Below are 57,367 nucleotides of genomic sequence, written 5' to 3' on the forward strand. Positions count from 1 at the left end.
GAGCCGTTGCCCGGCAGCGACAGCCCCAACGCCTCGGTCAGGCAGTTCATCGAGTTGGCGGTGAACATGCCCGAGCACGACCCGCAGGTGGGGCAGGCGCTGCGCTCGTACTCGGCCACCTTTTCATCGGAGGCGCTGGCATCGGCGGCGATCACCATCGCATCCACCAGGTCCAGCTTGTGCTCGGCCAGCCGGGTCTTGCCCGCTTCCATCGGCCCCCCGGAGACGAACACCACCGGGATGTTCAGCCGCAGCGCGGCCATCAGCATCCCGGGGGTGATCTTGTCGCAGTTGGAAATGCACACCAGCGCATCGGCGCAGTGCGCGTTGACCATGTACTCCACCGAGTCGGCGATGATCTCGCGGCTGGGCAGGGAATACAGCATGCCGTCGTGGCCCATGGCGATGCCGTCATCCACCGCGATGGTGTTGAACTCCTTGGCCACGCCGCCGACCTGTTCGATCTCCCGCGCCACCAGCTGGCCCAGGTCTTTGAGGTGCACGTGGCCCGGCACGAACTGGGTAAATGAATTGGCGATGGCGACGATCGGCTTGTGGAAGTCGGCATCGGTCATCCCGGTGGCACGCCACAGGGCGCGGGCGCCGGCCATGTTGCGGCCGGCGGTGGAGGTGCGGGAGCGGTATTCAGGCATGGGGGCTGGCAGGATCTGGCGGGCCGTGGGGGCGCGTTGCCACTCGATTCTGCCCAAAAATTCCGGTTGCTGTTGCAACCGTCGGCGCGGGCAATCCTGAAACGGCGTTCATCTTTTTCACTTTGCCGGTTTTGGTTGTTGGCGGCAATCAGGCATGATTGAGGCGATGACCGTAAAAGGGGGCACGACGCCATGAAACGTTCCAGGACCACCGCACTGCTGCTGATGAGCGCTGCGCCGCTGCTGTTTACCGCCTGCCAGAAGGATGAGGCGGTGCAGGTGCAGGAGGGGCTGTACACCTCGGTGCAGGCCTGTACCGACGCCACCGGCGACCCGTCCGCGTGCCGTACGGCCTTTGCCGAAGCGCAGAAGCAGTCCGCAGACGCCGCCCCCAAGTACGCCTCGCGTGCCGAATGCGAAGCCGAGTACAACGCCGAGCAGTGCGTGGAACAGAAGACCTCCACCGGCCACTCGTTCATCGGCCCGATGATGATGGGCTTCTTCATGTCCCAGATGCTCAGCAACCGCGGCGCCGGCCTGGCGCAGGCCCCGGCCGCAAGCCCGGCCTACCAGGACAAGGCCAAGGGTTGGGCGCGCCCGGCCCCGGGCGGCACCGGTGGGCTCAACACCGCCAGCGGCATCGGCGCGGGCAAGGCCGGCCTGGCCCCGGTCACCAGCACCCCCAACCGCGCGGTGACCGCCAGCCGCGGTGGCTTCGGCAACACCAGCAGCAGCCGCAGCAGCTACGGCGGTTGATGCAATGAAGCGTGTGCGAATCGACGAGCGCAGCGAGTGGCGCGCTCGTGCTGCCGAGTCCGGTTTCCGCTTCCACACCATCGATGGCCTGCCGTACTGGGATGAAACCGCGTACTACGCCTTCACCCTGCGCCAGATCGAGCAGGACATCGAAGACCCCAGCGCCGAGCTGCACGCGATGGCGATGGAGCTGGTGGACGAGGTGGTGCGCAGCGAACAGCTGATGGACCAGCTGGCGATTCCGCCCGCGTTCCGCGACTGGATCGCCAACAGCTGGCGCCGGGGCGAGCCTCACCTGTACGGCCGGCTGGACTTCGCCTATGACGGCACCGACCCGGCCAAGCTCTACGAGCTCAATTACGACACACCGACCTCGCTGTTCGAGGCGTCGTTCTTCCAATGGCAGTGGCTGGAAGACCAGCGCAACCAGAACCGCCTGCCGCCGCAGGCCGACCAGTTCAACGCCATCCATGAGGCACTGGTCGAGCGCTTCGGGCAGCTGTCGGCGCAGTTGCCGCCGCCGCTGTACTTCACTGCCGTGGGCGCCTCGGAAGAAGACCAGGGCACCGTGGCTTACCTGCGCGACTGCGCGGCCCAGGCCGGGCTGCGGGGCGAGGCGATCGCGATCGAAGACATCGGGCTGTCCGAGGACGGCCGTTTCACCGCGCTCGACGACACGGTGATCGGCAGCCTGTTCAAGCTGTACCCGCTGGAAGACCTGATGACCGAATCATTCGGCCAGGCGCTGCCGGGTTCGGGCGTGCAGCTGCTGGAACCGGCGTGGAAGGCGATTCTGAGCAACAAGGGCGTGCTGCCGCTGCTGTGGCAGCGGCACCGAGGCCACCCGAACCTGCTGGCGGCCGAGTTCGACGATGGCAGCGCGCTACCGCCCGGCTGGGTGCGCAAGCCGCTGTTCTCGCGCGAAGGCGCCAACGTGGCCATGCACCTGGCCGACGGCAGCTGGCAGGAGAGCGAAGGTCCCTACAACGGCCCGGCGATCCGCCAGGCCGCACACCCGCTCACGGCATTCGATGGCGGTTACCCGCTGATCGGCAGCTGGATCGTGGGCGACCAGGCCTGTGGCATGGGCATCCGCGAAGACAACAGCCGGATCACCCGCGACAGCGCCCGGTTCGTGCCCCACGCAATCATCGACGAAGCGCCGACGCGCATTTACGTGTGATGGTTCAACGGCGTCACGACCAACGGTCGTGACCGACCGGCGCACACGATCGGCGCACACCGATCGGCGCACACCGACCGGTCAACCCGGTCGGTCAACCCGGTCGGTCAACCCGGTCGGTATCGGTCAACCCGGTCGGTAGGTATCGACCGTTGGTCGATACGTGGCTACAGCAACCCGTCGCGCTTGACCGCCAGGTAGCGCTCCACCAGCGCGCCTGGCAACGCTTCGGCCGTGACATCCAGCACCATCACCCGATGACTGCGCAGCGCTTCATGCGCGTCGTTGCGCTGCTGCAGGTAGCGCGCGATGGCACCGGCCTGGGTCGCGTCCTGCAGGGTTTCGACTTCCCGTTCCAGCGCCACGTCCAGCTCGCGCTCGCGCAGGCTGGCCACGCAGACCAGGTGTTGCCGCTGCAGCAGGCGTACCGCCACCAGCAGGTCCTCGATATCCTCATCGCGCACGTTGGTGACCAGCATCACCAGTGAACGCCGGCGCTGGCGCAGGCTCAGTTCGGTGGCAGCGGCCAGGTAATCGGTGGCCACCGGTTGCGCCTGCAGGTCGTAGCTGGCGCGCAGCAGTGCGTCGATCGCACCCATGCCGCGTTGCGGTGCCACCCAGCGGCTTTCACCGCCACTGGCGAACAGACCCACGCCATCGCCCTGGCGCAGCGCCAGGTAGGACACCACCAGCGCCGCGTTGAGCACGTGGTCGAAGTGCGACAACCCGCCTTCGCTGGCCATCATGCGCCGGCCGGTGTCGATCATCAGCACCAACTGCTGGTTCTTCTCGTCCTGGTATTCGCGGGAAATCAGCTTGCGCGCACGCGAGGTGGCCTTCCAGTCGATCTGGCGCAGGCTGTCGCCGATGCGGTACTCGCGCATCTGGTGAAAATCGGTGCCTTCGCCGCGGCGCCTTTTGAGATGCGCACCGACCAGGCGTGAGGCCTGTTCGGCACTGAACAACGCGAAGCGGGTGAGCGGGGCGAAGTTGGGGTACACGCGTACGGTCAGTGCCGGCGGCAGCAGGCGGCGCTGGCGCCACATCCGCCACGGCGAATGCAGGCGCAGGTGGACGCCATCGAACACGAAGCGGCCGCGCGCGGTCGGGGTCAATGTGTAGTTCACGCTGCTGGCCACCAGCGGCTTGAGCGTCAACGCACGCGGCAGACCCTGCAGCGTCCATGCCCCCGGCACCAGGTCGAACACCTCCACGCGCTGGCGGCGGCTGGATTCGAAGCGCAGCGTGGTACGCCGCTCTACGTTCAACGCCAACGCCTCCGGCAGTTCGCGCTGCACGGTGGGCGAGGGCTGCGCGCGCAGCCGCAGCAGGTCCACCAGTGCCAGCACGGTGATCACCGCCGCAACAGCCCACCATGCCGACACCGGCAGCAGGCCGAACGCCACCGGCAGCCCGAGCAGTGCCCAGCCGACCAGCAGGATCAGCAGCAGCGTGCCTGGCCTCATTTGCGCGGCGCTTCCACCTTGGCCAGCAATGCGGTCAACGCATCGTCGGCCGACTGGCCTTCGATCTGCAGTTCGGGGGCCAGCGCAATACGGTGTCGCAGCGCCGGCCGCGCGATCTCGCGCACATCATCGGGGGTGACGAAGTCGCGGCCGGCCAGCACCGCCTGTGCACGTGCCGCGCGCACCAGCGCGATGCTGCCGCGCGGGCCGGCGCCGAGTGCGATGCCAGGGAACTGCCGGGTGGCGGCAACAATACGCACCGCATAGTCCACCACTTCCGGATCCACCGTGATCGCCGCAGTCGCCTGCTGCAACGCGATCACCTCGGCGGCATTGAGCACGCGCGGCACCTGCGACAGGTCGAAGTCGGCCGCGCTGCGGCCGGTGGTGATCGCATCGACCATGCGCTTCTCATCCTCCAGTGCCGGGTAATCGATGATCACCTTGAGCAGGAAACGGTCCAGCTGCGCTTCGGGCAGCGGGTAGGTGCCTTCCTGCTCCACCGGGTTCTGCGTGGCCAGCGTCAGGAACGGTGGGTGCAGGGCGAACGCCTTGCCTTCGATGGTGACCTGGCCTTCCTGCATTACTTCCAGCAATGCCGACTGGGTCTTGGCCGGCGCGCGGTTGATCTCATCGGCCAGCAGCAGGTTGGTGAATACCGGGCCGCGGCGGATCTTGAAGCTCTCCGATTTGGGGTCATACACCGCATGGCCGCTGACATCGCTGGGCATCAGGTCGGGGGTGAACTGCACACGGCCGTAGTCCAGCTCCAGTGCCTGCGCCAAGGCACGCACCAGCAGGGTCTTGCCCAGCCCGGGAACGCCTTCGATCAGCACATGGCCGCCGGCCAGCAGCGCGATCAGGATCTGGTCGAGCACCTCGGGCTGGCCGATGAAGGCGCGGCCCACGGCGTCGCGCACGGCATCGACGCGTTCGACCAGGCTCTGGCCGGTCAGCGCGGGCGGGGACAACGGCGGCGGGGCGGATTGATCGGTCATAGCAGGTTTCTCATCTGGATCAACAGGCGGATGCGCTCACGCAGGGCCGCCACATCCTTCGATGGCGGCACCTGCAAAGCGGTCTGGACACGGGAATGCGGCCACTGCAGCAGGCTGGCGATGGCATGCACCTGCGCCTCGCCGCCGAGGGCGGCAGCGGTGGGTGCACGCCGCCGCAGCCGGGCCAGGAAGGCGCGGCGGGTGGCGTCGTACAGCAGCGGTGCCTTGCCATAGCGCAGCAGGTGCTCGCCGCTGGCACGCACGTGTTCCAGCAGCGAGCGGCGTTCGGTGGCCGGCGCCGGCAGCAGGCTGCCCAGCCGCTGTGCGCGCTGCCACAGCCAGCCCAGCAGCGCCAGCAGCAGCGGCACCCACACCGGCCAGCCCTGGTAGAAGAGGCGCGACCACAGGGTGGGCGGGCGCGAGCCGTAGATCAGCCAGACGGTGCCTTCGGCATAGTTCGGGTCGAGCACATGGCGGGTCAGGTCGCGGTGGGCAATGTCGTGCAGGCCGTCGGCCAGGCTGCCTTCGGGGTCCGCCGCATCGAAGCTGCGCGGGGTGCCTTTCAGGAACTCCATGTCCGACAGCACATCGACGCTGCCATCGCCCCTGCGCAGCCGCGCGAACACCAGGCCCTCGTCATCGCCCCATTCGCGCTCCACACGAATGCCGTCGGGCACGTCCACGCCGAAGCGGCGGCCACTGCAGAACTCGGCATGGCCCGGGTCGTCGGCAATGTGGAAGGCCTTGCAGGCGCTCTCGTAGTACTCCGTATCCACGCCCAGCGCATCCAGCAACGGGCCCTGCGGGGCGTCTTCGTTATCGGACAGCGGCGGCGTGCGCAGCAGCAGGTGGCCACCCTGTTCCACCCACGCGAGCAGCGCCTGCGCGGTGGGGGCGGGCACATCGGCGGTGTCCTGCAGCAGCACCACGGTGTCGGCCGGCTTGAGCTGCATGCGCGGCAGGTCCAGGCGCGGGCTGGAATGCACGGTGATGCCATCGGCACGCAGCGCCTGGCCCAACACGTACAGCGGGTTGTAGCTGGCTTCGCCCTGCGGCGGCCGGTGCTCGGTATGCACCACGCGTTCATGGCTGCGCAGGAACAGGATCGCCAAGGGCACGCCCAGCACCAGCAGCACGCCCAGTACGATCAACCAGCGCAGGCGGGCACTCATGCGCGCCACCGGAACTGGGTCTGCAGGGTGGTGGCCAGGTCGTCGAACTCGTCCGGCTCGGGCAGGCGGCCGGCGTAGGCGGCGTACTGCCAGACCCGCACGATGCGGGCGAACAGGGTGCGGTCGGCCTCCACCGGCATGCGCCGCGAGGCGCGCAGGCACTGGGCCTCGGTCGCGCCCGGTGGCAGCACCACCCCGGTACGTTCGCTCATCGATTCCACGCTGGCGCGGTACAGCAGTGCCAGTGCCTGGCGCGGACGGCCCTGCTGCCACAGCTCGCGTGCGCGCGAGGCCGGATCCGACGGAATCACGTCGGGCAGTTCCACCGTTTCTTCGACCACCGGCTCGGCTGTCCCACGTCGTGTCACGCCGGTACCGCGCAGCCAGCGCAGCCACCACGGCGCGGTAGCGATCAGCCCCAGCACCAGCAGCCCGACCAGGCCCCACAGGATCCATTCGGCGATCTGCGCGGGCAGGCGCGGGCCGCGTGCGAAGGGATTGCGGTCCTCGTTCGCCTTGGGATCCTCCTTCTTGTTCTTCCCGGCCTCGCTGAGCGTGCGCTCCCAGCGCTTCACCTCACGCGTGGGCGTCACCAGCGGATCTTCGTAGGCGCGCTGCACGGCCTGGCGAAAGCCGGCGGTGTCGGCACTGCCGAAGATCACCGCCGGGGTGTTGGACGGATCGTCGGCGGGCACCGCCTCGGGGCCTTCCTCTTCCCCGTCACCGGCGTCGTCATCGGTACCCGTGGGTGCGGCGCAACTGGGCGCTTCTGAAGGCTCCTGCGCGCGCAGCCCGCCCATCGGCCAGCACAGCACCAGCGCCAGCACCAGCAGCGGCGCCGCCTGCTGCAGGCGGTCACGCATGCGGCGGAACGCGATTTCCACGTCCCATGCTTCCATCTCGGTGCGGCGGTTGAGGTACAACGCGAAACCGGCACCGGCGTAAAACGGCCCGATCAACGTGGCCGCCAGCCAGAACAGGGCATTCACTCCCAGCTGTGCCCATGCGGGCATGTTCTCGCGCATCATCTCCCACGCCGCGCGCCACGAATCGGACAGCAGTTCGAGGGGGACGAACAGGAAGATCGCCGCGATGCAGCCGCTGACGATCACCAGCTCGAACACCATGCACATCAGCGTGAGCAGCACGGCATGGCCGAACGTGCCGCCGAGCACGGCGCGACGCCGGACGCTGCGCTGCGGGGCATCGCTGCCTTCCAGCAGGTTCACCGGCATCAGCAGCGAGCGGAACGGGCTGAAACGGCGCCAACCGAGGTACCCCCAGAACCCGTTCCAGCCCCAGTGCCGCTGCGCGCGCAGGGTCTGCAACGGACGGGGTTCGTCGCCGAACACGCCGCGCGAGATCACATACAGCGCGATCCGGTCCGATACCGGTTTGAGCCACCACATCAGCAGCCAGGCCCAGCCGAACGCATCGGCCCACCATGCAACGGCATTGATCACGGCGAACAACGGCAGCGACACCGCGACCAGCGGCAGCCAGATCGCCCGCGCGTGCCGGCGCACCAAGGCAGTGCCCAGCTCCATCGCTTCCCATCCGGAACGCGCGCGCAGGGTGACGTTGAGCTGGTCAATCCGCATGACCGTCCCCTCGACCACCGCGCCACAGCCACACGAACACCAGCGTCCACAGCACTGCGGCCACGCTGTACTTGCCCCATGCGGGCACGGCCGCAATGGAGGACCAGAACGCCTCGATGAAGGCCGCCACCAGCAGCATCGCCGCCACCCCCAGGCACAGCCGGGCACCGATGATGCCGCCTTCCACCAGCGCATCGATGCGCCGGCGCCGGCCGGGCGCCAGCAGCTTCATGCCCAGCTGCAGGCCGGCACCGCCGGCAATGACGATGGCGGTGAGCTCGAACGCGCCATGGCCGCAGACGAAGCGCCAGAACGGATCGCCGTGGCCGATGTGCTGCAGGTGGCCGGCCGCCGCGCCGATGGTGAGCCCGTTGAACAGCAGCACCAGCACCGTGCCCAGGCCGGCCAGCAGCCCGCTGGCGAACGTACGCAGGCCGATGCTGATGTTGTTCATGATGTAGTAGCCGAACATCATCCAGTCCGTGCCACTGTCGCGGCCCAGGTTCGGCGAGGCCGGGTCGTACATGCGTTCCAGCGAAGCGATATCGCCGTTGTCCATCAGCATGTGGATCACATCCGGGTGCCACTGGAGCAGCGCGAAGCTTCCCACCAGCGGCAGCACGAACAGCGCGGTGGCCACCCACATGCTGCGCGCTTGGCTGCGCACCAGCTGCGGGAAATCGGCCAGCAGGAACTCCAGCGCGCGGCGCCAGCGCGGCGGCGGCGTGCGGTACAGCAGGCCATGGCCCTGCTGCATCAGCAGTTGCAGGCGCGCCACCAGCTGCGGGCTGTAGCCGCGCTTGCGCGCAAGCGCCAGCTGCTGGCACAGCCGGCGGTAGTGCTGCGGAATGTCTTCATCGTTGAGCGCAGACGGATCGGGCGAACGGCGCGCATGCCGCGGCCGGTCACCGCGCAGCGCCAGCCAACGTTCCAGCGCCTGCCATTCGGCCTGGTAGCGGGCCACGAACTGTTCCTGCCTCATCGGCGCCCCAGCAGCCAGTTGGCCATGGCATACAGGCGCAGCACGCCGACCTGGCCCTGGCCACCGCTGATCGGCGCGGCCACCGCCGCCAGTTCCTGCTGGCGCGGGCCGGACAGACGCGGTGCACGATCGGCGAATGCGATGATCGCCGCCTGTTCGGCCGGCTGCAGCGGCTGCGGCGGCGCCAGCACGGTATCGATGGCCACGCTGGCCGACCCCGGCCGGGCACTGTCATGCACGACCACGGTGCCGGCTACCAGGTCGCCCAGGCGCCGGCCATTGCGGTCGAACAGGCTCGACAGCAGCCCCAGCGCATAACCGAACGGCAGCATGTCCACGGTGCGCAGCAGGTTGCGTGTGATGGCGGCCATCCAGCCGATGGGCGCGCCGTCCTGGGCCACCACGCGCAGGCTCATCGCCCGTTTGCCCAGGGTGCGGCCCCAGCAGGCTTCCTGCACGATGGTGTACGCCCACATCAGCAGGAACATCAGGCCCAGGTAGAGGCCCTGGCCGAATTGGCCCAGCAGGGTGAGCGGAATGCTCAGCAGCATCAGCGCGGCGACGCGGATCATGAAGTCGATGGCCCAGGCCAACGCACGCGGCACCGGCCCGGCCGCCGGCAGGTGCAGTGGCACGCCTTCGGGCGTGATCACTTCACGGTAGGTATCCAGCATGGGTGCGCTCATGCGCACGCGTCCCTCCGGACGGCTGCCAACGGCATGCGGTTCTCGACTGCTTCCTGGGTCGGACACCGACTTTACCGTGTGCGGGGTCACATTCCCAAATACTTGTCCTTCAACCGCACATAGTGGTCGGCCGAATAGTGCAGCGACTCGATTTCCTGCTCGCTGAGCGTACGCACCGGACGCGCCGGATTGCCTACCCACAGCTCGCCTTCGCCGACCACTTTGCCCGGCCCGATCACCGCGCCGGCGCCGACGAAGCTGTGCCGGCTCACCGTGGCGCCATCGAGAATGCACGCCCCCATCCCGATCAGGCTGTACTCGCCGATGATGCAGGCATGGATGATGGTGCCGTGGCCAACGGTAACCCCCTCACCGATCAGGGTGGGGTAGCCGCCCTTGTTGTAGGGGCTGTGGTGGCTGACATGGATGATGGTGCCATCCTGGATGTTGCTGCGCGCGCCGATCCGCACATGGTTGACGTCGCCGCGGATCACCGTGCCCGGCCACACCGACACATCGTCGCCGAGCACCACGTCACCGATGATCGTGCAGGCCGGGTCGATCCAGGCGCGCTCGCCGACGATGGGAAAGGTATCGAGGAAGGGACGAAGGGGGGACATGGTGACGCTCCACAAGGCAGGCCACCATGATACCGCCGTGGTTACGCCACCCGGCTGCGCCGTGCGCGCTCCAGGTGCACCAGCAACAGCGAAATCGCGGCCGGGGTCATGCCGGGGATGCGCTGGGCCTGGCCGATGGTCTGCGGGCGTACCCGCTCCAGCTTCTGCTGCACTTCGGCCGACAGCCCGCGCACGCTGGCGTAATCGAAGGCCGCATCGATCGCGGTGTTCTCATGGCGCTGCTGGCGTTCGATCTCCTCGCGCTGGCGGTCCAGGTAGCCGGCGTACTTGACCCCGATCTCGACCTGCTCGGCGACCTTCGCATCGGCCACGCCCGGGCCCAGCGAGGGCACCTGCATCAGCCTGGCGTAATCCAGTTCCGGGCGCTTGATCAGGTCCAGCACGTTGGTTTCGCGGCTGACCGCCACGCCCAGCGCGGCTTCCACTTCGCGGCCCAGCGCGTTGGCCGGGGTCGCCCACAGCGCACGCAGGCGCGCCGATTCCTGCGCCACCGCCTCCTGCTTGGCCTGGAAGGCTGCCCAGCGCCGGTCGTCAACCACGCCCAGCTCACGGCCGATGCCGGTCAGGCGCACGTCGGCGTTGTCTTCGCGCAGCTGCAGCCGGTACTCGGCGCGGCTGGTGAACATGCGGTACGGCTCGGTGGTGCCATGGGTGATCAGGTCATCCACCAGCACGCCCAGGTAGGCCTCGTCGCGGCGCGGGCACCAGCCCGCTTCGTCGCGCACCCGGCGGGCGGCGTTCAGGCCGGCCAGCAGGCCCTGCGCGGCGGCCTCCTCGTAGCCGGTGGTGCCGTTGATCTGCCCGGCGAAGAACAGCCCGGAGACCGTCTTGGTTTCCAGCGTATTGTTCAACCCGCGCGGGTCGAAGAAGTCGTACTCGATCGCGTAGCCCGGCCGCGTGATGTGCGCGTTCTCGAAGCCGCGGATGCTGCGCACCAGCGCCAGCTGCACATCGAACGGCAGCGAGGTCGAAATGCCGTTGGGGTAGATCTCCACCACGTCCAGCCCCTCGGGCTCGACGAAGATCTGGTGACTGGCCTTCTCGGCAAAACGCACCACCTTGTCCTCGATGGAGGGGCAGTAGCGCGGGCCGATGCCCTCGATCTGGCCGCTGTACAGCGGGGAGCGGTGCAGCGCGCCGCGGATGATCTCGTGGGTGTGCTCGCTGGTGTGGGTGATCCAACAGCTCACCTGGGCCGGGTGCTCAGCCACGCTGCCCAGGAAGGACATCACCGGGCGCGGGTCGTCGCCGGGCTGCTCGTCCATCACGCTGTAATCCAGCGAGCGGCCATCGATGCGTGGCGGGGTCCCGGTCTTGAGCCGGTCGATCACGAACGGGCGCTCGCGCAGGCGCGCGGCCAGTGTGGTGGCCGGCGGGTCGCCCATGCGGCCGGCGGCGTACTGGGTCTGCCCAACGTGGATCTTGCCGGCCAGGAAGGTGCCGGCGGTGAGCACCACGGCCGGGGCATCGAACCGCAGCCCGGTCTGGGTGACTACGCCACGCACGGCGTCGCCTTGGATGACCAGGTCGTCCACGGCGGCCTGGAACACGGTCAGGTTCGGCTGCGCTTCGACCATGCCACGGATGGCCATCCGATACAGGTTGCGGTCGGCCTGGCAGCGGGTCGCGCGTACGGCCGGGCCCTTGGAGGCATTGAGCGTGCGCCACTGGATGCCGGCGCGGTCGGCGGCATGCGCCATGGCGCCGCCCAGGGCATCGATTTCCTTGACCAGATGGCCCTTGCCGATCCCGCCGATGGCCGGGTTGCAGCTCATCGCGCCGATGGTTTCCACGTTGTGGGTCAGCAGCAGGGTGCGTACGCCGCTGCGGGCAGCTGCCAGCGCGGCTTCGGTGCCGGCATGGCCGCCGCCGATCACGATGACGTCGTAGCCGTAGAAAGAATCGGTCATGGGGTGCTCTGGGCAGGGCCGGTACGGCCCGGAACCGCCCTGGGACAGGGCGCGGTGGTCATTTTAGCGCCGTTCGCGCCGGGTCCGTGAACGGGGGCCTGCAAAAAAATTCGCAATCAACCCTAAAGTTGGCACGTTCTCTGCAGATAACCCAATAGCACCCAGGATGGCAGGCGCCGAAAGGCGCTACGGATCGGAATTGGAACAGGGGCCGATCCATGCGCATCCCGGGGAAGCAGAAGGGCCGGCAGTCGGGGGACTGTCGGCCCTGTTTTTATCCCCCGGAAGACAAAAGGCCCCGCCATTGGCGGGGCCTTCTGCGTTGTAGGTGCCGACATCCGACAGGGCCGGAACAGGGGGGATCCAGATGTTCCTGTCGGATATCGACATAGAGCTCAATGTGACGCCCCTTGTCGTTTTTGTCACTTTTCGACCGGGGCCGTCACCACCCGGCTAGATTGAACTGCCAAGCGGGTGAAAATCAAGCGTTCTCAATTCTCATTTGTGCGCTGGTTCAACTTATTCATGTTCCGCCACGGTGAGCCGTTGGTCCGCTGCGCCGGCGGGTTGGGCCGGGACTGCGGCACGCTCACCGGACGCTGTTGCTGCTGCGGCTGGGGGCGCTGCTGCGGCGGGCGGTCCGGACGCTGTGGGCGCCCCACCGAGTCCATGTTCCGCCACGGCGAACCGCCGTTGTAGGGCGGGCGCGGACGGTCCGGCGGGCGCACCTGGCCACCATTGCCGTTGCCCGGGCGGGGCGGCGGGCGGTGGTGGTGGTGCGGCGGGCGGTAGTTCGGGTACGGTCGGTAGATCGGGTAGTTGCTGTAACCACCGTAGCCGCCATAACCGTAATAGCCGCCACCACCGTAGTAGCCGCTGCCGTAGCCATACGGGTAGCCGGCGGGATAGCGGTACTCCACCGACGGGGCGCCATGGTAGTAGCCGTTGCCACCACCACCGCCGCCCACGTAGTCATAGGTCGCGCAGCCAGACAGCGTCAGCAACAGGCTGCCGGCAAGCATGAGGCGCATTTTCATGAAAGGGTCCCCCTGGGGTATGGGCCCAGCTTCAGGCCGCCGCATTGAATCGGCCCTTAACTTTGCCCGGGCCGGATGAACGGTTGCCATCGTGGCACGTTAATCTTGTGTCATGACCGATTCATCCCTGCCCTGTGCCGATGACCTGTTGGCCGCTGCCGCCCGGATCGCGCCGCACGCCAGCGTGACCCCGGTGCTGCAGTCGCAGGTGCTTGACGCGTTGAGCGGGGCGCGGCTCGCGTTCAAGGCCGAGCACCTGCAGCGCGGCGGTGCCTTCAAGTTCCGTGGTGCCTGCAATGCGGTCTGGGCGCTGCCCGAGGCCACTGCCGCGCGCGGGGTGGTCACCCATTCCTCGGGCAACCACGGTGCGGCGCTTGCACTGGCCGCCCGCACCCGGGGCATTGCCTGTCATGTGGTGGTGCCGGAGGGCGCGGTGGCGGCCAAGCTGGCCAACATCGTGCGCCACGGCGCCACGCTGTGGCGTTGCGCCCCGACCATTGCCGCGCGCGAGGCGATGTGCGCCCAGGTCGAGGCCGACACCGGCGCTGCCCTGGTCCATCCGTATGCCGACTCGCGGGTGATGGCCGGGCAGGGCACTGCAGCCCTGGAGCTGCTGGGCAGCCACGGCCCGTTCGACACCCTGGTGGTGCCGGTGGGCGGCGGTGGCCTGGCGGCCGGAACCCGGCTGGCGCTGCAGGCAGCGGGCCCGGGCACGCATCTGGTGCTGGCCGAGCCGGAGGGTGCGGCCGATACGGCCCGCTCGCTGGCCGCCGGCGAGCGGCGCCTGGACTTCACCCCCGACACGATCTGCGATGGGCTGCGCGGTACGCTCGGCGCGCCAAACTTCGCGCTGCTGCAGGGCGCGGCCGAGGTGGTCACCGTGGACGATGTGGCCACCGTCGCGGCCATGCGCCTGCTCTGGCAGGTGCTCAAGCAGGTGGTGGAACCGTCCTCGGCGATTGCCCTGGCAGCCATCCTGTCCCAGCCCGCACGGTTTGCCGGGCAACGGGTGGGCGTGGTGCTGTCCGGCGGCAACGTCGACCTGGACGCCCTGCCATGGCGCGCGGCATGACCCGCCGTGCACGGGTCGGGCTGGGGGGCTGGCTGTGGCGGCTGTGCACGCTGCTGGCGGCGTGGCTGCTGTGCGTGACGGCCTGGATCGTCTGGGTAGGCGAGCGTGACCAGGCGGCCAAGGCCGATGCGATCATCGTGCTGGGTGCGGCCGCCTACGATGCCAAACCGTCGCCGGTGTTCGAAGAGCGCATCCGGCATGGGCTGGATCTGTACCGGCAGGGGTATGCGCCGCTGCTGATCTTCACCGGCGGCTACGGCGGCACCGGCGCGCGCTTTTCCGAATCCCAGGTGGCGCGCCGTTACGCGTTGAAGCAGGGCGTGCCGGACGACGCGATCCTGATCGAAACCGCCTCGCGCACCACCCGCCAGAACCTGGTCGAGGCGCGCCTGTTGATGGACCAGCACAAGCTGCGCCGGGTGATCATCGTCAGCGACCCGCTGCACATGGCGCGCGCGCTGCGCCTGGCCCGCGAACTGGGCATCGATGCGCTGGCCTCGTCAACGCCGAGCACGCGCTTCCGCAGCTTCCACACCAGCTGGAAGTTCCTGGCGCAGGAAATCTATTTCTTCCATCGAGACATGTTCCCGTCCGCCAACGGTTCCTGACCCGGGGCAGCCACGCAGGGCGTGGATCTACGCCCGTCGTAGCAACACGCCGTGCGTGTCCCACGGAAACCCTGCCAAGACGCCAGCCTGTCAGGTGGTCTTGCGCCGGATTGGAATCGCCGTCACCGGCACGCTGGCCACATCCTGCCCGCGCTCGCGAATCGGCGCGCCCGCATCCGGCGCCCAGGCGTGCGCGTAGATCACTTCCCAGCTGCTGGGCAGCGTGCCGTCTTCGCGGCGCAACGGTTCATAGGCGGCGCGCGCGGCCGTGAACCGGCCGCGCCCGGTCAACGTATGCCGGCGATCCTGGCGTGCATTGGTTGCGCCAATGGCGCGCAGCTCGCGCATCAGTGCATCCATGTCGGAATAGGTGAGCGTGAACAGGTCGCGGTCCAGCACCGGGTCGCGGAAGCCGGACATCATCAGCGCATCGCCGAACTGCGCAATCGGCGGGAACCGGCTCACGTGCGGGGTATCGTCGGCGCTGGCGAACGCATCACGCAGCTCGATCAGCGTTTCCGGCCCGAATGTGGAACACACCAGCAGCCCGCCCGGCTTGAGCACGCGGCGGAAACCGGCGAACACCGAGGGCAGGTCCTCCACCCACTGCAGGCAGAGGTTGCTGTAGATCACATCCACGCTCTGATCGCGCAGCGGCAGCGCCTGCGCATCACCGCACACGCGGGTGAACGGCTTCCACCAGCCGGCCTGCTTCTTCGCCTCGCGCAGCATCGGCTCGGCCATGTCCAGCGCGATCACCTGCGCCTTCGGCCAGCGCTTCTTCATGGCCGCGCTGGCGTGCCCGGTGCCGCTGCCCACGTCCAGCACCACCTCCGGCTGCCGGTTTTCCAGATAGTCCAGAGATTCGAGCAGCCGCTTTTCCACCTCGCGCTGCAGGGCGGCGGCGGCGTCGTAACTGCTGGCTGCACGCGAAAACGCGCGGCGGACGTGCTGGGGATCGAAGCTGGCGGTCATGTAAGGCTCACTATGCGGTAGCGCACGACCATTGGTCGTGCGCCGGAAACTCAAAACGTGCCGGGGTAAGCCCCGCCATCAATCAACAGGTTCTGCCCGGTGATGTACCCCGACTGCGCGCTGCACAGGAACGCGCATGCCGCGCCGAACTCATCGGCGGTACCGAAGCGCCCGGCCGGAATGTGAGTGCGCCTGCGCTCGGCGATCTGCCCGGCATCCACGCCCTGCTGCTGGGCCATGTAGGCGAAGTTGCCGCGCAGCCGGTCGGTGTCGAACTGGCCGGGCAGCAGGTTGTTGAGGGTGACATTGTGGGCCACGGTACGGCGCGCCAGCCCGGCGACGAAGCCGGTCAGGCCCGAGCGCGCGCCATTGGACAGGCCGAGGGTGTCGATGGGTGCCTTTACTGCAGAGGAGGTGATGTTGACCACGCGGCCGAAGCCGCGTTCGATCATGCCGTCCACCGTGGCACGGATCAGCGCGATCGGCGCCAGCATGTTCGCGTCAAGTGCGGCGATCCAGTCCTCGCGCTCGAACTGGCGGAAGTCGCCAGCAGGCGGCCCGCCGGCGTTGTTGACCAGGATATCCACCTGGGGGCACGCAGCCAGCGCGGCAGCGCGGCCGGTCTCGGTGGCGACATCGGCGACCACCGTGACCACCTTGGCGGCGCCCGGCAGCGCCCGCAGTTCGTCACCAGCGCGGGCCAGGGCTTCCTCACCGCGGGCGGCGATCACCACATTCACCCCTTCGCGCGCCAGGGCGCGTGCGCAGCCGAGTCCCAGACCCTTGCTGGCGGCGCAGACGAGGGCCCAGCGGCCGGCGATTCCAAGGTCCATGCATCAGCTCCGTAACAGGGGACAGGCGTACATGATCGGCGATGCGCGCGTGGGTCGGTCAGGAAAGCGAGGCAACGAAGTGTTGCAGCTGCGTCGCCACCTCGTCGGTATGGCCCAGGAACGGCGCGTGTCCGCCATGGGCCACCACATGCACGCTGGAACGCGGTGCCAGCGCGGCAGCGGCCTGCATCGCCCGCGCCGGGACCAGCCGATCGCGCTGCCCGGCCAACCACAGGCTGGGCACGGGCAGGCCGGGCAGGGCACCGCGCAGGTCGGTATGTTCCAGCAGACGCAGGCCCTCCTGCAGGGCCTGCGGGGTCGGCTCACCGCGCGCCACCAACGCTGCGCGCAGGGTGCGCAGTTCCTGCCGGGCGTGTTCGGAGCCCATCGCATCCAGGGCAAGGAAGCGCTCCAGCGTGCCGCGATAGTCCTGCGCCAGGTCCTGCCCGAACTGCTCGAAGACCGCCGTTTCCACCGCATGCGGCCAGCTCTCGCCGCGCACGAAGCACGGCGTGGCCGCGATCATCGCCAGCCCACGCACCTTGGGCAGCGTGGCCGCCGCATGCAGCGCGAACAGGCCGCCCAGCGACCAGCCGCACCACACGGCCGGCGGAGTCGCGCCGGCAATCGCACTGACCACGAATGGCAGGCGCAGCGGGGTGGCATCGTCGCGGCTGTTGCCGTGTCCCGGCAGGTCGACCAGGTGCAGCTCGAACTGCGCCGACAGGCGCTCCACCAGCGGCGCGAATACGCCGCCGTGCAGGGCCCAGCCGTGGATCAGGACCAGCGCCGGCCCGCTGCCGACCACCTCGATATGCATCCTCACACCCGACCGCCGTGCATCACGCGCTCAGCGCATCCAGCGTCTGCTGGCGCAGCACCTGGTCGCGTGCGTGGGCGATCGCATCGGTAAGCGCACGCACTTCCGGCACGGTGTGCAGCGCAGACAGCGTTACGCGCAGGCGCGCCTTGCCTTCCGGAACGGTCGGCGGGCGGATTGCGCTGACCAGGAAACCGGCTGCCTCCAGCGCCGCCGACAACCCCATCACCGTCGATTCGGCGCCGCACAGCAGCGGTTGGATCGGCGTATCGGAAGGCATCAGTTCCAGCCCATGCTGGCGCGCGCCGGCGCGGAATACGCCGACCAGTTCGGCCAGTCTTTCGCGGCGCCAGTCGTCGCGCCGTGCCAGCTTCACGGCGGCCAATGCCGCAGCAGCCTGCGCCGGCGGCACCGCCGTGGTGTAAATGTAGGGGCGCGCGGTTTCGGCCAGGTGCTGGATCATCGCCTCGTCGCCCACCACCAGCGCGCCGCTGCCACCCAGTGCCTTGCCCAGCGTGACCAGCTGCAGCGGCACGTCAGCCACGCCCAGCCCGGCGTCGGCCACGCAGCCGCGGCCATGCTCGCCGATCACGCCCACGCCATGCGCGTCGTCCACGTACAACACCGCTTCCTGCATGCGCGCCACCAGCGACAACGAACGCAGCGGAGCGATGTCGCCATCCATGCTGAAAACACCATCGGTGACCAGCATCGCCGCGCCATCGGGCGCGTGCTTGAGCTGGCGCAGCGCGCCCTCGGTATCCAGGTGCGGGTAGCGGCGCAGCCGGCACCCGGCCAGGCGCGTGGCATCAAGCAGGCTGGCGTGGTTGAGCCGGTCCTGCACGCACACATCGTCTTCTTCGCTGAGCAGTGCCTGCTGCACCGCCAGGTTGGCGGTAAAGCCGCTGCCGAACAGCAGTGCACGCGGGTAGCCCAGCCAGTCAGCCACTTCCTGTTCCAGCGCTTCATGCAGCGCATGGTGGCCGCAGATCAGGTGCGAGGCGGTCGCCCCGGCGCCTTCGCGCGCGGCGGCGTCCTGCAACGCGCTGACCACGCCGAACTGCTGGGACAGGCCCAGGTAGTCATTACTGCAGAAGCCGGTAAGCCACTGGCCATTGACCTCCAGGCGGACGCCATCGCGCCGGGTCACCGTGCGGCGCACGCGGATGCGGCCCTGCGCGTCGCTGAGCTTGCGCTGGGACTGGATGCGGTCGTGCAGGTCGGGACGGGCCATGGTGGTCACTGTCATGGGCAGGCAGGGCAGCTAGCGTACCCGGTTGCCGGGCGCTTCGCTGCACCGCCCGGGGAAGGGCTCAGGCCGCTTGTCCGCAGCCACCGCCCCCGGTGATATCGGCATGCACGGTACCGGGGTGGTCATGCCCGGACGCATCCACCTGCACCGCCATCGGGCGCAAGCCCAGCCGGCTGAACAGGGCCAGGTCGCGTTCGGTGTCCGGGTTGCCGGTGGTCAGCAGCTTTTCGCCGTAGAAAATCGAGTTGGCCCCGGCCAGGAAGCACAGCGCCTGCAGCTCATCGTTCATTGCCTCGCGCCCCGCCGACAGCCGCACCATCGCCCTGGGCATCACGATGCGCGCCACGGCGATCATCCGCACGAACTCGAACGGGTCCAGTTCGGCACTGCCATGCAGCGGCGTGCCGGGCACCTGCACCAGCCGGTTGATCGGCACTGAATCGGGGTGCGCGGGCAGGTTGGCCAGCGCCAGCAGCAGGCCGGCGCGGTGCGCACGGGTTTCGCCCATGCCGACGATGCCGCCGCAGCAGGTCTTCAGCCCGGCCTGGCGCACGTGTTGCAGCGTATCCAGCCGGTCCTGGTACTGGCGGGTGTGGATGATCGAGTCGTAGTAGTCCGGCGCGGTATCCAGGTTGTGGTTGTAGTAGTCCAGCCCGGCCTCGCGCAGGGCCATGGCCTGCGCGCCGTCCAGCATGCCCAGCGTGGCGCAGGTTTCCAGGCCCAGTGCCTTCACCTCGCGGATCATCGCCGCCACCTTGGGGATGTCACGGTCCTTGGGCGACCGCCACGCCGCGCCCATGCAGAACCGCGAGGCCCCGGCGGCCTTGGCCAGGCGGGCCTTGGCGACCACGTCGTCGGTGGCCATCAGCTTCTGCGCGCTCACCCCGGTGTCGTAGCGCTGGGCCTGCGGGCAGTACGCGCAGTCTTCCGGGCAGCCGCCGGTCTTGACCGAGAGCAGGGTTGAGACCTGCACCTCGGTGGGATCGAAGTGCTCCCGGTGCACGGCCGCCGCCCGGTACAGCAGCTCCGGGAGGGGCAGGTTGAACAGCGCCAGCAGCTCCTCGGGGTGCCAGTCGTGGCGGATGACAGAAGCCATGGGAGTGTCCTGACAGATTGGGGAACGAAGGGGCGGCAGTCTGGTGAGGTTGAAGGAGGCTGTCAACCATATGGACTTTCGAAAAGTTTACGATGCGCTGGGCTGGTTGGGGCATCACTGCCTGCCGCTGCGTTGCCTGGTCTGCGCCCATCCGGGAAACGACGGTCTGGATCTGTGCGCCGCCTGCTACGCCGAGCTTCCCTGGAACGACCATGCCTGCCCGATGTGCGCGCTGCCGCTGCCGCCGGACGAACCGGCCGAGGTGTGCGGTGCCTGCCTGACCGCACCGCCGCGGCAGGTCGGGGCGGCGGCGACCTTCCTGTATGCGCCGCCGATCGACCGGCTGGTGCTGCGCTTCAAGTTCCACCAGGACCTGGCCGCCGGGCGGCTGCTCTCGCAGCTGATGCTGCACGCTGTGCCGCACTTCGCGCAGTACCCGCTGCTGCCAATGCCGCTGCATGGTCGTCGGCTGCGTGAGCGGGGTTACGACCAGGCCCGGGAACTGGCCCGCCCGCTGGCGCGGGGGCTGCAGTTGCCGCTGTGGACCGGGCTGTGCCGCAGCCGGGCGACCCTGGCCCAGTCCACGCTGGACGCCGACGCGCGTCGCCAGAACCTCAAAGGCGCCTTCGCCGTGCGGGCGAGCCCGCCGGCCCGGCTGGTCCTCGTGGATGATGTGATGACCACCGGGGCGACTCTGGACGCCGCCGTGAGGGCGCTGCGCCGGTCCGGCCTGCAGGAGGCCATGCTGTGGGTCTGCGCCCGGGCGCCGTGAACCTTGCCATGGCCTGCACAGAACGTAGGCCTGGCATCGCGGTTGGACCTCCTGCCAGGAACACCGTCATTAGCCAGGCTCCGGAACTGCGGCTGTGCAGGTTGCGCTGAACGCCCCGGTTCGGGCCACAATGCTCGAAACAACGGGAGTACCGCAATGCGCAACGGATGGCGATGGTGCCTGGCAGCAGCCAGCCTGCTGCTGGTCACGGCATGCAACCAGGACGAAAAGGCGGGGCTGACCCCTGCTGCGCAGGGCAACCCGCCGCGCACCGATGTACGCATCGAAATGCGCCCGGTCGCCGAAGACGGCAAGCCGGGCGTCGAGGTGCGCTTCGCCGACGGGGAGACTGTCAAACTCGCCAATCCGCCCGTGTTCACAACGGGCGCTATTGCCCGGGTGCACCAGGCGCTCGACGCGGAAGGCAAGGCCACCGTGTACTACGCGTTCACCGAGGCCGCCGCGCCGCGCATCCATAGCGCCACCGAGCGCCTGGTCGGACGGACGATGGTGCTCACCGTCGATGGCGAACCGATCTCCCGGGCAACCCTCAGCGGCCCCTTCGGCGAGAGCATGATGACCTCGGGCCTTGAGGCAGACGAAGCCGCCGCGCTGGTTACCCGGCTCACCGGGCGACCGTAGCGCTGTCTAGCGGAACCGCGCTTCGATCTCCTCCAGCGTCTTGCCCTTGGTTTCCGGCAGCAAAAATGCGGCCACCAGGAAGTACAGCAGCGTGCAACCTGCCCAGAAGAAGAACATGCTGGCGTAGCCGTGGTGGCCCACGGTGGGCAGGAAGATCGCGGCGATCACGGTGGACACGAACTGGTTGAGCAGAAGCGCGATGCTCATGCCGTTGGAGCGGATGCGGGTGGGCATCAGCTCCGACAGCGCCAGCCACACGCATACGCCCGGGCCGACCGCGAAGAACGCCACGAACAGCAGGATGCAGCTGGCCACCAGCCAGCCGTGGGTAGGCGAGGGCACCGGGCCGATGACCGCGCGTTCGATCACCAGCGGTGCCTGCACGGCGGCGGCCGGGTCCGGGAACGGATTGAGGTGGATGCGGCGGAAGAACGCGCCGATCACGCTGTCGGCCGAGACCGCGTCTTCGCGGCGGATCTGCAGCGTGGCATCGATGGGATTGTCGCTGCGCAGCGAACGCACGTTGCTGAAGCCGCCGTAGGCGTAGGACACCGTGAGCTGCAGCGGTTGCCCGTCGGCGTTGCCATCCAGCCGCCGCCACTGCGCGGCATCCATCGGCAGCGACAGTGACTGCCCGTACACCTGCTGCTGCAGCGCGGCCTGGACATCCAGCCGCCCATGCTCGCTGCGCACGAACAGCAGGGCCGCACCGAGCAGGGCGATGGTGATGCCGCCGGTGCCCAGCATCAGCAGGAACTTGCGGCCTTTGCGATCCACCAGCACCAGCGCGACGATGGTCATCAGCGCATTGAGCAGCTTGATCGAGACATCGGCCCAGTTGGCCACCGCGCCAGGAAGCCCGGCCTGGTTGAGGATGTTCACCGCATAGGCCAGCACCGAGTTGATGCCGGTGGCCTGGGTGAAGGCCAGCACCAGGCAGGCCAGCACGAAAGGCCACACATAGCGGCGGCTCAGCAGTGGATCGCGCTTGGCGGGCGTGCCGTCGCTGGCCGGTGCGTCGGGTGCCTGCATCCGCGACAGCGTGGCTTCCACCTCCGCAGGCGCGACCGTGCGCTGCAGGGCACTACGCGCTTTCCCGATGCGGCCGCGCCGCACCAGCCAACGGGGCGATTCGCTGATAAACAGCGCGCCGCCGGTGAACACCACCCCGGGCAGCAGGCAACTCCAGAAGATGGTGCGCCAGGCATGGTCCTTCACCGCGAACAACAGGCGCTGCTGCTCCTCGCCGGGCAGGTGGCGCACCGCGGCCGCGGCAGCATCCACGCTGTGCGCGTGGTACAGCCCGATCACCGCCGCCAGCACCAGCCCGATGGTGAGCAGCAGCTGGAACATCGCCGCGCCACGTCCGCGCCGTTCGGGACTCAATACCTCAGCGAGGTACAGCGGCACCACCACGCCGATCAGGCCACCGCTGATGCCCTGCAGCAGGCGCCCCATCAACAGCGGCCCATAGCCTTCGGACAGCGCCATCACCGGAATGCTCGCGGTGAACAGCACCCCGGCCAGCAACATCGTGCCGCGCCGGCCGATCAGGTCGGCCACCGCGCCCGCGAACAACGAGGACAGCACGCTGCCCAGCAGCACCGCCGCCACCACGAAGCCGAGCTGCTGGGTGGTGAGATGCCAGCTGGCGGTGGCCGTGGCTTCCAGGTAGGGCAGCGCGCCGGCAATGATGCCGATGTCGATGCCATAGAGCAGGCCGCCCATGCCGCCGATGAAGAGCAGATAGCGCACCGGCCAACGCGGCGCATTGGCGGAAGCGGGCACGGGCATCACGGCGGAAGCGTCGTTCATGGTGCGGTCCTGTCTACGTTGGAACGCGCCGTTACGCGGCGCGGGATCACTCAGTCAAGCGCGATGCGTTCGCCTTCCACGACCACCTGCTGCACGTGCAGGTCATGGTCGAGCACGACCAGATCCGCCCACGCGCCGGGCTGCAGGCGGCCGCGGTCATCCAGGCCCAGATAGTCGGCGGGGTAGCGTGAAACACGGTTGGATGCGTCATCCAGCGCCAGTCCCAGCGCAACCAGGTTGCGCAGGGCCTGGTCCATGGTCAGCGCGCTGCCGGCCAGCGAGCCGCTTTCCAGGCGGACGCAGCCCAGGCACTTGTGCACGCGCTGCACGCCGAGCGCGTACTCGCCATCGGGCATGCCGGTGGCAGCGGTGGCGTCGGTCACGCAATACAGGCGCGGAATCGCGCGCAGCGCGGTGCGGATCGCGCCGGGGTGAACGTGCTGAAGGTCGGGAATGAGTTCGGCGTACTCGGCATGCGCCAGCGCTGCGGTGGCGATGCCGGGCTGGTAGTGGTCCACGCCGGTCATGCCGTTGAACAGGTGGGTGAAGCCGGCGGCGCCCGCCTCGAGCGCGGCCACGCCCTCCCCGTAACTGCCGGCGCTGTGACCCAGCTGCACACGGATGCCAAGTTCGCTCAACGCGGGAATCAATGCCAGGTGCTGGCCGATCTCCGGCGCCAGGGTCAGCACCTTGATCGGCGCGATGGCGTGCAGGCGGCGCACATCCTCAAGCGTGGCTTCCACCACCAGCGGCGGCTGCGCACCCAGGCGCTCGGCGCTGATGAACGGGCCTTCCAGGTGCACGCCCAACACACGCGCCATGCCGCTGTCGCGCTGCGCAATCGCGGTGGAGAGGCCCTGCAGCGCACGCACGATGTCGTCCGCCTCGGCGGTCATGGTGGTGCCCAGCAGCGCGGTGGTGCCATGCCGCGCGTGCGCGCGCGCCACCGTCTGCGCGGTATCCCCGCCCTGCATGATGTCCACCCCGGCACCGCCATGCACGTGCAGGTCGATGAAACCGGGAAGGATCAGCGGCACCTCGTCATCGCCACGGGGGTCGGCGTGGGCGCTGTTGATCGACACGATGCGCTGGTCAAAGGCGATGTCGCCGCGCACCCACCCGAACGGGGTCAGCACGCGGCCATGCAGGGTGGAAACCGGGTTCAAGGCGGCGACTCGGCAATGATCACTTCGATGCCCAGCTTCTGCAGCCCTTCCAGGTACTCTGCATCGATGCTGGCGTCGGTGATGATGGTGTGGACCTGGTCCAGGCGGGCGATGCGGTGCAGGCTGACGTGGCCGAACTTGGAGGCGTCGGTGAGCACCACCACGCGGCGTGCGCGCTCCACCATGCGGTGGTTGAGGCGGGCCTCGGCTTCATGGTGGGTGGTGAGCCCGAACTGCAGGTCCAGCCCGTCCACGCCCAGGAACAGGGTGTCGAAGCTGTAGGTGTTGAGGCTGGCTTCGGCCTGGCTGCCCTGCAGCGACAGCGACTGCTTGCGCAGCAGGCCACCGGTGAGCAGCAGTTCCACGCCCGGTGCGTTGGCCAGCTCCCAGGCGATGTTCAGGCCGTTGGTCATCACCGTCACGTCGCGGTGTTCGCGCAGGTGGCGTGCCAGGGTCATGGTGGTCGAACCCGAATCGATGATGATGTTGTCGCCGGCCCGCACCAGCCGCGCGGCATGCGCGCCGATGCTGTCCTTCAGCGGCAGGTTCAGGGTGTCCTTTTCATGGATGTCCTGCTCCAGCGGCGGCTTGCGCACCAGGGTGGCGCCGCCGTGGGTACGCGTGGCCAGGCCCTGCGCTTCGATGTGGGTGAGGTCGGCGCGGATGGTCACTGCCGAGACGCCGAAGCGCTCCACCAGTTCGCTGACCTGCACGTTGCCGTGTTCGACCAGCAACTGCAGGATCTGTTGGCGGCGCTGCCGTGTGTTGCGCATGGGGGCGATTCCATTCGGAAGGAAAGCCGAAGCTTACCGTTCCGAAAGCTCCGTCGCAGAAAAAGCTTCGTTATCTGCGCCGAACGCATTGCGAGCGCAAGCCCGGGCGTACTCGGCCAAGCGCAGCCCCACCTTGTGCCGGATCAGCGCCAGCGGTTCGGCCGCCAGCTCACCGGCCTGCACGGCGCGCAGCTGTTCGGGCAGGTACTGGCTGAGCAGCATCAGCGGGGGGGCATGGCGGGTGAGGTTGTCGACCAGGGTGGCCAGCGCGGCCTGTACGGACGGCTCACCCCAGTAGTAGCGGCTGCGGTCACTCAGGGAATAGGCGCGCAGCAGGCGTTGCTCGTGCGCGTCGCCCTGGTAGTAGCTGGCCCAGCTGCCCGGCTTGTCGAGCATGCAGCGGTCCAGCACGTCGATGATCCGTGACGCTTCCGCAGCGGGGAGGAGCTCGCGCTCGATCATCGCCAGCGCGAACACCGCTTCGCGGAACGCGTACGTCGCCGCCGGCCCGACCTTGAGGATGGCGAAGTGGTCGCGCACCAGCGCATGCAGACCGGCTTCGGTCTGGTAATCGGTGGAATGCGCTTCGAACACGATGCGCGGCTGGGTTTCCACGAACGCGGACAGCTCGCGGGCGGCAGCCGGGTCATAGTGGTGCACGCTGCTGTGGTCGAAATCCACGCCGGGCTGCACCACCATCGCAATCACGCGTTCCCAGGCGGGCAACAGATCCGGTGTGGAGAACGCCTCGCGATGGATCGCCAGCGTGATGGCGGCGGCGGTGGGCGTGGTCACGGCCAACCCGCCTTGCAACGACGCTTCGCCGCCAGGCACCGGCACTTCGGTACCGATCACGTACACCGGTGGCGGCAGTCCGTTCTCCGCGGCGGTGCGTTCGGCGATGCGCGCAAGTTCGGCTGAGCGCGCGGCCACGATCGCATCCGGCAGCGGGGTCGGGTCATCGGCGCAGGACATGCTGCAATCGAGGTGGATCTTGTGGAAGCCGGCGGCCACATAGGCGGCAATCAGGGTGCGCGCATTGGCCATCGCGACCTCGGCCGGTCCCTTCTGCCAGGCGTTCGGGCCGAGATGGTCGCCGCCCAGGATCAGCCGCTCCGCCGGGAAGCCCTGGCTGCGCGCCAGCTGCAACACGTAATCGCGGTACTGCGGCGGGGTCATGCCGGTGTAGCCGCCGAACTGGTCGACCTGGTTGGAGGTGGCTTCGATCAGCAGCACGGTACCGTGCGCGCGCGCGACCTGCATGGCGGCCAGCAGCACCTGCTCGTTGCTGCAGCACACGCTGTACAGGCCAACGGGCCGGCCCTGGCGATGGGCGTCGATCAACGATTGGACGGCGGACATGGCAACACTCCAGGTGCAGCGGAACGGAAAGAAAGGACTCAGTGCGCGGGATGGTGCTGGCGCGCCAGCAGCGCCGCGCCGCGCGCACCGCCGGCATCGCCGAAGGCCGGCGGCAGGATCGGCGGCACGCGCACCCCGTTGAACAGGTAGGGCGCAATGGCGGCGGGCAGGTCGCGGTACAACTGCTCCAGCTTCGACAGCCCGCCCCCCAGCACGATCACGTGCGGGTCCAGCGCCAGGATCAGGCTGGCGAAGCTGTAGCCGAGCAGGTCGCGGTGGATGGCCAGTGCCTGCAGCGCGATCGGATCGCCGGCCTGCGCCTGCTCCACCACGGCGGTGGCGTCGCAGGCCAGGCCGCCATGGCGTTCATGGATCAACGCCAGGCCGCTGCCGGAGACATAGCGCTCCAGGCAGCCGCGCAGGCCACAGCCGCAGTCCAGCAGCGGGAGGTCATGGCGCAGCTGCAGGGTGGCCGGCAGGCTCCAGTGGCCCCATTCGCCGGCAATGCCGTTGTTGCCGGCCACCAGCTTGCCGTCCAGGCAATAGCCACCGCCTGCGCCGGTGCCGAGGATCACCCCGAACATGCTGGGGTAACCGGCGGCGGCGCCGTCGTGTGCTTCGGACAATGCAAAGCACTGCAGATCGTTGCCCAGTGCCAGCGGGCGCTGCAGTCGTGCTTCCAGGTCATGCCCCACCGCGCGGCCACTCAGCGCGGGCACGTTGGCGCTCAACTGGCGGCCGCTGTCGCGATCGCGCACGCCGGGCAGGCCAAGGCCTACGGCAACGGAACGCGTGCCCAGCGCGGCATCCGCGTCGTCGACCAGCTGGCCGACGGCAGCCACAAAGGCCGCGTAGTCATTCGTGGGCGTCGCCACGCGCTGGCGGTAATGCACGTTCAGCGCAGCGTCGCAGGCCACCAGTTCGATCTTGGTGCCGCCGATATCGATGCCGTACCAGGTCTGCATGCGGTGCTCAGCCATGGGCGTGGATCGTCACGCCCTGCACCACGCGGTTGACCGTGCCATCCGGGAAGGGATTATCCGGGGTCAGCCCGAGCGCGGCCGAACGCTGCAGCGCGAAGCACTGCGCCATCACCAGCCACAGCGGAGCCAGCCACGGGTCGGGCAGGGCAGGTACATCCAGCAGGAAATCGCCGTCGGCACCGTCGCCGCCGGCCGGGCCGACCGAGATCACGCGCGCGGCGATGCCGTCGCGGCGCAGCTCTTCCAGCAGGTCCTGCTCGTAGCGTCGCGCCAGCGGCTGCGCGCTGCGCAGCACCACCACCAACGTGGTGCCGTCGAGCGTGGATTTCGGCCCGTGGCGGAACCCGAGCGGGCTGTTGGCCAGCGCCAGCACCCGGCCGGCGGTGAGTTCCAGCACCTTCAGCGCTGCCTCGCGCGCCGTCGCTTCCAGTGGACCACTGCCCAGGTAGATCACACGCGAGATATCGGCGCGCGCGAGCGTTGCGACCGGGGCGTCCCATTTGCCTAGCGCCTGCGTACCGCGCTCGGCCAGGCTGCGCAGGCGCGCAATGCGCTCGGCCCATAACGCGCCATCGAACACGCTCAACGCAGCCAGCAGCATGCAGCTCAGGCTGCTGGTCATGGCGAAGGCACGGTCGCAGCTGGCCGGCGGCATCAGCAGCGACAGGGTATCGCCGCGGCCTTGGCCGCGCTGGGCCAGCGCGCCGTCGGCGTTGCAGGTGATGTCCAGGAAGCGTGCGTCGTCCACCTGCGCCCGCACCAGGTCCACCGCCGCCACGCTTTCCGGGCTGGAGCCGCTGCGCCCGAACGACACCAGCAGGGTCGGGCGGTCGCGCTGCAGGTACAGCGCCGGATGGGTGAGCAGGGTAGTGGTGTGGATGGCACGGACGTCTGCCGGCCACTGCGCATTGATCTGGTCGGCGACCATCTCGGCGATGAAGCCCGAACTGCCAGCACCGGTAAAGATGACCCGCTGCCCGGGCCGGCGCAGCGCGTCACCCAGGAACGCATCGATGCGTTCACGGGCGCCCTCCAACACGTCGGCCAATGCCAACCACAGCGCCGGTTGCTGCGCGATCTCTTCAGCGGTGTGCGCGCCACCCAGGCGCTGCCAGGTGGGCATATCGGGGAGCAGAGTGACGTCCATTCGCTATTCCTGTTGGGCGACCGCACGATCAGCGTTTTCTTTCGAAATGTCAAATATCGAAAGATTAAAATAAGATGTCTCGATCACAGTTTTCATTCGAAATGTCGGTCTCTGCCGGAATTCACGTCGCTATCCCTTCGCTGGACAAAGGAAAATTCACCCATTCAGCGGGCAGAAAGAAAGTGGTGCTTCGCATCATCTTTCGTTTTGGTAGAATTCCTAATATTTTTCCTTTTCAATTTCTTGACATCTTTCGATCGCCTGCCCCATAGTCGGCCGCACTGGTTTCGGACACCCGCCAAGCGCGGGCCTTGGGGGCGAAGTGGTTACCCGTTGTCGACGCACCGTACTGGCTACCTCTGTTCTGGCGCTGTTGGCCGCCACGCCAGCGCTGGCCGCACCAGTGGGCAACCTGAGCGCGTTACGTGCCGAGCCGGCAGCGTCGGCCACTGCCTGGACCCTGACCACCGATACCGGCATGAGCGTGCGCGTGGACCTGCTGCGCACCGACCTGCTGCGCGTACAGGCCAGCCGCACCGGCAGCCTGCAGCCGGCCGGCGACAAGGCTGCCCCCATCGTGCTGCCGCAGCCGACGGCTCCCGTGCCGTTCCAGCTGGAAGAAGATGGCGACGAAGTACGCATCCGCACCGATGCGATGGTGCTGCACATCCAGCGCCAGCCGCTGCGCCTTGCATTGGACCGGCGCGAGGCCGGCAAGGACCTGCCACTGTGGCGCGAACTGCAGCCGTTGGACCTGGACACCGCGCAGAGCGTGCAGGTGCTGAGCAGCCAGGCCGACGAACAGTTCGTCGGCGGTGGCCAGCAGAACGGGCGCTTCGCCTTCAAGGGGCGTGAGCTGGAGGTGTCGTATTCCGGCGGCTGGGAAGAGGGCGATCGCCCCAACCCGGCGCCGATGCTGCTCAGCTCCCGCGGCTGGGGCATGCTGCGCAACACCTGGAGCGATGGCAGCTACGACCTGCGCCAGGCGGACCAGGCCATCCTGCTGCACCGCGAGGATCGCTTTGATGCCTACTACTTCGTCGGCGCGGGCCTGCCCGCGCTGCTGGACCGCTACACCGCACTGACGGGGCGCGCCGCATTGCTGCCGCGCTGGGCGTTCTCGTACGGCGATGCCGACTGCTACAACGATGGCGACAACATCAAGAAGCCCGGCAGCGTGCCGGAAGGCTGGCGCGATGGCCCCACCGGCACCACCCCGGACGTGGTCGACAGCGTAGCCAGGCAGTACCGCGAGCACGACATGCCCGGCGGCTGGATCCTGCCCAACGATGGCTACGGCTGCGGCTACAAGGCCTTGCCGGAAACGGTGAAGGGCCTGGCCGGCTACGGCTTCAAGACCGGGCTGTGGACCGAAAACGGCGTGGACAAGATCGCCTGGGAAGTGGGTACCGCCGGCAGCCGCGTGCAGAAGCTGGACGTGGCCTGGACCGGCAAGGGCTACCAGTTCGCGATGGATGCCAACCAGTCCGCATTCAACGGCATCCTGCACAACTCCGATTCGCGACCGTTCCTGTGGACGGTAATGGGCTGGGCCGGTATCCAACGCTACGCGGTGGCCTGGACGGGCGACCAGAGCAGCAGCTGGGATTACATCCGCTGGCACATTCCCACTCTGGTCGGTTCCGGCCTCTCGGGCATGGCCTATGCCAGCGGCGACGTGGATGCGATCTTCGGTGGCAGTGCCGAAACCTTCACCCGCGACCTGCAGTGGAAAAGCTTCACCCCGGTACTGATGGGCATGTCCGGCTGGTCGGGGAGTGCGCGCAAGCATCCGTGGTGGTTCGACGAGCCCTACCGCAGCGTCAACCGTGACTACCTCAAGCTGAAAATGCGCATGACCCCGTACATGTACGGGCTGGCACATGACGCGGCCACTACCGGCGCGCCGATCCTGCGCGCGCTGATGTGGGATTACCCGCAGGACCCCAACGCCTGGAACGAAACCTACAAGTACCAGTTCCTGCTCGGCCGCGACCTGCTGGTGGCGCCGGTCTACCGCAGCCGGGCGGCCAGCCGGGGCTGGCGCCGCGATATCCACCTGCCGCAGGGGCGCTGGATCGATTACTGGGATGGCCGCGCGCTGCAGGTCGGTGCCGAAGGCCGGCAGCTGGACCGCCCGGTCGACCTGGCCACCATTCCCCTGTTCGTGCGCGCCGGTGCCATCGTGCCGATGTACCCGGAGATGTTGTACGACGGGCAGAAGCCGCTCGATGAGGTCACCTTCGACCTGTATCCGCAGGGCCGCTCGCAGTACACCCTGTACGAAGACGACGGCAACACCCGTCGCTACGAGAAGGGCGAATCCAGCCAGCAGCAGGTGACCATGCAGGCCCCGGCGCAGGGCAGTGGACCGGTGCAGGTGACCATCGACGGCGTGCGCGGGCAGTATCAGGGCCAGCTGGCAAAGCGCCGCTACGCGCTGCGCGTGCTCAGCCGGCAGAAGCCGGCGGCGGTCAGCCTGGAGGGTCGCGCGCTGCCGATGCTCGCTGACGCAGCGGCATGGCAGGCCGCGCCGGAAGGCTGGTACTTCGATGCCGGCGAGCGGCGCGGCACCGTGCACGTGCGTACCGTCCCCACCGACATCCGCCAGCCGCTCGACTTCCAGCTCGATATCGCGCAGGCACCGGCCGCCGCAGACGATGTCTTCCCTCCCGCACCGGTGCTGGGCCGCGCGCTGCCGGCCGACAGCCTGCTGGTGGTCAACCGTCCGGCCGAAGAGCGCGGCTACGAACTGGAGAAGGCCTTCGACGACGATCCGGCTACCTGGTTCCGCACCGTGCGCAATCAGGCCGTGCGCACCGGTGCCCACGAATGGGTGATCGGCTTCGGCGAGCGCCGCCTGATCGACGGCATCGCATTGGCCCCGCGCAACGACCAGCACTGGAAGAGCGGGCAGATCCGCGACTACGAGATCTACCTGGCCGACACCAATGGCGAATGGGGCGAGCCGATCAAGCGCGGCCGCCTGGCGCTGAAGCAGGACCTGCAGCAGATCGACTTCCCCGCCCGTGCCGGCCGCCTGCTGCGCTTCCGCGTGCTCAGCGTGCAGAACCCGGACGGCGATGGGGCCGCTGGCAGCGACCCGATGGTCACCGCTGCGCAGGGTAGCGTGGCTCGTGCGGTGGATGCTTTGCAGCCACGCGACGTGGGCCCGATCACCCTGTCCACGTTCCAGATCCTGGAAGACCAGGTGGCAGAACGTCCGGCACAGCAGCGCTATCTATCCGAACTGACCTTGCCGGCTGCGGCCACCGCACAGGTGCGTGCCGACCTCGCCTTCCAGGGCGGCCAACCCATGCGCATGAATGGCCTGCTGTTCCGCCATGGCCTTGGCGTGGGCCCGGCCAGCCGCATCGACCTGCAGCTGCAGGGCCAGTGGCGCCTGCTGCGTGCCGACCTGGGCATTGACGATGCCTGCCGCAGCGCCGGTGGCATGCAGTTCCAGGTCTGGGGCGATGACCGCCTGCTCTATGACAGCGGTCTGGTGACGGCGCCGGGCGTGGTCAAACCTGAACTGGATATCCGCGGCCTGCAGCGCTTGAGCCTGCGCACGCTGGGCGCACAAGGCACGCAGCCCGCACAGGTGTGTGGCAACTGGGCCAATGCTGCACTGATCGGACAGGAGGGCGATACCGCCACCATCGTGTCGCCGTAACCCAGGAACGTATCGAAAAAAGAATTCCCCACCGTTTCCCGACTACGGCCCGCCGGCCGTGGTGCGGGGGACTGTTGCCCGAAACAACCCACCCAGGCAGCCCCACGCTGCGGAAGCACAAGGAGCCAAAGATGTTGAACGAACGCCATCGCCATCGCCGCATCCCCGCTACACCCTTGTCCGTCGCGTTGGGGCTTGCCCTGGCGGTGAGCGGTCCGGCATTTGCCCAGGACGACGACAGCGCCGTTGGCGCCAAGGCCAAGGCGGATGCTACCGAACTGGCCCGGGTGCAGGTCACTGGCTCCAACATCCGCCGCAGCGACGTGGAGACCTCCTCGCCGGTGCAGGTGATCAGCAAGCAGGACATCGAGAACATGGGCGCGCGCACGCTGCTGCAGGTGCTCGACAATCTGCCCGCCGCGCGACCGGGCCAGCAGGATTCACGGTCGCTGTTCACCGGTTCCGACGGCGCTTCCCAGGCCAACCTGCGTGGCTTGGGTGCACAGGGCACGCTGGTGCTGCTCAACGGCCGTCGCCTGTCGTACTACGGTGCGCCGGCCGGCTTCCAGACCCAGTTCGTCAACATCGACGCGATCCCGGCGGCCGCCATCGAACGCATGGAAGTGCTTACCGATGGCGCCTCTGCCGTCTACGGCACCGACGCGGTGGCCGGCGTCATCAACGTGATCACCAAGCGCTCCTACCAGGGCGCCGAGATCAACATCACCGCCGACAAGTCGTCACGCATCGATTCCTACGGCGAGCAACAGGGCAGCATCACTGCCGGCTTCGGCGACCTGGATGAAGACCGCTACAACGTCTACGCCTCGGTGAACCTCTACCGCCGCAATGCGATTCCGCTGAGCGATTTCTACGACAAGCGGCCCCCGCAGTACTACGTCAACAACCCCAACTATGTCCCCGGCCTGCGCCTGGGCACCGGCAGCAGGCCGGGTGAGTTCAACCCGGGAAGCTTCTTCGCGTTCGATCCCACCACCAACGCGCTGAAGCGTGAGGCTGCGCCGGGCTGCAACAACGTGCTGGTCGAGGCTGCCGGCACACGCTGCATCTGGGAAACGTGGATGAACCGCGAGATTGACGCCGGCGCCAAGACCGAGCGCGCCACCGCCTATGTCAGCTCGCACTTCCTGATCGGCGACACCACCGAAGCCTTCGCCGAAGTCACCTACACCGATATCGACCTGACCGCCAACGGCGGCACGCCTTCGGCGTACAACACCAGTACCGGCAATCCCTCGAGCTGGTATTCGCGCAACACCGGAAACACGGTCAACCAGTTCCTCACTCCCTACCTCGGACCCAACAACGTCTACAACCTGGCCAGTCCCGAACTCAAGGCACTGATGGGCGGCGTGGTGGGCCTGAACTACCTGATGCAGGATGTGGGCGACGGCCACTTCGGCCAGCGCAACACCGACCAGAGCTACCGCGTGCTGGCCGGGCTGCGTGGCAGCCTCGGCGAGGACTGGAACTGGGAAACCGCCTTCGCCACGGCGGGCACGCACTCTGTCACCTACCAGACCATCAACGTGAACCTGGACGGCTTCGAACGCGCGTTCGGACCGTACACGATCGACCCGGGCACGGGCCGGGTGATCATCTCCGACAACCCGGCCTACCAGTTCGGCGTCATCAACGAGGCCAACGCCAAGCTGATCCGCGAGGCATACCCCACCTTCGACATCCAGTCATGGACCCGCCTGCATACGCTCGACGGCAAGATCGAAGGCCCGCTCTTCAGCATGCCGGCCGGCGACGTGCGCGCCGCCTTCGGCTTCAACGCCACCCGCGAAACGTTCTATACGCCGGGTAACGAAGACGCCGCCAACGGGCTGATCACCCAGCAGGGCGGCTCGTGGTTCGATGGCAAGCGCAACACCTACGCGCTGTTTGCCGAAGCCGTGGCCCCGCTCACCGACAAGCTGGAGCTGGATGCGGCGCTGCGCGTGGACAAGTACCCCAACTTCAGCGCCAACCTGGCCCCGAAGATCGGCCTGAAATACCAGGTGCTGCCGCAACTGCTGCTGCGCGGAACCTACTCCGAAGGCTTCCGCGCGCCCAGCCTGGCCGAAGCGGGCACTGGTGGGGTGTTCGCCCAGCTCGGTGGTTTTGAGGACGACATCCGCTGCGATGAGACCAATGCCATCGCCAACCTGCTGCGCCAGTCCAACCGACCGGGCGACGTGGACCTGGGCAACACGCTGCTCAACAGCGACTGCAGCCGCACCGTGGCCCGCATGACCCAGCCCAACCAGGACCTGAAGCCGGAGAAGGCCAAGATCTCCACGCTCGGGTTCGTCTATGAGCCGGCGAGCTGGATGTCGATCTCGGCCGACTACTGGTTCATCTACCGCCGCAATGAGATCGCCGCGCCGGACTACAGCAAGGAACAGGACATCCTGTCGATGACCCGCAACCCGATCAGCGACAACGATCGGGCCAACGAGGCCGCGCTGGCGCAGATGTGCGCGGACCCGGCCAGCGGCGTGAGCTGCCCGGGCGCGCTGCCCGGCTACAGCGTGGGCAACGTGGCCGCCGTGGTGGGCCAATACAAGAACCAGGGCCGCACCCTGGTGGACGGCTTCGACATCGACGCACGCAGCCGCTTTTCGCTGGGCGGTTGGGGCGCGCTGAACATCGGCGTGGCCGCCACCATCGCGCGTCGCAAGGAAGCCTATATCGACGACACGGATCGCTGGTACTACGGCAACACCATCGGCTACTACGGCAACCCGCGCATGCGTGCCACGTTCAACGCCGACTGGTCCTACAAGCAGGTCACCACCAGCTTCTTCGTCAATTATGTGGGCGGCACCAAGTGGGCGTGGGACCGCGTGGACGCCGAAGACAACAACCCGGACACCTGCACCGCCGGCTCTCTTCCGGTGAACCCGGCCCAGTGCGACGGGTTGCCGTCGTGGTGGACCGCCAACCTGAGCGTGGGCTGGCGCCCGGATGACCATTGGAGCCTGGGCTTCACGGTCAAGAACCTGTTCAACCGGCTGCCGTTCTACGACCCGAACAGTTTCCTCGGTGACTCCAGTGACTATGCCAGCATCTTCGGCCGCAGCTACAGTCTGCAGGTCGGCTACACGTTCTGATTGTTCCAGCGCGCCGGTCAAGACGGCGCGCTTCCAAACGGAGTAATGTTCCATGAAGCGTAGGGAATTCATTGCCGCCGGTGCGGCCCTGGCCGCCACCAGCCTGTTGCCGCAGACCCCGGCCTGGGCACGCGGGCGCACGCTGCGCCTGGGCCTGATCGGCACCGGCATGCGCGGCCAGGTGCTGCTCAAGGAGCTGGTTCGCCGCGACGATGTCGAGGTGGTCGCGCTGTGCGACATCGAACCGATCATGCTCAAGCGCGGCATGGACATGGTGGCCAAGGCCGGCAAAAAGGCGCCCACCGCCTACGGCCAGGACGGCGACCGCAACGCGTGGAAACGGCTCCTCGAACAGCGCGGCCTGGATGGCGTGATCATCGCCACGCCGTGGGAATACCACGCCCCGATGGCGATCGCCGCCATGCAGGCCAAGGTCGCGGTGGGCTGTGAGGTGGTCGCCGGCATCACCCTGCAGGACCACTGGGACGTGCTCAAGACCCAGCTTTCCACCGGCACCCCGTACATGCTGCTGGAGAACGTCTGCTACCGCCGCGATGTGATGGCCACCCTGCAGATGGTGCGCAACGGCCTGTTCGGCGAACTGGTGCACCTGCAGGCCGGTTACCAGCACGACCTGCGCGGGGTGAAGTTCAACTCCGGCGATCCGTCGCAGCCGTACGACAGCGGCGTGGAATTCGGCCCGCATGCATGGTCCGAAGCGCGCTGGCGCACCCAGCATTCGGTGGACCGCAACGGCGAGCTGTACCCCAGCCACGGCATCGGCCCGTGCGCCATGTACACCGGCATCAACCGCGGCAACCGTTTCACCCATATCAACGCGTTCGCCAGCAAGGCGCGTGGGCTGCATGAGTACACGGTGGCCAAGAGTGGTGGCACCACCCACCCCAGCACCAAGGTGAAGTTCAAGCTGGGTGACATCGTCACCACCACACTGGCCTGCGAGAACGGCGAAACCATCCTGCTGCAGCACGACACCTCGCTGCCGCGCCCGTACTCCATGGGCTTCCGCGTGCAGGGCACCAAGGGCTTGTGGATGGATGTGAACCAGTCCATCCACATCGAAGGCCGCAGCCCGCCGCACAAGTGGGAACCGTTCAAGGCCTATCAGGACCAGTACGAGCACCCGCTGTGGAAGCGGCACGCCGACACCGCCGCCAGCGCCGGCCACGGCGGCATGGACTGGTTCGTGATCCACGCCTTCGTCGAAGCCCTCAAGGCCAAGGCGCCGATGCCGATCGACATCTACGATGCCATCACCTGGAGCGCGATCACCCCGCTGTCGGAACAGTCCATCGCCAACAGCTTCCAGACCCTGGAGTTCCCGGACTTCACCGCCGGCCTGTGGCAGCAGCGCAAGCCGATTTTTGCGTTCGACGGGACGTTTTGACCCCAATGCGTAGAGCCGGGCTCTGCCCGGCTCCGCATTACCCGCATCACACAGCGCGTGGCCTAGCGCGTGGAACGAACCGGCGTCAGGCGCCCAAGGGGCGCCCGAAGATGCGGCACTTTGAAGATGCTGCCGGGGGCGGCATCCTCCGCCTTGCGCATCATCTCCGGCCACCATTCAAGCAGGCGCGCAGCAGAATGGTAGAGATCAAGCGTGTTCCACCCTTTGGAAAGCACGAAGACGATCAACCCCAGATGCTGGATTGCGTCTCGCTCTTTCGTGCGTCGATGGTGTTGATCCAGGGTGACGTGGACCCGGACGCCTTGTTCCACTGCGATGTGGAACAAGGCGATATCCGACGTTCCAGCACCGATGAAGTCCCGCACATGAACCACCTCGTGGTCATGCTCGCGCGCGACAGGGTCTATCGATCTTGCCAGGGAAGAGGGGAGATTCTCGTCGATCTGTGCTTTCAAGACGCGATCTGCCGCTCGTAAGCCACTGCCACACGCACGGCGGCCTCCGGAATCTCGTAGATCCGGGCGACATGCCGGGCGTTGCTGCCCCTTGGCCTGAGTGAATCCACGATCGCGGCGGTGGGCACTCCGGAGCGGGTCAGAATGGGTTGTCCGAACCGGCGGTCAGGATCCAGCACGACCTCGCGCGAGCCCCGCACCGGGAACCATCGCGCTGCCATGTCATCCATCCCGAGCTCGATGCCTGAGCGAAGCGACGGGGCAATGACTCGCTTCATCACGTCCTGGCGCCTGGCGACATCCACCAGCGAACTGGCCCCGCTGTCGCCCAGCAGTTCCATGAAGATGCGGCGACCATCGGTCTTGAAGTGGGTACTGGTGAAGGGGTACTGCACGCCCAGACGTTCCCGCAGTTCTTCAATCGTATGGCGGATCACTTTCAACGGAACGCCGCTGGCAGCAAACGTCTGGATGAAGCGCGCTTCGATCAGGTCGCGGAATCCGAGGCCATCGATACCTATCTCTGCCAGCTGGGACGTCCACAGGGGGGCATGGGCGGGTTGGCCGTCATGGCGTGGACCGTAGCCCTTCAGCCAGCGTCTCAGCTGCGCGGGCTTGCCGCCGATGAAGCGGGCAGCGTCTGCATACGAGTACAGGCCGATGCCAAAGCCAAGGGATTCCAGTGATTGCGCGGCGATACCCACGGTAAAGATCCTTCCTGAAACAACCGACGTCCAGCCGATCCTACGCCGGGACACCGGGTAGCAAGTGCGACGCCGGGCCACCTTCGCATATGAAGACAGCGCCTATGGCCGAAAACGGGTGCACCGTCATGGAATGCAAGGGGAAGATGGTGCGCCCGGAGGGATTCGAACCCCCGACCAATGGCTTCGGAAGCCACTACTCTATCCGGCTGAGCTACGGGCGCATCTTGGGACCGCCGCACCACCGGCGGGCCGGGGTGGGCATCGCAGCGCCATGAGGCGGTGCGGGACGGGCATTCTATCCGTAAACGCGGCGCAGGTCTGCCCCCTTGAGTGAATCGCACCGGATGGCGCCCGACATGGGCCTTGGCGGTATCCTTGACGCATGGCTTACGAACGTTTTGACGCCCCCGCCGGTGCTTCGCCGTCGCGCTGGGGCCAGTACTGGAAACTGATGCGCGCCGATCGTCCGATCGGCACCCTGCTGCTGCTGTGGCCCACCTGGTGGGCGCTGTGGCTGGCCGCCGGCGGGCTGCCGCCGCTGTGGATCCTGTTCGTGTTCACTGCCGGAGTGTGGCTGACGCGTTCGGCCGGCTGCGTGATCAACGATTACGCCGACCGCTGGCTGGACCCGCACGTAAAGCGCACCAAGGACCGTCCCCTGGCCAGCGGCCGGGTGTCCGGCCGCGAGGCGCTGGTGCTGTTCGCCGGGTTGATGCTGGTGGCCTTCGCGCTGGTGCTGACCCTGAACGCGCTCACCATCGGCATGAGCTTCATCGGCATCTTCCTGGCCGCCAGTTACCCCTACCTCAAGCGTTACACCCACCTGCCGCAGGTCTATCTGGGGATGGCGTTCGGCTGGGGCATCCCGATGGCGTTCGCCGCCATCCAGGGCGAAGTGCCGGTGATCGGCTGGCTGCTGTACGGCGCCAACATCCTGTGGTCCACCGCCTACGACACCTGGTACGCCATGGTCGATCGCGACGATGACCTGAAGATGGGCTCGCACTCCACCGCCATCCTGTTCGGCGACCTGGACCTGGTCATCCAGGGCATTCTGTATGCGCTGTTCCTGGGCACCATGGCGCTGGTCGGTGTTCGTGGCGGGCTTGGGCTCTACTACTGGCTGGGCGTGGCAGTGGCCGCCGGGCTGATCGCTTACGAATTCTGGATCGCCCGCAAGCGCGAGCGCGATCCATGCTTCAAGGCGTTCCTGCACAACAACTGGGTGGGTGCGGCGTTGTTCGCTGGTATCGCGGCAGCGTTGGCTGCTGCCTGAGAGCCACCCGACCAACGGTCGGGTGCTACCGCCGGTTACCGGCCAACGGTCGGGTGCGACCCGATCCGTGTGCGCTGGCGCCTGGACGGCAGGTCACGACCGTTGGTCGTGACGCCGCGGACCGACCCCGTTCATGACATCAGGTTGCGACCAATAGGTGACTGACAGCCTTGTCCCCCCTCCGGCACACTGCCCCCAATGAACCTGGGAGGGTAGGGCATGGCGGGCAACGCAGCGGCGGCACCACGGGACGGCTGGATGGCACGCGCGGCGCTGCGCTCGGCGGCCTGGGCCGAGAAGTGGTTCCCCGACGCGTACGTGTTCGCGGTGCTGGGCGTGGTGATCGTCGCGGTGGCGGCCATGAGCTTCGGTGCCACCCCGCAGGCCACCGCCAAAGCCTTCGGCGACGGCTTCTGGAGCCTGATTCCCTTCACCATGCAGATGGCCTTCGTGGTCATCGGCGGCTATTCGGTCGCCACCGCTCCCGTGGTAGCGCGCTTCATCGAACTGCTGGCCCGGGCGCCGCGCACCGGGCGGGGCGCGGTGGTGTACGTGGGTCTGATCAGCATGCTGGCCTCGCTGCTCAGCTGGGGCTTTTCGCTGGTGTTCGGCGGGCTGCTGGTGCGTGCACTGGCCCGCCGCCAGGAACTGCAGATGGACTACCGCGCCGCGGGGGCCTCGGCATACCTGGGCCTTGGCGCGGTATGGGCGATGGGCCTGAGTTCCTCGGCCGCCCAGCTGCAGGCCAACCCGGCCAGCATGCCGCCCGGCCTGGTGGAAATCACCGGCGTGCTGCCCTTCACCGAAACCATTTTCCTGTGGCAGTCCATCGCGCTCACCGCCGCGCTGATCCTGGTCTCCCTGCTGATCGCGTGGCTGACCGCTCCCGGTCCGGCCACAGCACGCACCGCCAGTGACTTCGCCGGGGCCGCGCAGGCCGAGCCGGAGCCACTGCAGCCGCGCACGCGCGCCGGCGAATGGCTGGAATACAGCCCGCTGCTGACCGTGCTGTTGTCGTTGCTGGCGTTCGGCTGGTTGTTCGGCGAATTCGCCAGCAAGCCAGTGGTGACCGCCATCGCCAACCTCAACACCTACAATTTCCTGTTCATCTCACTGGGCCTGCTGCTGCACTGGCGGCCGCGCAGCTTCCTCAACGCGGTGGCCAAGGCCGTGCCCAGCACCACCGGCGTGCTGATCCAGTTCCCGCTGTACGGCGGCATCGCGATGATCCTCACCCATGCCGTGGGCACTGGCGGGGAAACGCTGGCGCATCGCCTGTCCACCGTGTTCGTGCAGATCGCCACCACTGACACTTTCGCATTGGTGATGGGTATCTACTCGGCGGTGCTGGGCTTCTTCGTGCCCTCCGGCGGCGGCAAGTGGATCATCGAAGCGCCCTACGTCATGCAGGCGGCCAACGAACTGCACGCCCACCTGGGCTGGGCCGTGCAGGTGTACAACGCCGCCGAGGCGTTGCCCAACCTGATCAATCCATTCTGGATGCTCCCGCTGCTGGGCGTATTGGGATTGAAGGCACGCGACATCGTGGGCTTCACCTTCATCCAGCTGCTGGTGCACATTCCGCTGGTGCTGGGCCTGCTCTGGCTGCTGGGCATGACCCTCACCTACGTGCCACCGGTAATGCCGTAGCGCGTGGCCCGACGGCGGAATTCACGCCGACGGCCAATGCGGTCCGCACAGGACCACGGCATGCACCACGGCGGCCAACTGTGGATCCTGAAGGTGACCCCGCAGCATCTGCTCAAGCCGGTCCCGAACATAGGTATCGAACTGGTGCGGCGGTTGGCGCTGCGCGTTGGCGACCAGCGCGTCGATCCGGTGGCCGAGCTGCTCATACATTTCCTGGTCCAGTGCGGTGTCGAACAGGCTGGACAGAACCTGCAGGCCGCGCGAGGACGGCTCGTCCGCATCGCTGTCCTGCGTCGATTTTCCCAGCGCGGGCTCCAGCGCGCGCAACGCGGCAAGTCGTTGCGGCGCGGTGCCGAAGTCCGCCAGCACCTGCCGCAACGTGGTTCGGCCGCGTTCACTGGCATCGCGGTCCTGACCCGCTCAATCCACCTGCCGGCGAAGACGGGTGTACAGGTGATTGGCACACTGTTCCGCCGATGGCTTGACCGGCTCAAGGCTGGCCAGCACCGGGTAATCCATCGGCTGCTCGCACACCTGCGGGGCCTGCTCGCGTGCCCAATGCCGGATCCTTCGATCTTCCGCAGTGAAGCGGTCGTCCTCGAGTGCCAGCCGGGTCGCCGCATCGCGCAGGATGGAGAAGCGATGCAGCAGAGTGCGGTAATGCCCACCCAGCAGCGACGGCTTGCCGGTCAACGCCGTCTCGGCCGAGATGGCCAGTTGCAGCCGCTGCCCGAATGCGGTGACCCGCCCGTGCAGCAGGTCGCGCCGGTGCCGGTGCAGGTCGATGTCATCACCAAGGGGACCTATCTCCCAGCACGGCGCAAGGTGGTCGCGGCAGGCGTGGAAATCCTCGTGGGCATCGGCCGGTAGCAGGCTGTGCAGGCGTTGGCGCTGTATCCCCAGTGCGGGATGGTTGTCCTGCACAGGCAACGGCAGCCACTCCGATGGTGCCAGCGCGCGGCTGTCCTCGGCGTGGAAATCCACCTGCATGGCGGTGCGTTTGTCAGGGTGGGGGGCGTTGATCATGCCCACCGCGCGCAGCCGTTCCGGTGCAGTCAGCACGCGGTTCACATACAGCACGGCCCATCGCGCATCCTGGATTGCCGGCAGTTCACCATGCACGATCACCAGCTCAATCTCCGGCGGGATGCGCTCAGACCCGCGGTCTGTGGGCAGGCCCCGGTTGTCGAAGCCTGCCACATGGGTCTTCAACCGCCCATCCACGGCGAGCGCGCGCTGATAGTCCTGCGCCTGGTGGATGGTTTTCACCAGAAGCGCGGCGCGAAGGCGGCGTTCGGCCAGCCGGACAAATTCATGGAAATGCTGGCTGATGGCCGTTGCCACCTGGGCGACCCGCCGGGAAGGGGAATCCCCCTCGGGCTGCGGGCCTGCGTCGCGCCATGCCTGCACAACCAGGCCATCGGCGACGGCGTGCTCGGGTGGGTACTCGAACAGTGTCGCACCAGGCTCCAGGTCAGGCGAGGGTGCGGTGACCGGTGCCGCAACCAGGGTCAGCCACGTGGCCTGCGGCAGGCAACGACGCAGGCGCCGCAGCAGGGCCGGATCGCTGTTCCAGAAGTCAGCATCCACAAGCAGCACGATGTCGTCGTCGGTGGCGGTCGCCGTGGCATCGACAGCGGGCAGTTTGGCCCGGCGCGCCCAACCGCGAAGAATGCGAAGGGGCACCTCGTGCGGCGAGGAGGCCCTGCCGGCCAGGAACTCCGCAAGCTGGTCGGCAGGCAGTGGCCCCGGTCGCTGGCGCCGGTCGTCGGGGGGCGGCGTCAGGCGGGTCAACGGCTGAAGCACGCGAATGGGCCTGAAGGCCGCATCACTCTGCAGGGCCTGCAACAGCCATTGTCGCGTCCGCTGCAGCCCACTACCGGAGGCTAGGCACAGCTGCCCGCCGCCACGGCGACCGCTGGCATCGCGGGTACCCAGTGCGTGCAGGGCACACTGCACCGCAAAGAACTGGTTGGAGCGCACCAGGCAGCGCCGTCCCGGGCGGTCATCGCGCAGGAAGTAGCGTATCAGCTGCAGGAAACGCGGCGGTGAGAGCACGCCGTGCAGCAGTTCGGCGTGCGCGGACCAAGGCGGGTCCAAGGGCACATCGGAGAAGGGACGTGCATCATCACGCAGCCGGGCCTGTACGGCCCGACTCCAGCCGTGCTCCCGCCATTTCACCCACGCATGCGCAGGTGCGCCGACTGCGGCATGGCGCCCGCCACGACGGTCAAGGCTCAGCAGAACCTGCGCATGCTGCACCGGCGGGTTGACCGGCAGGCTGCCCAGGCCGCGCATCAGGTGCTGGATGCCATCCTCCACGGTACCCCACCGCCTGTACGCATCGCGCTCTACGCATGCCAGTACCACCAGGGGAATGCCGTTGACGTAGCCGATCAGCTCACGGATGTTGCTGTCCTGCGCATGCCCGATGGCGGGGGCATCCGCCACATCCCAATGGTTGCGCTGGACATGCGCCCAATCGACCAGGGGAACCTGCACGGCGGTTCGTCGTCCATCGGGCAAGGTCAGCTCGGTTCGGACACCCTGGATCAGCAGCCTGTGCACAACGCGGCTGGAGGCCACCCAATCCAGGCTGTGGCAGCAGGTTTCGGCTTCGGCAATGATGCTGCCGAACGACATGGGCGACAGCGCCACGCGCTCGCCCTCCCACTCGTACCGATAGCGGCGCAACCACGGCAGCAGCCGCTTCTCCAGCAATGCGCTGTGATGGTCGCCGCGCAGGTCGGCTACTGCGCCCTCATCAAGCAGGTTCCAGCCCAGCCGCTGCAGCCAACCCAGTACGGAATCGCGTACCCCGAACCTGCTGTGGGGAGTGTTCATGGATGTCCCCCGGAGACCGGAAGGAAGGTAGGCATGCACGCGGCGTCGAATTCGTGGCAAATGATGTTCATGACATCAGTGTGGGCGATCGAAGGCCGCCGCCGCTGTGTGCATCATTCCGTTTCATGCGTTCGACGAGCGCAGTGCGCAACGCATTCTCGATCCATATTCCAATCGAGATAGTCTCGGTCAATTGCTGGAGGGTTGAACCGGCTGCTTCAGGTCAGATCCGACAACTCCCGCTCCAGCGCATCCAACTCGGCATTCAACTCCGCCTGGATGGCCGCAAAGCGGGCGGACAACTCGGCACGCTGTACGCGCAGTGTTGCAAGATCGGCGGCATGGCAGCGCGCAGCGGGCTGCACGTAGCGCGCAACGCTCAGGCTGCCACCATTGTCGGCAACCTCTTCAGAACTGGCCAGATAGGTCACGCCGGGCAGGGTTCTGCGTTCGTTGCAGAGTTGGTGGAGGGCGCGCGCAGCCCGCGCACCAAGACGCGGCCCGCGCTTCCCGCGCGGTGCCAGGCCACGCGCATCGACAAACAACACGGCGTCATCCCGCCGCGCCCGGCGCAACACCAGCAGGGCGGTGGCTACCGACGCACCGGCAAACAACCGGTCAGGCAGGCCGATCACCATGTCCACCAGGTTCTCGTCCAGCCAGCACTGGCGGATGCGCGCCTCCTGGCCATCGCGGAACAGCACGCCATGCGGCACCACGATGGCCATGCGTCCCCGCTCCGGGTCAAGCGTGGCCAGCATGTGCTGGATCAGGGCGGTGTGCGCCCACTGCCGGGAGGGCACGCCCTGCAGGAAGCGGAAATGGGGGTCGTGGTTTGCCTGTGATGGCGCCCATTTGAGCGAAAGCGGCGGGCAGGCCAGCGCCACATGGAAGCGCTGCAACTCGCCTTCCTGCAGCAGCGGCTCCTCCAGCGGGTCGCGGGTATACAGCCGCGGGGATTCGGTGCCCTGCAACAACAGGCGCAGCCGTGCCACCGCGCATTGCATGGCATCCGGCTCCTGCCCATGCAGCGGGTACCGGACCGGGCCTGCCGGGGCAAGCGCACTCTGATCGTCGCGCATCCAGGTGGCCGCTGCCCGCAGCACCGCCCCCTGCCCACAGCTGGGATCGTAGACGGCCTCATCAGTGCGGGGGTGGGTGAGCGCGGCCATGAGCCAGCTCAACCCTGCCGGAACCTGCGCAGGGAGCAATGCGTCCACCGCGTCGCCCACGTCCGGACGGGGGAGGCCGCGCTGCTGGCGGAAATCCAACGCCGGCAGTGAAAGCCGCTCCAGCACTTGCAGAAGTGCGGCATCGCGCGCGACCGGATCGTCGGGAAGCGCATCCTCCAGCTTCAACGTCGGGAACAATCCACCGAGCTTGCGCGGGTTGCCCAGGGTGAACACGCGCAACGCGTTCATCACCCTCAGGCCATTGCCTTCCGCGTGGCGCTGGCGGAACAGGGTGTCGAAGCGGGCGTGGAGCGGAACGCAGTAAGGCACGCAGCGCGGCGGCTCTCCCGGTGTGTACGGAATGGCCGGGTTGCCATGACAGGTGGCGTCGCTGGCCACTTTCAGCAACAGCAACGACAGGATCAGGCAGGTATCGGCGTCGCGGCGTCTGCCCCCTTCGAGCGCGTCCCGGGCGTGGACAAGCGCAGCGAGCGTCGCTGGAACATCGTGCGCCATCAGCCTGCCCGCTCCTCCAGGATATGCGCCGCATAACGGGCAAGCTCCTGGTGCCTCGCGGCGATCATCTGCTCGCAGTGGTGTTTCTCAAGCTGCGCTGCCCTGGCGAGAGAAACCATGCGTTGCTGGAGGAGAAGGGGCGGCAACTGCACGCGCAGCTCCTCGATGGACGCCTTGCGAAGGCTCTGCTGGCGCGATCCCGCAGACTGCCGGCGCAGGTGCTCCTGTGCCCGCTCCTGGTTGAGCTGCCACGCAAGGAAGGCGGGCATGACCCGCTCGTGGTCGATCACCCGGATGACATACAGGTGCGGACTGCAGACCGTTTCGGCAGGTGGATTGCATAGCAGCACCGCGAGCGGTTGGGCGCCGCGCGCGGCGAGCAGTACATCGCCCTCCTGTACCCAGTCCGGCGCCTTGCGTGGATGCAATCGGGTGCGCAGAAGATCGGCTGGATCGTGCACGCCGGCGGCGCTGAGATTCTTCAACTGGATCACCCGGACCGGCCCATCCGAGACGGCGGTGATTGCACCCCGGAAGGGATGTCCCTGACGGATGCTTGCGATGTCGGCGAGCTTCGCAGTGCGACGAATGTTGTTCATGTGGTGAACCATGAGCGGGTTGAATTCGCAGGTCAAACGAGCGCTCTGCACCATTCGGGATGGTGCAGTGGGACCCCTGAAAAATGCTACCTCCACCGAAAACTTCGAGAGACTGAGCTTCTGGTTCACCGCATTTGGGTAGGCAGGATCAATCGGGGAAAATGCGTTGCGCAAACCGCTGCGTTTTAGGCCGCCGCAGCGTCCCACATTCATCCAGCTGACTGCGCGCTCCCCGCCATCAGGCATCAAACCATTCCGTCTTCGCATAAGCGATGATGTGGCGGAGAAGATGCTGATATCCAAGCGGAACGCCGCAGGCACCCTTCGGTGTTGACAATTCCGCGCACAGATTGCCACGTGGTTTTAACGCGCTGCTGCACACGATTGCCTCGACCGCGGCATACCGCACGCGGCATCCGGAGACCCGACATGGCCCAGCAGCGCAATCAGAGTTCCCACAGCCAGCGTGGTGAGCAGCAGGAGCGCGGACGCGACCAGCAGCAACAGCAACAGCAGCACGAACAGCAGCGCAACCAGAACCAGCAGCAGGGCTGGAAAGACGAGGAAGAGTGACGGCTGGCTGTATTGTGGAATCGTAGGGCCCCGCTGCGGCGGGGCCCTTCCGTTGCACGTCAGACAGAATGCTGCACGGTCCGGGTTGCGCCAGCCCTGGGAGGCGATTCGATCAGGCCGCCGCAGGCGCGCGCAGATGCCAGCCCTGCGCGGGGTCGCCAAGCTGCCCTGCAGTCACATTAGCCAGCGTCACCGCGATGCCACGCGCGTTGGGCAGCACTCTCTGCTCCGGGAACCAGCGGCGTGTTGCGTCCACTACGATGAGCACGCCTTCGTCGTCCCCCAACGCGGCGAAGTGCGGCACGGGCGGGCTGAGAGGGTCCAGCCCGAACGTGGCTTGCGCGCGCGCACTCGATGCGGCGACATCGGCAGTGGGAAGCCCGACCTCGCTCACGCAGGTCAGCTCGCTGCCATGAAACTGACCGACACGGCCGGACGCAGGCAAGCGGCGTCGCCCGATCAGTTCCAGAATGAGACCATCGGGGCCATCGAAGTAGATGGATTCCGACTCCCAGCGTCCGCCAAAGGTAAAGAGCGTCTCGCCTTCGGCAGTCCGCTGCAGTGGGGTACGCGCCAGCAGCCAGGCGGTTGCGGCCTCGAAGCGGTCAGCCGGCACGTTGAACGCCAGGTGCACCCCGCCGACCGGATCATCACCGGCCGGGCGCAGTTGCAGGGTCGTCCAGCCGATCCGCACCGCATCGTCGCGCACCGGCAGCTGCAGCACCTCGGCGAAGTAACGCCCCACCCGCGCAACATTGGAAACGGGGAGCTGTAGCGAATGGATACGCATGAACCAGGACACCGATACGGGCGGAGATGTCAAAAGGCTGACATCCCTTGTTGGGAGAATGGAGCATTACGCCTTACAATGTGATGAGATTCACAATAACTACGTGCGCTCCATCACGCATGTCGTTACTGCCCCGGTCTGTGGGCGGGATGTGAACGCCATGGCATTGGCGCGCCGCTATGCTACGCCCCCCGGCGTAGTGTGATACGCGCCACGACACGAATCAGGAGGATCCGTTGTCCCATCTTCGTCCCATGACGCTGCTCGCGTTGTCGTTGAGCATCCTGCTGGCCGCGTGCAAGCCCGATGCTGCCCCGACCCCTCCGGCGGATGCCGCCGCACCCGTTGCCGCCGCACCTGCTGCCGCTCCGGTCGCCACGCCCACCGCGCCTACGACGCCAGCCACGGATCCCACGGCTGCCGATGCATCCGCCGCCTGCGAACTGGCCGATTTCGATGCGTTCCTGCCCGAGTTCGGAAAGAAGATCGCCCTGCAGGAAAAGTCGGTAGCCGACCCGCTGCTGAGCGAACGCTACGACACCGAAGGGCAGGGCGAGCCCACCCTGGTCAGCGAGAAGGTCCCGCTCAGCGAGGTCACCTGGCCGGTCATGCCCAATCCCTCCGGCCTTGCGGCCGTGGGCCGCGAGATGCAGGTCACCAAAGAGGCCGACGGCACCATGAAGGTGCTGATCCGTACGCCCGATACCAGCAACCAGCAGTCGTACTACTTCGCCCAGCGCCCATGCTGGCAGCTGGTGCGCATGGCCGATGAGTCGATCTGATCCAGGGAGCGGGTGATGTCCACACTGCGTTTCGTTCCGACTGCCGCGCTGGCGTTGTTGCTGGTTGCGTGCAATGCACCTACCGGGGCCGGCGGTTCCGCCGCCACTCCGGAAACCGCTGCCGCGCCTGCGGTCGCAGCGGCGACTACCCCTTCATCCACACCGCAAGAAGAGAAAGGCATGCACAAGGAATGCCCAGGTGCCACGTTGCACTTGACTGCGTTGCCGGCCAAGGACGGTGACACCACCCGCACCCGTCTGGAGATCGAGAAGGACGGCCAGCGCCGTGCCATCGATACACCGGCGGAGCTGAGTGACTACACCGCTGTAGGACTGGCCTGCGCTGAAGACAACCAGGGCGCTTCGTATTTCGTGGTGCAGTACGGCGAACTGCCGTTTGGCTGCGCGTTCTGCGAATGGTTCACCCTGTACGACGCCAATGGCAGGCAGCTGACCCACAACACACCGCCCCTGCGCGGCGAAGCCGACGCGCAGTCGCCCAACAACGACGAGTATTCGCAGATGATCGCCAAGCTCGGCATCACCCATCCGGAGGTGGACTACATCGAAGAGTGAGCAGTACATCGACATGACGTTGATGCGCGTTGCCCGGAACATGAATTCTGGTACGTAACGCCCCTGCGCCGATACACAACGCAGCGGTAGGTATCGACCGTTGGTCGATACGCTTCAAAGGAGCAACACCCCTTAAGGAAAGCCCCTTTCTCATAGAATGGATAGCACAGACATGCCAAACGAAATCTACACCAACATGGTGCAGCCGCCTGGCGCGGCATACCGCAGCAGCCAGATCGAATCGTGGAGCCACTACCGCGAGCCGATCGATGAATCCCGCCCGCTGCATGGCCAATCGCGCCGCTGGGGCGATGCCTCCCCCGAAGTACAGTCGCGTGTGATCGACTCGTTGATCGAGTCCTCGCGCGAAGCCGGCCTGACCCCGCGCGAAACCGCGTACGTGCTGGCCATCGCCCGCGTCGAATCCGGCTTCAACCCGGATGCCGCCGCCGGTACCACCTCGGCCTCGGGCCTGGGCCAGTTCATCGACCGCACCGGCAGGCACTACGGTCTGAACAACGCCAACCGCTTCGACGTCGACGCACAGTCCGACGCGCTGGTGGCGCATTTCGTCGACAACCGCAACCTGGCACGCGACCGTGGCCAGGGCGAAGACTACATCTACAAGTACCACCACGACGGCCCGACCAAGGACTACGGCGGCCTCGGCCTGTCGCAGCGCAAGGTGGCGCCGCATCTGGATGAGTACGAACAATTCGTCAACCAGCGCCTGAGCCAGACTCAGACGCAGGCACCTGCACCGGCGCAGCAGCAGACCGTCGCCGGCGCCGCCGCGGCGGTCGCTGCCGCAGGTGCTGTTGGTGCCGCTGCCCAGGCGCGTTCCTACGAGCACACCATGCAGGTGATGCTGCCGCCGCAGAACGGCGTCAAGCCGCACATCACCGGCCACTTCGGTGAGCACCGTGGCGAGAAGAGCCATGGCGGCAGCGACTTCAACTACGTCGGTGGCCAGACTGGCCGCAACCTGCAGCACCCGACGATCCACGCGCCCATTGCCGGCACCGTCACCTCGGTGGGCGGCCGGTACGGCACGGTGATGATCCAGGACGCGCAGGGCAACTCGCACCAGATCCTGCATATGCAGGACACCAGGGTGAAGGTCGGCCAGCACGTGGAACCGGGCGATCCGATCGGCACCATGGGCGGCCGCGGGCCGCAGGGGCCCAATCAGTACGCCCAGCATGTGCACTACCAGATGAAGGATCCGTCCGGGAAGCTGATCAACCCGGAGGCCTTCTGGAACAAGGGCATCCAGCAGGAGGCCGGTAAGCACGGGCATGCGCACGACCACGACCACGCACCGGCAGGCACGCTGCGCAAGGGCGACCGCAGCGATGAGGTGACCAGGCTCCAGGAAGACCTGAACCGCCTGGGCGTTCGCGATGCCAACGGCAACCGCCTTGCCGAAGACGGCAAGTTCGGCGACAACACCCGCGAAGCGGTACAGGCCTTCCAGAAGCAGCAGGGCCTGAAGGACGACGGCATCGTGGGCCGCGAAACCTTCGGCAAGCTGGCCGCAACGCAGGCGCAGACCGCGGAAACCCGCACCGCCAGCGGCCCGCAGCTGGGTGACAAGGGCCATCCGGACACGCCGCTGCACAACGCCATCCGTGGACAGCTGCCGAGCGTGATTTCCAACGAAGCGGCAGCCAACGTCACGCTGCAGGCCAAGCAGGCCGGCATCGATTCGCCGGAGAAGCTGCAGAGCGTGGCCGTACAGGATGGCAAGGCGTTCGTGATGGGCACCACGCCGGGCTACCGCGCCGCCGTGGACCTGAGCCAGGCGCCGCCGCTGGAGCAGACCAGCGCACAGCTGCTGGGCAACAACGCCAGCCAGCAGCAACAGGTGCAGGAAGAGCAGCAGAAGGTGGCGATGGGGCGCTGAGCCCCACCCTCGATCTGTGCAACCGCGTGTGTGGTATGGAGGCCAGCCGGGGCAACCCGGCTGGCCTTTTCTTTGCCGGGGCGCCACTGGCTTAAACTAGGTTGCGGCTGCATCGCAGCGTTTCTGGCAGTGAACGAGGTTGATCGAGATGGAAATGGGACGCCGCCAGCCGGCCATTGAACTGGTGGCCATCGATATGGATGGCACGCTGCTGGACCCGGCGCACAAGCTCACCCCGCGCGTGAAGCAGGCCATTGCCCGCGCCCGGGCGCAGGGCGTGCGGATCGTATTGACCAGCGGGCGGCCGGTGTCCGGGTTGGCCCCGTTCCTGGAGGAGCTGGATATCAACGGCGCGGACGACTACTGCATCGCCTGCAACGGCGGGCTGGTCACGCGCGTTGCCACCGGTGAGGTGGTGGTGGAGTACCCGCTCAGCTTCGATGATTTCCTGTTCTGCGAGCAGGTGGCGCGCGAGCTGGGCGTGCACTTCCAGGCGCTGGATGGCGAACGGCTGTACACGCCCAACCGCGACATCAGCATCTACACCGTCGCCGATTCCCACCTGTCACGCGTGCCGTTGTCGTATCGCAGCGTGGACGAGATGGACCCGGCCATGTCCTTCATCAAGTTGATGATGGTGGACGAACCACAGATTCTGGACGCTGTGATTCCACGCTTGCCGCTGGCGCTGACCGACCGCTTCGCCGTGCTCAAGAGCGCGGCGTTCTTCCTCGAAGTGTTCGACCACCGCGCCGGCAAAGGCCCAAGCCTGCAGAAGCTGGCCGAACACCTGGGCATCGACCGCACCCAGGTGATGGCCATCGGCGACCAGGAAAACGACCTGACCATGCTCCAGTACGCCGGCACCAGCGTGGCGATGGGCAACGCGGTGGACATCGTCAAGGCGACGGCACTGCACCAGACCACCACCAATTCCGAAGACGGCGTGGCCCTGGCCATCGAGCAGTTCGTCCTACGTGACGCAACCCACCGGTAGCCATCCGCACGCGCGACGCTGCCGATGGTAGGGTCGGTTCCCAAACGACCGCCCTCAACACCCATCAATGCATTGACGCATGGACCCAGAACGGAGCGACGCTCCTACACGCCGCCCCGCAACAATCAGGCGCCTCCCACGCCGCTACCCTGCTGAGCAACATAAGCCTCCCAAAGCGTCGCCAGGTCCTCCCCGGTGTGCGCCTTCCACAACGCCGGCGTGTAGCTCCCCTTGCGCAGCGCTGCATCCAGCGCCTTCACCAGGCCCGGGTGTCCGGCCTCGCTCCACTTAAGGAATGCACCGGTAACACGGTAGCCGGTGTCCACCTTGTGCTCCGGCTTGACCTGCGAAGGCAGCGCCCAGCCGCCGGCCGCGTTGTCCACGCCGTAATGGTCGCGCGCATAGTCGGCGATACCCTCCACCAGCCACGACGGTGCCTGCTCGCTGGCATAGCCCGGGTAGCCCTGCACGATATGCATGGCTTCATGGGTCACCAGGTCGGTGTCGTTGGGATGCTTCTCCAGCCAGCGCGGATTGATGGTGATGGTGGCCGACTTCTCCTTCTCACCTACATACGCTACCCCGTCGTACGACGGGTCCATGACGATGCGCACGCTGGACGGCGCCGCAGGATGGTAGTCGCGGCGTTCGCGCGGATACGTGGCGAAGAAGGTGGCGATGATGCGGTCGCGCACGGCAGCAACCGTTGAACCGCTCTGGTCCTGGTAGGTCAGGGTCACGCCATCGCGCGTCTGTTGGATCTCCGCCGCGTGTGCGGCGGGAAAGGCGAGGGTTGCAGCAACGACAGGGACGATCAGGCAACGGCGCAGACGCATACGCGGCACTCCAGGACGTGATGGGCAACCGCGCTGATCCTGCAACACGGCGCCCGCCAGCCGCAAGTGCCATTTCGTTCGATCTAAGCGCTTGGAAATGGTTTCATTTCAAATTATTGACAATTGATTTAGATCGATCTAGAAAAGCTGCACCCCACGCCCAACGGAACCCCCCTGCACCCCAACTCTCCTGCGCCGATGCGGCGCCGGGAGACCTTGTACTGGAGATCTGCAAGATGAAGCGCACGTTGCTGTCGTTGCTGGTGTCATCCGTACTGCTCCACCCCCTGGCCGCACAGGCACAGGCGTCCCCCTCCGACGAAGAAGGCGCCACGCCGGCCACCCGGCAGCTGGATACCGTGAACGTCACCGGCTCGCTGATTCCCCGCGCGCAGATCGAAGGCCCTTCGCCGGTGACCACCATCACCGCCGAAGAAATTGAAGCGCAGGGCTTTACTACGGTATTCGATGCGCTGCGCTCGTTGCCCATGGCCAACGGCTCGGTGCAGGACTCGCAGGGCACCGGCTTCTACACGCCGGGCGCGAAGACCGTCAGTCTGTTCGGGCTCGACCCGAGCTATACGCTCACTCTGCTCAACGGCCGCCCGCTCAACAGCTACCCGCTTGCCTACAACGGCAACACCAGCATCGTGGACATCGCCAACATTCCGCTGGGCATGGTGGAGCGCATCGATGTACTGACCGGCGGGCAGTCCTCGGTGTACGGTTCGTCGGCGGTGGCGGGCGTGATCAACATCGTGCTGAAGGACAAGGTGGAAGGCACCCACTTCCGCTACCGCGCCGGCGGCTACAGCGACGGCGGTGGCTCCAGCCAGCGCTTCATCTTCAGCAGCGGCCATTCCTTCGGCAACCTGGATCTCAGCTACGGCCTGGAGTACACCAAGCAGAAGCCCATCTTCGCCTCCGACCGCAGCTACATCGACAGCGTCAACGACAGCCCGACCGGGCCGCAGGATCCTTCGCGCACCTTCCTGCGCATGCAGATGTCCCCCAACGGCTACATCGACCCCGGCCAGGCCACCTGCGCACCGCTGTCCTACCTGTTCGGTGGCAGCACCACCTACGCCCACCGCAACGCCGCAGGCACCGGCTACTACTGCGGCAGCCCGGACAACGTCGGTACCGCCACGCTTTACAACAAGAGCGAAGACGTCAACGCCACCACGTTCCTGCGCTACCACCTCAGCGAAACCACCGAGCTGTACTCGGACATCCTCTTCAGTTTCGGCCGGCCCACCTATTCCGGGGGCAGCCCCTTCTGGAACAAGACCTTCTACAACCAGACCACCGGCAACTACGAGCAGTGGCAGCGCATCTACGCCCCCGAAGAAGTGGGCATGGACGCGAAGGACCAGCGCGTCTATACCCGTTCGTGGAACATCACGGCCGGCGCCCGCGGCGGGCTGGGCGACACCGGCTTCGACTACGACGTGTACGTGAACCGCTCCAGCACCGACGTCACCCGCAAGTCCACCGACTTCCTGGCCACAGGTGGCATTGACGATTACTACCTTGGTCCGAAGCTGGGCATGGTCAACGGCTACGAAGCCTATGCGCCGAACCTGGGCGCGCTGTACCAGCCGCTCACCCGCGAGCAGTACGACCAGTTCAGCGGCACCAACCGCGCAGCGTCTTCCGCATCCCGCACCGGGGTCACCGCGCTGGTGACCAACACCTCGTTGTTCGGGCTGCCCGCCGGCGACGTCGGCTTTGCGATGATCCTGCAGGGTACCCGCGAGAAATTCTTCAACCAGTCGGCCGACCCCAATGCCGCGGTGCTGTTCCGTGGCCAGACTGCAGGTACCTCGGCCGAAGGCCAGCGCGATCTGTATGCGGTGGGCGCCGAACTGCAGGTGCCGATCTTCGACACGTTCAGCGCCAACCTGTCAGGGCGCTATGACAAGTACTCCCTGCAGGGTGGTGGTGGCAACGGCAAGGCGACCTGGAAGCTCGGCCTGGAATACCGCCCGATCGACTCGCTGCTGCTGCGCGGCAGCTATGCCACCGCATTCCGCTCGCCGGACATGTTCTACCTGTACTCCCGCGAGAGCAGCGGCTACACCACCAACGTGGACACCTTCCTGTGCCGCAGTGCGGGCTACACCTCGGAGAACTTCGATGAGTGCCCGCAGTCCTCGCTGCAGGTGCTGTCCTCCAGCACCGGAAACCGCGACCTCAAGGACATCACGGCCGAGACGTTCACCTATGGCGTGGTCTGGTCGGCGCTGGACAATGCGCTGAACCTGTCCCTTGACTACAACTCGGTGAAGATCGAGAACGAAGTGTCCATCCTGGGCACCGACAGCATCCTTGCCACCGAGGCCAACTGCCGCCTGGGAACGTCCGAGAACGGTGACGTGGCCTTCGACATCAACTCGCCAACCTGTCGCCAAGTGCTCGCCCAGGTGCAGCGCCACCCGGCCACCGATCCGCTCAACCCCAACGGCGTCTCCAAGGTCTTCTCCTATCCGATCAACCTGGCCAAGCAGCGCCAGACCGGCATCCAGGCGTCGGGCGACTACCGCTGGAACGCCGGGCGGGCAGGTGATTTCGGGGTGACCGCAGGCTACTACCGGCCGCTGAAGCACGAACTGCAGCAGCAGGAAGGCGACCCGGTCTACGACATGCTCTGCTGCGGCTATTCCAATGAGCTGCAGTACCGGGCGACGCTGGGCGTGAACTGGAACATCGGCGCCTTCAGCACCAACGTGTACGGCGTGCGCAACGCGCGCACCTGGAATGCCACCGGTGAGGAACGCAACATCGGCCCGTGGACGACCTGGAACGCCACGCTCAACTACCGCATCAACAAGCTCGCCAGCGTCCTGCTGACCGCCAACAACCTCACCAACGAACGCCCACCGGTGGACAGCACCAACGGCAACTGGCCGTACTACGACCAGGGCGTCTACAACGCCTTCGGCCGCTCGATGTTCGTTGAGCTGTCGCTGGACTTCCAGTAAGCAGGACCGGATCCAACCCTACCGCCAAGGCATCGCGATGGCACACGCCCCGCGCGCCCACCAGCGGTAGGGTTGGTTCCCAGACACCGCCGATAGCGCCGCAGCGCCCGGTAACGCATGACCCGCAACGGCGCGGAAGCCTCCACCACCTGACCGCAGGCACCCTTCCAATTGATGGCGAGAAAACCCGCCGGTCGCCCCGCCCCGCCCGTCCTGCTGCAGAGCGTGAATCAGCCAGCTCCACCTCGGTCGACCTGCCGGTACCCGATGGCCTCGGCCAGATGCGCGGTGGTGATTCTGTCGCAACTGGCCAGGTCCGCCACTGTGCGGGCGACGCGCAGGATGCGATGCATCGAGCGGGCCGAGAGCTGCAGCTGTTCCACGGCTGCTTCCAGCAGCTGCTGATCGGCGGTGTCCAGTCGGCAGTGCGCATCCAGCTCGGAGGGCAGGAGTTGTGCGTTGGCCTTTGCGCTTCGCTCAAGCTGGACGTTGCGCGCCGTGACCACGCGGCTTCGTACCGTGGCGCTGTCTTCGCCGCACGGTGCATCGCTGCGCAGCTCACCCGGCTCCAGCCTTGGCACCACCACATGCAGGTCGATACGGTCCAGCAGCGGGCCGGAAATGCGCCCGCGATAGCGCTGGATGGCATCGCCGCTGCAGCGGCAGCGACCGCTGCGGTCGCCGGCCCAACCGCACGGGCACGGATTCATCGCCGCCACCAGCTGGAAGCGCGAAGGGAACGCGTGGGTGCGTGCGGCGCGCGCGACCATGACCGTTCCCGATTCCAGCGGCTCGCGGAGTACTTCGAGGGTATGCCGGCTCCACTCGGGGAGCTCGTCAAGAAACAGCACGCCGTTGTGGGCCAGCGAGATCTCACCGGGCCGGGGATACGAGCCGCCGCCGACCAGCGACACGGCGCTGGCGGTGTGGTGGGGCGCGCGGTACGGGCGGTGACGCCAGCGGGCCGTGTCGATGCCAGCCCCACTGCACGAGGCGATGGTGGCCGTTTCCAGCGCTTCGGCTTCGCTGGCGTCGGGCAGGATGCCGGGCAGGCGCGAGGCCAGCAGGGTCTTGCCGCAACCCGGCGTGCCAAGAAGGAGCAGGTGGTGCCCGCCAGCGGCGGCCACTTCCAGTGCGCGTCGCGCCTGCTGCTGGCCGCGCACATCGCGCAGGTCCGGCACCGCCAGCGGGACCACCGGCGCCGGCACGGCACGTGGCAGCGAGCAGCTCTCCAGCGCGGCGCATACTTCCAGCAAGGTACGGGCTACGCGCACATCCGCATGCTGGGCGAGCGCGGCCTCGGCGCCGTTGGCGCTGGCAACAATCAGGGTCCGGCCCAGCTCCGCTGCCGCGATGGCCGCGGGCAATGCACCGTCCACGCCACGCAGCTCCCCGGTGAGGGCGAGCTCGCCCAGGAATTCGTAGTTGGCCAGCAGCTGCCGATCGATCTGGTCGCTGGCCGCAAGGATGCCCAGCGCAATGGCGAGATCGAAGCGACCGCCTTCCTTGGGCAGGTCGGCCGGGGCCAGGTTGATCAGGATGCGCCGCTGCGGGTACTCGAACTGGGCGCAGACCAGTGCGGCACGCACCCGGTCGCGCGATTCGCGCACTGCCGCTTCAGGCAGGCCGACGATCTGGGTATGCGGCAGACCGCCGGAGAGGAGGACTTCGATCCGTACCGCGGGCGCGTGAACGCCGGCGCGGGCACGGCTGTGCACCAGCGCCAGGCTCATCGGGTTTCCTTTTAGGGGGCCGGGCGCTCGGCCGGCGGTTGGGCGGCGGCTTCCAGTGCGGCCACGGTCTTCTCCAGCGCTTCCAGCTTCTCGCGGGTGCGCAGCAGCACGGCGCGCTGCACGTCGAATTCCTCGCGGGTCACCAGGTCCAGCTTGCCCAGGCCGGCCTGGAGCGCGCTCTTGAAGGTGGCCTGCAGTTCTTCGCGCGACTGGCGCAGCCCCGGGGGGACCATGTCGCTCAGGCGGCGCGCCAGATCATCGAGTTGGTTGAGGTCAATCATGTGCGTCTCCGCGGGTGGGGAAATTCTCGGCGTGGCAGGCCGCAACCACCATCAGGCGGGCC

Annotated in this window: 48 protein-coding genes and 1 tRNA gene (1 of these 49 cut by a window edge); 17 read left to right on the forward strand and 32 right to left on the reverse strand. The window is 67.3% G+C overall.

Annotated elements, in window-relative coordinates:
- Window positions 1–653 carry the 5' end (the start) of a dihydroxy-acid dehydratase gene (gene ilvD / locus ACGFZ3_RS14380; protein WP_392922438.1) on the reverse strand. 1,180 nt of this gene lie to the left of the window's left edge, so only the first 653 of its 1,833 coding nucleotides appear in the window; the start codon lies at window positions 651–653; the stop codon falls past the left edge of the window.
- 192 nt (window positions 654–845) lie between these two features.
- Here ilvD and ACGFZ3_RS14385 point away from each other — a divergent pair, with 192 nt between their 5' ends.
- On the forward strand, window positions 846–1,409 hold the full coding sequence (locus ACGFZ3_RS14385) for a DUF1190 domain-containing protein (RefSeq protein ID WP_392922440.1): 564 nt from the start codon (window positions 846–848) through the stop codon (window positions 1,407–1,409).
- A 4-nt stretch (window positions 1,410–1,413) separates the two neighbouring features.
- Window positions 1,414–2,592 (forward strand): glutathionylspermidine synthase family protein, encoded by a 1,179-nt coding sequence (locus ACGFZ3_RS14390; RefSeq protein WP_392922443.1) that lies wholly within the window; start codon window positions 1,414–1,416, stop codon window positions 2,590–2,592.
- Between the two features lie 167 nt (window positions 2,593–2,759).
- On the opposite strand, the gene ACGFZ3_RS14395 is transcribed toward ACGFZ3_RS14390, so the two are convergent.
- The 9 genes from ACGFZ3_RS14395 to ACGFZ3_RS14435 all read right to left on the reverse strand — a co-directional run bounded on the left by ACGFZ3_RS14395 (window position 2,760) and on the right by ACGFZ3_RS14435 (window position 13,085).
- Window positions 2,760–4,058: a DUF58 domain-containing protein gene (locus ACGFZ3_RS14395; RefSeq protein ID WP_392922446.1), complete on the reverse strand. Its 1,299-nt coding sequence runs from the start codon at window positions 4,056–4,058 to the stop codon at window positions 2,760–2,762.
- Window positions 4,055–5,056, reverse strand: a complete 1,002-nt coding sequence (locus tag ACGFZ3_RS14400) for an AAA family ATPase (protein WP_392922449.1) — start codon at window positions 5,054–5,056, stop codon at window positions 4,055–4,057. Before ACGFZ3_RS14400 ends, ACGFZ3_RS14395 begins: the two co-directional genes overlap by 4 nt.
- Complete coding sequence (locus ACGFZ3_RS14405) at window positions 5,053–6,228, reverse strand: DUF4350 domain-containing protein (RefSeq protein WP_392922451.1); 1,176 nt, start codon at window positions 6,226–6,228, stop codon at window positions 5,053–5,055. Before ACGFZ3_RS14405 ends, ACGFZ3_RS14400 begins: the two co-directional genes overlap by 4 nt.
- On the reverse strand, window positions 6,225–7,829 hold the full coding sequence (locus ACGFZ3_RS14410) for a DUF4129 domain-containing protein (protein WP_392922454.1): 1,605 nt from the start codon (window positions 7,827–7,829) through the stop codon (window positions 6,225–6,227). The genes ACGFZ3_RS14405 and ACGFZ3_RS14410 overlap by 4 nt, the downstream gene beginning before the upstream one ends.
- Window positions 7,819–8,811 carry a stage II sporulation protein M gene (locus ACGFZ3_RS14415; RefSeq protein ID WP_392922457.1) on the reverse strand — a complete coding sequence of 331 codons (993 nt, stop codon included), beginning with the start codon at window positions 8,809–8,811 and terminating at the stop codon, window positions 7,819–7,821. Before ACGFZ3_RS14415 ends, ACGFZ3_RS14410 begins: the two co-directional genes overlap by 11 nt.
- Entirely contained in the window at window positions 8,808–9,497 is a 690-nt protein-coding gene (locus tag ACGFZ3_RS14420) for an RDD family protein (protein ID WP_392922460.1), read from the reverse strand. The genes ACGFZ3_RS14415 and ACGFZ3_RS14420 overlap by 4 nt, the downstream gene beginning before the upstream one ends.
- A gap of 86 nt (window positions 9,498–9,583) precedes the next feature.
- Window positions 9,584–10,117: a gamma carbonic anhydrase family protein gene (locus tag ACGFZ3_RS14425; protein WP_392922463.1), complete on the reverse strand. Its 534-nt coding sequence runs from the start codon at window positions 10,115–10,117 to the stop codon at window positions 9,584–9,586.
- A gap of 41 nt (window positions 10,118–10,158) precedes the next feature.
- Window positions 10,159–12,048, reverse strand: coding sequence for a tRNA uridine-5-carboxymethylaminomethyl(34) synthesis enzyme MnmG (gene mnmG, locus ACGFZ3_RS14430; protein ID WP_392922466.1), 1,890 nt, complete (start codon window positions 12,046–12,048; stop codon window positions 10,159–10,161).
- 491 nt (window positions 12,049–12,539) lie between these two features.
- Complete coding sequence (locus ACGFZ3_RS14435; protein WP_392922468.1) at window positions 12,540–13,085, reverse strand: hypothetical protein; 546 nt, start codon at window positions 13,083–13,085, stop codon at window positions 12,540–12,542.
- Between the two features lie 112 nt (window positions 13,086–13,197).
- Here ACGFZ3_RS14435 and ACGFZ3_RS14440 point away from each other — a divergent pair, with 112 nt between their 5' ends.
- Both ACGFZ3_RS14440 and ACGFZ3_RS14445 read left to right on the forward strand, forming a co-directional pair.
- Window positions 13,198–14,157: a pyridoxal-phosphate dependent enzyme gene (locus ACGFZ3_RS14440; RefSeq protein ID WP_392922471.1), complete on the forward strand. Its 960-nt coding sequence runs from the start codon at window positions 13,198–13,200 to the stop codon at window positions 14,155–14,157.
- Window positions 14,142–14,765, forward strand: coding sequence for a YdcF family protein (locus tag ACGFZ3_RS14445; RefSeq protein WP_392922474.1), 624 nt, complete (start codon window positions 14,142–14,144; stop codon window positions 14,763–14,765). Before ACGFZ3_RS14440 ends, ACGFZ3_RS14445 begins: the two co-directional genes overlap by 16 nt.
- Before the next feature lie 90 nt (window positions 14,766–14,855).
- On the opposite strand, the gene bioC is transcribed toward ACGFZ3_RS14445, so the two are convergent.
- From bioC to bioB, 5 genes are all read right to left on the reverse strand, one after another.
- A complete protein-coding gene (bioC, locus tag ACGFZ3_RS14450) occupies window positions 14,856–15,740 on the reverse strand; it encodes a malonyl-ACP O-methyltransferase BioC (RefSeq protein WP_392922476.1) in 885 nt (294 codons plus the stop codon).
- A gap of 50 nt (window positions 15,741–15,790) precedes the next feature.
- Window positions 15,791–16,573: an SDR family oxidoreductase gene (locus ACGFZ3_RS14455; protein WP_392922478.1), complete on the reverse strand. Its 783-nt coding sequence runs from the start codon at window positions 16,571–16,573 to the stop codon at window positions 15,791–15,793.
- A gap of 58 nt (window positions 16,574–16,631) precedes the next feature.
- A complete protein-coding gene (bioH, locus tag ACGFZ3_RS14460) occupies window positions 16,632–17,393 on the reverse strand; it encodes a pimeloyl-ACP methyl ester esterase BioH (protein ID WP_392922480.1) in 762 nt (253 codons plus the stop codon).
- A gap of 22 nt (window positions 17,394–17,415) precedes the next feature.
- Window positions 17,416–18,627 (reverse strand): 8-amino-7-oxononanoate synthase, encoded by a 1,212-nt coding sequence (gene bioF / locus ACGFZ3_RS14465; RefSeq protein ID WP_392922483.1) that lies wholly within the window; start codon window positions 18,625–18,627, stop codon window positions 17,416–17,418.
- A 79-nt stretch (window positions 18,628–18,706) separates the two neighbouring features.
- On the reverse strand, window positions 18,707–19,741 hold the full coding sequence (gene bioB / locus ACGFZ3_RS14470; protein ID WP_392922485.1) for a biotin synthase BioB: 1,035 nt from the start codon (window positions 19,739–19,741) through the stop codon (window positions 18,707–18,709).
- Between the two features lie 70 nt (window positions 19,742–19,811).
- On the opposite strand from bioB, the gene ACGFZ3_RS14475 reads away from it, so the two are divergent.
- Together ACGFZ3_RS14475 and ACGFZ3_RS14480 are read left to right on the forward strand one after the other, a co-directional pair.
- Complete coding sequence (locus ACGFZ3_RS14475) at window positions 19,812–20,513, forward strand: ComF family protein (RefSeq protein ID WP_392922488.1); 702 nt, start codon at window positions 19,812–19,814, stop codon at window positions 20,511–20,513.
- A gap of 156 nt (window positions 20,514–20,669) precedes the next feature.
- Window positions 20,670–21,155: a hypothetical protein gene (locus ACGFZ3_RS14480; RefSeq protein WP_392922491.1), complete on the forward strand. Its 486-nt coding sequence runs from the start codon at window positions 20,670–20,672 to the stop codon at window positions 21,153–21,155.
- Between the two features lie 6 nt (window positions 21,156–21,161).
- Here ACGFZ3_RS14480 and ACGFZ3_RS14485 read toward each other — a convergent pair whose 3' ends face one another.
- Genes ACGFZ3_RS14485 through ACGFZ3_RS14510 form a run of 6 tightly spaced genes read right to left on the reverse strand, consistent with a single transcriptional unit; the run spans window position 21,162 to window position 28,401 of the window.
- Window positions 21,162–22,970: an MFS transporter gene (locus tag ACGFZ3_RS14485; protein WP_392922494.1), complete on the reverse strand. Its 1,809-nt coding sequence runs from the start codon at window positions 22,968–22,970 to the stop codon at window positions 21,162–21,164.
- 50 nt (window positions 22,971–23,020) lie between these two features.
- Window positions 23,021–24,136, reverse strand: a complete 1,116-nt coding sequence (nagA, locus tag ACGFZ3_RS14490; protein ID WP_392922497.1) for an N-acetylglucosamine-6-phosphate deacetylase — start codon at window positions 24,134–24,136, stop codon at window positions 23,021–23,023.
- On the reverse strand, window positions 24,133–24,909 hold the full coding sequence (locus ACGFZ3_RS14495; protein ID WP_068854349.1) for a DeoR family transcriptional regulator: 777 nt from the start codon (window positions 24,907–24,909) through the stop codon (window positions 24,133–24,135). The genes nagA and ACGFZ3_RS14495 overlap by 4 nt, the downstream gene beginning before the upstream one ends.
- Window positions 24,910–24,942: 33 nt before the next feature.
- On the reverse strand, window positions 24,943–26,271 hold the full coding sequence (locus ACGFZ3_RS14500; RefSeq protein WP_392922502.1) for a D-tagatose-bisphosphate aldolase, class II, non-catalytic subunit: 1,329 nt from the start codon (window positions 26,269–26,271) through the stop codon (window positions 24,943–24,945).
- A 38-nt stretch (window positions 26,272–26,309) separates the two neighbouring features.
- Window positions 26,310–27,251: an ROK family protein gene (locus ACGFZ3_RS14505; protein WP_392922505.1), complete on the reverse strand. Its 942-nt coding sequence runs from the start codon at window positions 27,249–27,251 to the stop codon at window positions 26,310–26,312.
- Complete coding sequence (locus tag ACGFZ3_RS14510; RefSeq protein ID WP_392922508.1) at window positions 27,244–28,401, reverse strand: SIS domain-containing protein; 1,158 nt, start codon at window positions 28,399–28,401, stop codon at window positions 27,244–27,246. Before ACGFZ3_RS14510 ends, ACGFZ3_RS14505 begins: the two co-directional genes overlap by 8 nt.
- 370 nt (window positions 28,402–28,771) lie before the next feature.
- Here ACGFZ3_RS14510 and ACGFZ3_RS14515 point away from each other — a divergent pair, with 370 nt between their 5' ends.
- From ACGFZ3_RS14515 to ACGFZ3_RS14525, 3 genes are all read left to right on the forward strand, one after another.
- Complete coding sequence (locus ACGFZ3_RS14515; protein WP_392922908.1) at window positions 28,772–32,077, forward strand: TIM-barrel domain-containing protein; 3,306 nt, start codon at window positions 28,772–28,774, stop codon at window positions 32,075–32,077.
- 131 nt (window positions 32,078–32,208) lie between these two features.
- Window positions 32,209–35,199 carry a TonB-dependent receptor domain-containing protein gene (locus ACGFZ3_RS14520; protein WP_392922511.1) on the forward strand — a complete coding sequence of 997 codons (2,991 nt, stop codon included), beginning with the start codon at window positions 32,209–32,211 and terminating at the stop codon, window positions 35,197–35,199.
- A 52-nt stretch (window positions 35,200–35,251) separates the two neighbouring features.
- The gene (locus tag ACGFZ3_RS14525; RefSeq protein WP_392922514.1) at window positions 35,252–36,607 is read left to right on the forward strand and encodes a Gfo/Idh/MocA family protein; all 1,356 of its coding nucleotides are present in this window, start codon (window positions 35,252–35,254) and stop codon (window positions 36,605–36,607) included.
- Window positions 36,608–36,669: 62 nt separating this feature from the next.
- Here ACGFZ3_RS14525 and ACGFZ3_RS14530 read toward each other — a convergent pair whose 3' ends face one another.
- The 3 genes from ACGFZ3_RS14530 to ACGFZ3_RS14540 all read right to left on the reverse strand — a co-directional run bounded on the left by ACGFZ3_RS14530 (window position 36,670) and on the right by ACGFZ3_RS14540 (window position 38,011).
- Window positions 36,670–37,083, reverse strand: a complete 414-nt coding sequence (locus ACGFZ3_RS14530; protein ID WP_392922517.1) for a DUF5615 family PIN-like protein — start codon at window positions 37,081–37,083, stop codon at window positions 36,670–36,672.
- Entirely contained in the window at window positions 37,080–37,787 is a 708-nt protein-coding gene (locus ACGFZ3_RS14535) for a DUF433 domain-containing protein (protein WP_392922520.1), read from the reverse strand. Before ACGFZ3_RS14535 ends, ACGFZ3_RS14530 begins: the two co-directional genes overlap by 4 nt.
- Before the next feature lie 147 nt (window positions 37,788–37,934).
- A tRNA-Arg gene (locus ACGFZ3_RS14540) sits at window positions 37,935–38,011 on the reverse strand.
- Between the two features lie 161 nt (window positions 38,012–38,172).
- On the opposite strand from ACGFZ3_RS14540, the gene ubiA reads away from it, so the two are divergent.
- Both ubiA and ACGFZ3_RS14550 read left to right on the forward strand, forming a co-directional pair.
- Complete coding sequence (ubiA, locus tag ACGFZ3_RS14545) at window positions 38,173–39,066, forward strand: 4-hydroxybenzoate octaprenyltransferase (protein ID WP_392922524.1); 894 nt, start codon at window positions 38,173–38,175, stop codon at window positions 39,064–39,066.
- A 258-nt stretch (window positions 39,067–39,324) separates the two neighbouring features.
- Window positions 39,325–40,716: a short-chain fatty acid transporter gene (locus ACGFZ3_RS14550; RefSeq protein WP_392922911.1), complete on the forward strand. Its 1,392-nt coding sequence runs from the start codon at window positions 39,325–39,327 to the stop codon at window positions 40,714–40,716.
- 21 nt (window positions 40,717–40,737) lie between these two features.
- On the opposite strand, the gene ACGFZ3_RS14555 is transcribed toward ACGFZ3_RS14550, so the two are convergent.
- The 4 genes from ACGFZ3_RS14555 to ACGFZ3_RS14570 form a co-directional block, all read right to left on the reverse strand.
- Window positions 40,738–41,094: a hypothetical protein gene (locus tag ACGFZ3_RS14555; protein WP_392922527.1), complete on the reverse strand. Its 357-nt coding sequence runs from the start codon at window positions 41,092–41,094 to the stop codon at window positions 40,738–40,740.
- A gap of 42 nt (window positions 41,095–41,136) precedes the next feature.
- Entirely contained in the window at window positions 41,137–43,560 is a 2,424-nt protein-coding gene (locus tag ACGFZ3_RS14560) for a type I restriction endonuclease (RefSeq protein ID WP_392922529.1), read from the reverse strand.
- Window positions 43,561–43,778: 218 nt separating this feature from the next.
- Window positions 43,779–45,248 (reverse strand): N-6 DNA methylase, encoded by a 1,470-nt coding sequence (locus tag ACGFZ3_RS14565; RefSeq protein WP_392922532.1) that lies wholly within the window; start codon window positions 45,246–45,248, stop codon window positions 43,779–43,781.
- Window positions 45,248–45,847 carry a restriction endonuclease subunit S gene (locus tag ACGFZ3_RS14570; protein WP_392922535.1) on the reverse strand — a complete coding sequence of 200 codons (600 nt, stop codon included), beginning with the start codon at window positions 45,845–45,847 and terminating at the stop codon, window positions 45,248–45,250. The genes ACGFZ3_RS14565 and ACGFZ3_RS14570 overlap by 1 nt, the downstream gene beginning before the upstream one ends.
- Window positions 45,848–46,276: 429 nt before the next feature.
- On the opposite strand from ACGFZ3_RS14570, the gene ACGFZ3_RS14575 reads away from it, so the two are divergent.
- A complete protein-coding gene (locus tag ACGFZ3_RS14575; RefSeq protein ID WP_392922538.1) occupies window positions 46,277–46,420 on the forward strand; it encodes a hypothetical protein in 144 nt (47 codons plus the stop codon).
- Between the two features lie 112 nt (window positions 46,421–46,532).
- Here ACGFZ3_RS14575 and ACGFZ3_RS14580 read toward each other — a convergent pair whose 3' ends face one another.
- Window positions 46,533–47,210, reverse strand: a complete 678-nt coding sequence (locus ACGFZ3_RS14580; RefSeq protein WP_392922541.1) for a VOC family protein — start codon at window positions 47,208–47,210, stop codon at window positions 46,533–46,535.
- 236 nt (window positions 47,211–47,446) lie between these two features.
- On the opposite strand from ACGFZ3_RS14580, the gene ACGFZ3_RS14585 reads away from it, so the two are divergent.
- From ACGFZ3_RS14585 to yidA, 4 genes are all read left to right on the forward strand, one after another.
- Window positions 47,447–47,992 carry a hypothetical protein gene (locus ACGFZ3_RS14585; protein ID WP_392922543.1) on the forward strand — a complete coding sequence of 182 codons (546 nt, stop codon included), beginning with the start codon at window positions 47,447–47,449 and terminating at the stop codon, window positions 47,990–47,992.
- A gap of 15 nt (window positions 47,993–48,007) precedes the next feature.
- Window positions 48,008–48,568 (forward strand): hypothetical protein, encoded by a 561-nt coding sequence (locus ACGFZ3_RS14590; protein WP_392922546.1) that lies wholly within the window; start codon window positions 48,008–48,010, stop codon window positions 48,566–48,568.
- Window positions 48,569–48,740: 172 nt separating this feature from the next.
- On the forward strand, window positions 48,741–50,474 hold the full coding sequence (locus tag ACGFZ3_RS14595) for a peptidoglycan-binding protein (protein ID WP_392922549.1): 1,734 nt from the start codon (window positions 48,741–48,743) through the stop codon (window positions 50,472–50,474).
- Between the two features lie 148 nt (window positions 50,475–50,622).
- Window positions 50,623–51,471, forward strand: coding sequence for a sugar-phosphatase (yidA, locus tag ACGFZ3_RS14600; RefSeq protein ID WP_392922551.1), 849 nt, complete (start codon window positions 50,623–50,625; stop codon window positions 51,469–51,471).
- A 125-nt stretch (window positions 51,472–51,596) separates the two neighbouring features.
- Here yidA and ACGFZ3_RS14605 read toward each other — a convergent pair whose 3' ends face one another.
- Window positions 51,597–52,307, reverse strand: coding sequence for a basic secretory protein-like protein (locus ACGFZ3_RS14605; RefSeq protein ID WP_392922554.1), 711 nt, complete (start codon window positions 52,305–52,307; stop codon window positions 51,597–51,599).
- A 236-nt stretch (window positions 52,308–52,543) separates the two neighbouring features.
- On the opposite strand from ACGFZ3_RS14605, the gene ACGFZ3_RS14610 reads away from it, so the two are divergent.
- Window positions 52,544–55,291 carry a TonB-dependent receptor plug domain-containing protein gene (locus ACGFZ3_RS14610; protein ID WP_392922557.1) on the forward strand — a complete coding sequence of 916 codons (2,748 nt, stop codon included), beginning with the start codon at window positions 52,544–52,546 and terminating at the stop codon, window positions 55,289–55,291.
- A gap of 230 nt (window positions 55,292–55,521) precedes the next feature.
- On the opposite strand, the gene ACGFZ3_RS14615 is transcribed toward ACGFZ3_RS14610, so the two are convergent.
- Complete coding sequence (locus ACGFZ3_RS14615) at window positions 55,522–57,024, reverse strand: YifB family Mg chelatase-like AAA ATPase (RefSeq protein WP_392922560.1); 1,503 nt, start codon at window positions 57,022–57,024, stop codon at window positions 55,522–55,524.
- Window positions 57,025–57,035: 11 nt separating this feature from the next.
- Window positions 57,036–57,305, reverse strand: a complete 270-nt coding sequence (locus ACGFZ3_RS14620; protein WP_068854332.1) for an accessory factor UbiK family protein — start codon at window positions 57,303–57,305, stop codon at window positions 57,036–57,038.
- Window positions 57,306–57,367: the final 62 nt, after the last annotated feature.

Source organism: Stenotrophomonas sp. NPDC047960 (genome assembly GCF_043204395.1).
Classification (GTDB): domain Bacteria; phylum Pseudomonadota; class Gammaproteobacteria; order Xanthomonadales; family Xanthomonadaceae; genus Stenotrophomonas.

Coding starts and splice junctions, on each gene's coding strand:
- ACGFZ3_RS14480 (WP_392922491.1), top strand. CDS start 20,670: ATGCGCAACGGATGGCGATGGTGCCTGGCAGCAGCCAGCCTGCTGCTG.
- mnmG (WP_392922466.1), bottom strand. CDS start 12,048: ATGACCGATTCTTTCTACGGCTACGACGTCATCGTGATCGGCGGCGGC.
- ACGFZ3_RS14580 (WP_392922541.1), bottom strand. CDS start 47,210: ATGCGTATCCATTCGCTACAGCTCCCCGTTTCCAATGTTGCGCGGGTG.
- ACGFZ3_RS14560 (WP_392922529.1), bottom strand. CDS start 43,560: ATGAACACTCCCCACAGCAGGTTCGGGGTACGCGATTCCGTACTGGGT.
- ACGFZ3_RS14415 (WP_392922457.1), bottom strand. CDS start 8,811: ATGAGGCAGGAACAGTTCGTGGCCCGCTACCAGGCCGAATGGCAGGCG.
- ACGFZ3_RS14620 (WP_068854332.1), bottom strand. CDS start 57,305: ATGATTGACCTCAACCAACTCGATGATCTGGCGCGCCGCCTGAGCGAC.
- ACGFZ3_RS14610 (WP_392922557.1), top strand. CDS start 52,544: ATGAAGCGCACGTTGCTGTCGTTGCTGGTGTCATCCGTACTGCTCCAC.
- ACGFZ3_RS14410 (WP_392922454.1), bottom strand. CDS start 7,829: ATGCGGATTGACCAGCTCAACGTCACCCTGCGCGCGCGTTCCGGATGG.
- bioH (WP_392922480.1), bottom strand. CDS start 17,393: ATGCATATCGAGGTGGTCGGCAGCGGGCCGGCGCTGGTCCTGATCCAC.
- ACGFZ3_RS14520 (WP_392922511.1), top strand. CDS start 32,209: ATGTTGAACGAACGCCATCGCCATCGCCGCATCCCCGCTACACCCTTG.
- ACGFZ3_RS14385 (WP_392922440.1), top strand. CDS start 846: ATGAAACGTTCCAGGACCACCGCACTGCTGCTGATGAGCGCTGCGCCG.
- ACGFZ3_RS14590 (WP_392922546.1), top strand. CDS start 48,008: ATGTCCACACTGCGTTTCGTTCCGACTGCCGCGCTGGCGTTGTTGCTG.
- ubiA (WP_392922524.1), top strand. CDS start 38,173: ATGGCTTACGAACGTTTTGACGCCCCCGCCGGTGCTTCGCCGTCGCGC.
- ACGFZ3_RS14435 (WP_392922468.1), bottom strand. CDS start 13,085: ATGAAAATGCGCCTCATGCTTGCCGGCAGCCTGTTGCTGACGCTGTCT.
- ACGFZ3_RS14425 (WP_392922463.1), bottom strand. CDS start 10,117: ATGTCCCCCCTTCGTCCCTTCCTCGATACCTTTCCCATCGTCGGCGAG.
- ACGFZ3_RS14495 (WP_068854349.1), bottom strand. CDS start 24,909: ATGCGCAACACACGGCAGCGCCGCCAACAGATCCTGCAGTTGCTGGTC.
- ACGFZ3_RS14505 (WP_392922505.1), bottom strand. CDS start 27,251: ATGGCTGAGCACCGCATGCAGACCTGGTACGGCATCGATATCGGCGGC.
- bioF (WP_392922483.1), bottom strand. CDS start 18,627: ATGGCCCGTCCCGACCTGCACGACCGCATCCAGTCCCAGCGCAAGCTC.
- ACGFZ3_RS14400 (WP_392922449.1), bottom strand. CDS start 5,056: ATGACCGATCAATCCGCCCCGCCGCCGTTGTCCCCGCCCGCGCTGACC.
- ACGFZ3_RS14455 (WP_392922478.1), bottom strand. CDS start 16,573: ATGGACCTTGGAATCGCCGGCCGCTGGGCCCTCGTCTGCGCCGCCAGC.
- yidA (WP_392922551.1), top strand. CDS start 50,623: ATGGAAATGGGACGCCGCCAGCCGGCCATTGAACTGGTGGCCATCGAT.
- ACGFZ3_RS14550 (WP_392922911.1), top strand. CDS start 39,325: ATGGCACGCGCGGCGCTGCGCTCGGCGGCCTGGGCCGAGAAGTGGTTC.
- ACGFZ3_RS14405 (WP_392922451.1), bottom strand. CDS start 6,228: ATGAGTGCCCGCCTGCGCTGGTTGATCGTACTGGGCGTGCTGCTGGTG.
- ACGFZ3_RS14510 (WP_392922508.1), bottom strand. CDS start 28,401: ATGGACGTCACTCTGCTCCCCGATATGCCCACCTGGCAGCGCCTGGGT.
- bioC (WP_392922476.1), bottom strand. CDS start 15,740: ATGACCGCCAGCTTCGATCCCCAGCACGTCCGCCGCGCGTTTTCGCGT.
- ACGFZ3_RS14485 (WP_392922494.1), bottom strand. CDS start 22,970: ATGAACGACGCTTCCGCCGTGATGCCCGTGCCCGCTTCCGCCAATGCG.
- ACGFZ3_RS14605 (WP_392922554.1), bottom strand. CDS start 52,307: ATGCGTCTGCGCCGTTGCCTGATCGTCCCTGTCGTTGCTGCAACCCTC.
- bioB (WP_392922485.1), bottom strand. CDS start 19,741: ATGGCTTCTGTCATCCGCCACGACTGGCACCCCGAGGAGCTGCTGGCG.
- ACGFZ3_RS14445 (WP_392922474.1), top strand. CDS start 14,142: ATGGCGCGCGGCATGACCCGCCGTGCACGGGTCGGGCTGGGGGGCTGG.
- ACGFZ3_RS14615 (WP_392922560.1), bottom strand. CDS start 57,024: ATGAGCCTGGCGCTGGTGCACAGCCGTGCCCGCGCCGGCGTTCACGCG.
- ACGFZ3_RS14500 (WP_392922502.1), bottom strand. CDS start 26,271: ATGTCCGCCGTCCAATCGTTGATCGACGCCCATCGCCAGGGCCGGCCC.
- ACGFZ3_RS14575 (WP_392922538.1), top strand. CDS start 46,277: ATGGCCCAGCAGCGCAATCAGAGTTCCCACAGCCAGCGTGGTGAGCAG.
- ACGFZ3_RS14390 (WP_392922443.1), top strand. CDS start 1,414: ATGAAGCGTGTGCGAATCGACGAGCGCAGCGAGTGGCGCGCTCGTGCT.
- ACGFZ3_RS14420 (WP_392922460.1), bottom strand. CDS start 9,497: ATGAGCGCACCCATGCTGGATACCTACCGTGAAGTGATCACGCCCGAA.
- ACGFZ3_RS14395 (WP_392922446.1), bottom strand. CDS start 4,058: ATGAGGCCAGGCACGCTGCTGCTGATCCTGCTGGTCGGCTGGGCACTG.
- ACGFZ3_RS14475 (WP_392922488.1), top strand. CDS start 19,812: ATGGACTTTCGAAAAGTTTACGATGCGCTGGGCTGGTTGGGGCATCAC.
- ACGFZ3_RS14440 (WP_392922471.1), top strand. CDS start 13,198: ATGACCGATTCATCCCTGCCCTGTGCCGATGACCTGTTGGCCGCTGCC.
- ACGFZ3_RS14570 (WP_392922535.1), bottom strand. CDS start 45,847: ATGAACAACATTCGTCGCACTGCGAAGCTCGCCGACATCGCAAGCATC.
- ACGFZ3_RS14565 (WP_392922532.1), bottom strand. CDS start 45,248: ATGGCGCACGATGTTCCAGCGACGCTCGCTGCGCTTGTCCACGCCCGG.
- ACGFZ3_RS14595 (WP_392922549.1), top strand. CDS start 48,741: ATGCCAAACGAAATCTACACCAACATGGTGCAGCCGCCTGGCGCGGCA.
- ACGFZ3_RS14525 (WP_392922514.1), top strand. CDS start 35,252: ATGAAGCGTAGGGAATTCATTGCCGCCGGTGCGGCCCTGGCCGCCACC.